At 69.6% G+C, this 56,308-nt stretch carries 55 protein-coding genes and 1 pseudogene (2 of these 56 running past the window's edge); 29 read left to right on the top strand and 27 right to left on the bottom strand.

The genetic code is table 11. The features are described from left to right. Nucleotides 1–390, top strand: partial view of a glycosyltransferase gene (locus OG589_RS39685; RefSeq protein ID WP_405143751.1) — the final stretch only. 444 nt of this gene lie to the left of the window's left edge; the window shows 390 of its 834 coding nt (coding positions 445–834); the start codon falls outside the window, past its left edge; the stop codon is at nucleotides 388–390. 4 nt (nucleotides 391–394) lie between these two features. Here the strand turns inward: OG589_RS39685 and OG589_RS39680 are convergent, their stop codons facing one another. The 8 genes from OG589_RS39680 to OG589_RS39645 are packed head-to-tail and all read right to left on the bottom strand — an operon-like array spanning nucleotide 395 to nucleotide 8,997. Then, complete coding sequence (locus OG589_RS39680; RefSeq protein ID WP_405143750.1) at nucleotides 395–1,156, bottom strand: WecB/TagA/CpsF family glycosyltransferase; 762 nt, start codon at nucleotides 1,154–1,156, stop codon at nucleotides 395–397. Further along, nucleotides 1,153–2,334: a hypothetical protein gene (locus tag OG589_RS39675; protein WP_405143749.1), complete on the bottom strand. Its 1,182-nt coding sequence runs from the start codon at nucleotides 2,332–2,334 to the stop codon at nucleotides 1,153–1,155. The genes OG589_RS39680 and OG589_RS39675 overlap by 4 nt, the downstream gene beginning before the upstream one ends. 41 nt (nucleotides 2,335–2,375) lie before the next feature. Then, nucleotides 2,376–3,320 (bottom strand): glycosyltransferase family 2 protein, encoded by a 945-nt coding sequence (locus tag OG589_RS39670; RefSeq protein ID WP_405143748.1) that lies wholly within the window; start codon nucleotides 3,318–3,320, stop codon nucleotides 2,376–2,378. Continuing rightward, entirely contained in the window at nucleotides 3,317–4,630 is a 1,314-nt protein-coding gene (locus tag OG589_RS39665; RefSeq protein ID WP_405143747.1) for an MFS transporter, read from the bottom strand. Before OG589_RS39665 ends, OG589_RS39670 begins: the two co-directional genes overlap by 4 nt. Further along, the gene (gene rfbD, locus OG589_RS39660; RefSeq protein ID WP_405143746.1) at nucleotides 4,630–5,505 is read right to left on the bottom strand and encodes a dTDP-4-dehydrorhamnose reductase; all 876 of its coding nucleotides are present in this window, start codon (nucleotides 5,503–5,505) and stop codon (nucleotides 4,630–4,632) included. Before rfbD ends, OG589_RS39665 begins: the two co-directional genes overlap by 1 nt. After that, nucleotides 5,502–6,470 carry a dTDP-glucose 4,6-dehydratase gene (gene rfbB / locus OG589_RS39655; protein WP_405143745.1) on the bottom strand — a complete coding sequence of 323 codons (969 nt, stop codon included), beginning with the start codon at nucleotides 6,468–6,470 and terminating at the stop codon, nucleotides 5,502–5,504. The genes rfbD and rfbB overlap by 4 nt, the downstream gene beginning before the upstream one ends. Further along, the gene (locus tag OG589_RS39650; RefSeq protein ID WP_405143744.1) at nucleotides 6,467–7,534 is read right to left on the bottom strand and encodes a glucose-1-phosphate thymidylyltransferase; all 1,068 of its coding nucleotides are present in this window, start codon (nucleotides 7,532–7,534) and stop codon (nucleotides 6,467–6,469) included. Before OG589_RS39650 ends, rfbB begins: the two co-directional genes overlap by 4 nt. Continuing rightward, entirely contained in the window at nucleotides 7,534–8,997 is a 1,464-nt protein-coding gene (locus OG589_RS39645; RefSeq protein WP_405143742.1) for a sugar transferase, read from the bottom strand. The genes OG589_RS39650 and OG589_RS39645 overlap by 1 nt, the downstream gene beginning before the upstream one ends. Nucleotides 8,998–9,248: 251 nt before the next feature. On the opposite strand from OG589_RS39645, the gene OG589_RS39640 reads away from it, so the two are divergent. Next, nucleotides 9,249–10,004: a crotonase/enoyl-CoA hydratase family protein gene (locus tag OG589_RS39640; RefSeq protein ID WP_405143741.1), complete on the top strand. Its 756-nt coding sequence runs from the start codon at nucleotides 9,249–9,251 to the stop codon at nucleotides 10,002–10,004. Between the two features lie 19 nt (nucleotides 10,005–10,023). Here OG589_RS39640 and OG589_RS39635 read toward each other — a convergent pair whose 3' ends face one another. From OG589_RS39635 to OG589_RS39625, 3 genes are read right to left on the bottom strand one after another with little or no spacing between them, the layout of a single operon-like run. After that, nucleotides 10,024–10,374, bottom strand: coding sequence for a hypothetical protein (locus OG589_RS39635; protein ID WP_405143740.1), 351 nt, complete (start codon nucleotides 10,372–10,374; stop codon nucleotides 10,024–10,026). Nucleotides 10,375–10,420: 46 nt separating this feature from the next. Next, nucleotides 10,421–11,038: a GntR family transcriptional regulator gene (locus tag OG589_RS39630; protein WP_405143739.1), complete on the bottom strand. Its 618-nt coding sequence runs from the start codon at nucleotides 11,036–11,038 to the stop codon at nucleotides 10,421–10,423. After that, nucleotides 11,035–12,060 carry a DMT family transporter gene (locus tag OG589_RS39625; protein ID WP_405143738.1) on the bottom strand — a complete coding sequence of 342 codons (1,026 nt, stop codon included), beginning with the start codon at nucleotides 12,058–12,060 and terminating at the stop codon, nucleotides 11,035–11,037. The genes OG589_RS39630 and OG589_RS39625 overlap by 4 nt, the downstream gene beginning before the upstream one ends. 235 nt (nucleotides 12,061–12,295) lie before the next feature. Between OG589_RS39625 and OG589_RS39620 the strand changes: the two genes are divergently transcribed. Beyond that, nucleotides 12,296–14,545: a nitrate- and nitrite sensing domain-containing protein gene (locus OG589_RS39620; protein WP_405143737.1), complete on the top strand. Its 2,250-nt coding sequence runs from the start codon at nucleotides 12,296–12,298 to the stop codon at nucleotides 14,543–14,545. Further along, nucleotides 14,542–14,913, top strand: coding sequence for a DUF742 domain-containing protein (locus OG589_RS39615; RefSeq protein WP_405143736.1), 372 nt, complete (start codon nucleotides 14,542–14,544; stop codon nucleotides 14,911–14,913). Before OG589_RS39620 ends, OG589_RS39615 begins: the two co-directional genes overlap by 4 nt. 56 nt (nucleotides 14,914–14,969) lie before the next feature. Here OG589_RS39615 and OG589_RS39610 read toward each other — a convergent pair whose 3' ends face one another. Next, nucleotides 14,970–15,833 (bottom strand): chitosanase, encoded by an 864-nt coding sequence (locus OG589_RS39610; RefSeq protein WP_405143735.1) that lies wholly within the window; start codon nucleotides 15,831–15,833, stop codon nucleotides 14,970–14,972. Between the two features lie 393 nt (nucleotides 15,834–16,226). On the opposite strand from OG589_RS39610, the gene OG589_RS39605 reads away from it, so the two are divergent. Further along, nucleotides 16,227–16,439, top strand: coding sequence for a DUF5999 family protein (locus tag OG589_RS39605; RefSeq protein WP_358547713.1), 213 nt, complete (start codon nucleotides 16,227–16,229; stop codon nucleotides 16,437–16,439). A gap of 2 nt (nucleotides 16,440–16,441) precedes the next feature. Further along, nucleotides 16,442–16,918, top strand: coding sequence for an ATP-binding protein (locus OG589_RS39600; protein WP_405143734.1), 477 nt, complete (start codon nucleotides 16,442–16,444; stop codon nucleotides 16,916–16,918). A gap of 343 nt (nucleotides 16,919–17,261) precedes the next feature. Here OG589_RS39600 and OG589_RS39595 read toward each other — a convergent pair whose 3' ends face one another. Next, nucleotides 17,262–19,700, bottom strand: a complete 2,439-nt coding sequence (locus tag OG589_RS39595) for an ATP-binding protein (RefSeq protein WP_405143733.1) — start codon at nucleotides 19,698–19,700, stop codon at nucleotides 17,262–17,264. A gap of 241 nt (nucleotides 19,701–19,941) precedes the next feature. Here OG589_RS39595 and OG589_RS39590 point away from each other — a divergent pair, with 241 nt between their 5' ends. Further along, a complete protein-coding gene (locus OG589_RS39590; protein ID WP_405143731.1) occupies nucleotides 19,942–20,865 on the top strand; it encodes an SDR family oxidoreductase in 924 nt (307 codons plus the stop codon). Here the strand turns inward: OG589_RS39590 and OG589_RS39585 are convergent. Further along, the gene (locus OG589_RS39585; RefSeq protein ID WP_405143730.1) at nucleotides 20,856–21,833 is read right to left on the bottom strand and encodes a helix-turn-helix transcriptional regulator; all 978 of its coding nucleotides are present in this window, start codon (nucleotides 21,831–21,833) and stop codon (nucleotides 20,856–20,858) included. The two genes, OG589_RS39590 and OG589_RS39585, sit on opposite strands and share 10 nt — an antisense overlap. 77 nt (nucleotides 21,834–21,910) lie before the next feature. On the opposite strand from OG589_RS39585, the gene OG589_RS39580 reads away from it, so the two are divergent. The 6 genes from OG589_RS39580 (at nucleotide 21,911) to OG589_RS39555 (ending at nucleotide 30,247) form a co-directional block, all read left to right on the top strand. Then, nucleotides 21,911–22,609 carry a class I SAM-dependent methyltransferase gene (locus tag OG589_RS39580; RefSeq protein ID WP_405143728.1) on the top strand — a complete coding sequence of 233 codons (699 nt, stop codon included), beginning with the start codon at nucleotides 21,911–21,913 and terminating at the stop codon, nucleotides 22,607–22,609. 58 nt (nucleotides 22,610–22,667) lie between these two features. Further along, nucleotides 22,668–23,048, top strand: a complete 381-nt coding sequence (locus OG589_RS39575; protein ID WP_405143726.1) for an ArsR/SmtB family transcription factor — start codon at nucleotides 22,668–22,670, stop codon at nucleotides 23,046–23,048. Then, on the top strand, nucleotides 23,045–23,434 hold the full coding sequence (locus OG589_RS39570) for a VOC family protein (RefSeq protein WP_405143724.1): 390 nt from the start codon (nucleotides 23,045–23,047) through the stop codon (nucleotides 23,432–23,434). The genes OG589_RS39575 and OG589_RS39570 overlap by 4 nt, the downstream gene beginning before the upstream one ends. A 45-nt stretch (nucleotides 23,435–23,479) precedes the next feature. Next, nucleotides 23,480–24,100 (top strand): SRPBCC family protein, encoded by a 621-nt coding sequence (locus tag OG589_RS39565; RefSeq protein ID WP_405143722.1) that lies wholly within the window; start codon nucleotides 23,480–23,482, stop codon nucleotides 24,098–24,100. A 649-nt stretch (nucleotides 24,101–24,749) separates the two neighbouring features. Then, nucleotides 24,750–26,132, top strand: a complete 1,383-nt coding sequence (locus tag OG589_RS39560; protein ID WP_405143721.1) for an aspartate aminotransferase family protein — start codon at nucleotides 24,750–24,752, stop codon at nucleotides 26,130–26,132. A gap of 44 nt (nucleotides 26,133–26,176) precedes the next feature. After that, nucleotides 26,177–30,247, top strand: coding sequence for a Pls/PosA family non-ribosomal peptide synthetase (locus OG589_RS39555; protein ID WP_405143720.1), 4,071 nt, complete (start codon nucleotides 26,177–26,179; stop codon nucleotides 30,245–30,247). 31 nt (nucleotides 30,248–30,278) lie between these two features. On the opposite strand, the gene OG589_RS39550 is transcribed toward OG589_RS39555, so the two are convergent. After that, nucleotides 30,279–31,715 (bottom strand): alpha/beta hydrolase family protein, encoded by a 1,437-nt coding sequence (locus OG589_RS39550; RefSeq protein WP_405143718.1) that lies wholly within the window; start codon nucleotides 31,713–31,715, stop codon nucleotides 30,279–30,281. 79 nt (nucleotides 31,716–31,794) lie between these two features. Here OG589_RS39550 and OG589_RS39545 point away from each other — a divergent pair, with 79 nt between their 5' ends. Next, nucleotides 31,795–32,358, top strand: a complete 564-nt coding sequence (locus OG589_RS39545) for an ArsR/SmtB family transcription factor (RefSeq protein WP_405143716.1) — start codon at nucleotides 31,795–31,797, stop codon at nucleotides 32,356–32,358. A 73-nt stretch (nucleotides 32,359–32,431) separates the two neighbouring features. Here the strand turns inward: OG589_RS39545 and OG589_RS39540 are convergent, their stop codons facing one another. Next, entirely contained in the window at nucleotides 32,432–33,016 is a 585-nt protein-coding gene (locus OG589_RS39540) for a TetR/AcrR family transcriptional regulator (RefSeq protein ID WP_405143715.1), read from the bottom strand. A gap of 171 nt (nucleotides 33,017–33,187) precedes the next feature. On the opposite strand from OG589_RS39540, the gene OG589_RS39535 reads away from it, so the two are divergent. Continuing rightward, nucleotides 33,188–34,126 (top strand): SDR family NAD(P)-dependent oxidoreductase, encoded by a 939-nt coding sequence (locus OG589_RS39535; RefSeq protein WP_405143714.1) that lies wholly within the window; start codon nucleotides 33,188–33,190, stop codon nucleotides 34,124–34,126. A gap of 112 nt (nucleotides 34,127–34,238) precedes the next feature. Here the strand turns inward: OG589_RS39535 and OG589_RS39530 are convergent, their stop codons facing one another. The 4 genes from OG589_RS39530 to OG589_RS39515 all read right to left on the bottom strand — a co-directional run bounded on the left by OG589_RS39530 (nucleotide 34,239) and on the right by OG589_RS39515 (nucleotide 37,413). After that, on the bottom strand, nucleotides 34,239–35,660 hold the full coding sequence (locus OG589_RS39530; RefSeq protein ID WP_405143713.1) for a serine/threonine-protein kinase: 1,422 nt from the start codon (nucleotides 35,658–35,660) through the stop codon (nucleotides 34,239–34,241). A gap of 105 nt (nucleotides 35,661–35,765) precedes the next feature. Beyond that, complete coding sequence (locus OG589_RS39525; protein ID WP_405143712.1) at nucleotides 35,766–36,800, bottom strand: lytic murein transglycosylase; 1,035 nt, start codon at nucleotides 36,798–36,800, stop codon at nucleotides 35,766–35,768. A 125-nt stretch (nucleotides 36,801–36,925) separates the two neighbouring features. Beyond that, nucleotides 36,926–37,270 (bottom strand): hypothetical protein, encoded by a 345-nt coding sequence (locus OG589_RS39520; protein ID WP_405143711.1) that lies wholly within the window; start codon nucleotides 37,268–37,270, stop codon nucleotides 36,926–36,928. Between the two features lie 20 nt (nucleotides 37,271–37,290). Beyond that, a complete protein-coding gene (locus OG589_RS39515; protein WP_405143710.1) occupies nucleotides 37,291–37,413 on the bottom strand; it encodes a hypothetical protein in 123 nt (40 codons plus the stop codon). Between the two features lie 294 nt (nucleotides 37,414–37,707). Between OG589_RS39515 and OG589_RS39510 the strand changes: the two genes are divergently transcribed. From OG589_RS39510 to katG, 5 genes and pseudogenes are all read left to right on the top strand, one after another. After that, nucleotides 37,708–38,562, top strand: coding sequence for an NBR1-Ig-like domain-containing protein (locus OG589_RS39510; RefSeq protein ID WP_405143709.1), 855 nt, complete (start codon nucleotides 37,708–37,710; stop codon nucleotides 38,560–38,562). Nucleotides 38,563–38,659: 97 nt separating this feature from the next. Next, on the top strand, nucleotides 38,660–39,289 hold the full coding sequence (locus OG589_RS39505) for a DUF899 domain-containing protein (RefSeq protein ID WP_405143708.1): 630 nt from the start codon (nucleotides 38,660–38,662) through the stop codon (nucleotides 39,287–39,289). Nucleotides 39,290–39,599: 310 nt separating this feature from the next. Beyond that, a pseudogene (locus OG589_RS39500) lies at nucleotides 39,600–39,848 on the top strand (winged helix-turn-helix transcriptional regulator); the annotation flags it as partial. Nucleotides 39,849–39,904: 56 nt separating this feature from the next. Continuing rightward, the gene (locus OG589_RS39495; RefSeq protein ID WP_405143707.1) at nucleotides 39,905–40,342 is read left to right on the top strand and encodes a Fur family transcriptional regulator; all 438 of its coding nucleotides are present in this window, start codon (nucleotides 39,905–39,907) and stop codon (nucleotides 40,340–40,342) included. A gap of 33 nt (nucleotides 40,343–40,375) precedes the next feature. Next, nucleotides 40,376–42,607, top strand: a complete 2,232-nt coding sequence (gene katG / locus OG589_RS39490) for a catalase/peroxidase HPI (protein ID WP_405143706.1) — start codon at nucleotides 40,376–40,378, stop codon at nucleotides 42,605–42,607. Nucleotides 42,608–42,859: 252 nt separating this feature from the next. On the opposite strand, the gene OG589_RS39485 is transcribed toward katG, so the two are convergent. Continuing rightward, the gene (locus OG589_RS39485; protein WP_405143705.1) at nucleotides 42,860–43,198 is read right to left on the bottom strand and encodes a zinc ribbon domain-containing protein; all 339 of its coding nucleotides are present in this window, start codon (nucleotides 43,196–43,198) and stop codon (nucleotides 42,860–42,862) included. A 284-nt stretch (nucleotides 43,199–43,482) separates the two neighbouring features. On the opposite strand from OG589_RS39485, the gene OG589_RS39480 reads away from it, so the two are divergent. Together OG589_RS39480 and OG589_RS39475 are read left to right on the top strand one after the other, a co-directional pair. Then, nucleotides 43,483–45,414 carry a S8 family peptidase gene (locus OG589_RS39480; RefSeq protein WP_405143704.1) on the top strand — a complete coding sequence of 644 codons (1,932 nt, stop codon included), beginning with the start codon at nucleotides 43,483–43,485 and terminating at the stop codon, nucleotides 45,412–45,414. 521 nt (nucleotides 45,415–45,935) lie between these two features. After that, entirely contained in the window at nucleotides 45,936–46,607 is a 672-nt protein-coding gene (locus OG589_RS39475) for a lytic polysaccharide monooxygenase (protein ID WP_405143703.1), read from the top strand. A 304-nt stretch (nucleotides 46,608–46,911) separates the two neighbouring features. On the opposite strand, the gene OG589_RS39470 is transcribed toward OG589_RS39475, so the two are convergent. Continuing rightward, complete coding sequence (locus tag OG589_RS39470; protein ID WP_405143702.1) at nucleotides 46,912–47,328, bottom strand: PIN domain-containing protein; 417 nt, start codon at nucleotides 47,326–47,328, stop codon at nucleotides 46,912–46,914. Further along, nucleotides 47,304–47,615, bottom strand: a complete 312-nt coding sequence (locus OG589_RS39465) for a hypothetical protein (protein WP_405143701.1) — start codon at nucleotides 47,613–47,615, stop codon at nucleotides 47,304–47,306. The genes OG589_RS39470 and OG589_RS39465 overlap by 25 nt, the downstream gene beginning before the upstream one ends. A 646-nt stretch (nucleotides 47,616–48,261) precedes the next feature. Between OG589_RS39465 and OG589_RS39460 the strand changes: the two genes are divergently transcribed. From OG589_RS39460 to OG589_RS39445, 4 genes are read left to right on the top strand one after another with little or no spacing between them, the layout of a single operon-like run. Then, entirely contained in the window at nucleotides 48,262–49,434 is a 1,173-nt protein-coding gene (locus OG589_RS39460; protein ID WP_405143700.1) for a cytochrome P450, read from the top strand. Then, nucleotides 49,431–49,619: a ferredoxin gene (locus OG589_RS39455; protein WP_061261667.1), complete on the top strand. Its 189-nt coding sequence runs from the start codon at nucleotides 49,431–49,433 to the stop codon at nucleotides 49,617–49,619. The genes OG589_RS39460 and OG589_RS39455 overlap by 4 nt, the downstream gene beginning before the upstream one ends. 11 nt (nucleotides 49,620–49,630) lie before the next feature. Beyond that, on the top strand, nucleotides 49,631–50,758 hold the full coding sequence (locus OG589_RS39450) for an NAD(P)/FAD-dependent oxidoreductase (RefSeq protein WP_405143699.1): 1,128 nt from the start codon (nucleotides 49,631–49,633) through the stop codon (nucleotides 50,756–50,758). A gap of 11 nt (nucleotides 50,759–50,769) precedes the next feature. Next, nucleotides 50,770–51,693, top strand: coding sequence for a LysR family transcriptional regulator (locus OG589_RS39445; protein WP_405143698.1), 924 nt, complete (start codon nucleotides 50,770–50,772; stop codon nucleotides 51,691–51,693). Here the strand turns inward: OG589_RS39445 and OG589_RS39440 are convergent. Further along, entirely contained in the window at nucleotides 51,636–52,007 is a 372-nt protein-coding gene (locus tag OG589_RS39440; protein ID WP_405143697.1) for a hypothetical protein, read from the bottom strand. The two genes, OG589_RS39445 and OG589_RS39440, sit on opposite strands and share 58 nt — an antisense overlap. 337 nt (nucleotides 52,008–52,344) lie before the next feature. Here OG589_RS39440 and lgt point away from each other — a divergent pair, with 337 nt between their 5' ends. Beyond that, entirely contained in the window at nucleotides 52,345–53,241 is an 897-nt protein-coding gene (gene lgt, locus OG589_RS39435) for a prolipoprotein diacylglyceryl transferase (protein ID WP_405143695.1), read from the top strand. A 248-nt stretch (nucleotides 53,242–53,489) separates the two neighbouring features. Then, nucleotides 53,490–53,630 carry a hypothetical protein gene (locus tag OG589_RS39430; RefSeq protein ID WP_405143694.1) on the top strand — a complete coding sequence of 47 codons (141 nt, stop codon included), beginning with the start codon at nucleotides 53,490–53,492 and terminating at the stop codon, nucleotides 53,628–53,630. Nucleotides 53,631–53,917: 287 nt separating this feature from the next. Here the strand turns inward: OG589_RS39430 and OG589_RS39425 are convergent, their stop codons facing one another. The 3 genes from OG589_RS39425 to OG589_RS39415 form a co-directional block, all read right to left on the bottom strand. Continuing rightward, complete coding sequence (locus OG589_RS39425; RefSeq protein ID WP_405143693.1) at nucleotides 53,918–54,370, bottom strand: iron chaperone; 453 nt, start codon at nucleotides 54,368–54,370, stop codon at nucleotides 53,918–53,920. A gap of 360 nt (nucleotides 54,371–54,730) precedes the next feature. After that, nucleotides 54,731–55,342, bottom strand: a complete 612-nt coding sequence (locus tag OG589_RS39420; protein ID WP_405143691.1) for a glyoxalase — start codon at nucleotides 55,340–55,342, stop codon at nucleotides 54,731–54,733. Nucleotides 55,343–55,423: 81 nt separating this feature from the next. Then, nucleotides 55,424–55,780, bottom strand: coding sequence for a VOC family protein (locus OG589_RS39415; protein WP_405143690.1), 357 nt, complete (start codon nucleotides 55,778–55,780; stop codon nucleotides 55,424–55,426). A gap of 177 nt (nucleotides 55,781–55,957) precedes the next feature. Here OG589_RS39415 and OG589_RS39410 point away from each other — a divergent pair, with 177 nt between their 5' ends. Continuing rightward, nucleotides 55,958–56,308 carry the beginning of a LuxR C-terminal-related transcriptional regulator gene (locus tag OG589_RS39410; protein ID WP_405143689.1) on the top strand. The gene runs 2,457 nt beyond the window's last position, so the window shows 351 of its 2,808 coding nt (coding positions 1–351); the start codon lies at nucleotides 55,958–55,960; its stop codon lies beyond the right edge, outside the window.

Raw genomic sequence — 56,308 nt, 5'->3', positions numbered from 1 at the left:
GTGTCCGAGGAGGGCAACCGCCGCATCATGGACCTTCCCCCGGTCATGGGCGACGACCTCGCGGCCTCGCTCGCGTTCACGCCCGCCGAGCGCCAGGTGGTGCGCACGGCGCACGCGGTGATCCACCCGCCGCGCACCCTCGGCGACCTGATGAGGCGCAGGGTCCGCGCCGTGACGGTCGTCGCCGAGATCGAGCAGGGCCCCATGGCCGGGCAGGAGGCCCGCACAGGCCTTCGCGACCTGCTCGCCATCGCCGCACGGGCGCCGTGGCTCCTGCCGCACCTCGGGGTCTTCCTCGCCGTCACGGTGGTCGCCCGTGGACGGGCGCGCCGCGCGGTGCGGACGAAGGACTACACGACCTGGCTGCGGGACGAGAGCAGCAGGACCTGAGCTCTCAGGCCCTCCCGCGGCCCTGGACGTACTCCTTCACCACCATCCAGGCGAACCGCGTGTTGGTCGACAGGTAGCGCGGCCCCAGCCTGAGGGGCTCCTGGAGGAACCGGTAGAACCACTCCAGGCCGAGCCTCTGCCACAGGGCGGGGGCCCGGCGCACCTTCCCCGCGAAGACGTCGAACGAGCCGCCCACGCCGTGGATCACCCCGGCCCGGATGTCCTCGGCGAACCGCGCGAGGAAGATCTCCTTCTTTGGCGAGGTCATGCCGAGGAACAGCAGGTCCGGCTTCGCCTCCCCGATGCGAGCCGCGACCTCGGGGGCCTGCTCATCGGTGAAGTAGCCGTCGCGCGCCCCCGCGACCTCCAGGCCCGGATAGCGGGCGCGCACCTCGGCGACCACCCGTTCGATCACCTCGGGCCGCGCCCCGAGGAAGTACGCCCGGTACGACCGCCTGGCGCCCTCCTCCATGAGGGAGGTGAACAGGTCGATGCCGGCGACCCGCTCGGGCAGCGGCCTGCCGAGGAACCGGGAGGCCCACACGATGGCCTGCCCGTCGGCCACGACGAGATCGCACGAGGTCACCGAGTCGCGCAGCAGCTCGTCCTCGCTCATGCGGACGACCTTGGCGGCGTTCACCACGCCGATGGTGAGGTTCTCCCTGCCCTCGACCGCCGCGACGCACCGGGCGACGGTCTGCTCCATGGTGAGAGCGTCGAGGGACAGCCCCAGCAGTGCCCTGCGGGGCGGCGCGGCGCCGGTCACCCCTGCTTCCCTGGCGCGTCGCGGGGCAGCGAGAACAGCCACGCGTAGAGCAGCCACCCCAGCTCGTACGGGCGGCACTCGCGGTCGACGGCGAGCGGCGGGTAGATGCGGTCGAGCACCCCGATGCGCGAGCCCTGGTTGATCGCGGTGGCGACGGCCCGCACGCCTCGGACGATCTTCTTCGGGTCGTCCCTGGCGGCCTTGCGCCACGTCAGGTCGAGGTCGTCGATGATCAGCTCGTCGTCGATCTCCGGCCTCGCGGTCATCCAGTGGAGGCCGAGCGCGATGTCCTTCATATAGGAGGTGCCGCCGGCGTCGGCGAGGTCCAGCAGCGCCATCGGGGCCATCGAGAGCTGGTGGACGCTGTAGACCGGGTAGCCCTCGACCACCCCGCCGGTGCGGGCGTCGTAGTGCCACCACCACTGGCCCTCCGGACCCTGCGCCGCGCAGATGCCGGCCGCGATCTGCTCGGCCGCCCTGAGCGCCGCGTCGTCGCCGGTGTGGGCGTGCAGCCGGGCGAGGGCCTGGAGGGGGTACACCTGGTCGGCGAAGCAGCCGACGTGGGCGCGGTACCAGGAGGCGGGGCCGAGGACGTGCCGGTAGAGCCGGTCGCTCCCGAGGCCGGTGAGCAGCCTCTGCCCGGCGTGCTCCAGCCGCTTCTCCAGCTCGGAGGCACCGCCCAGCACGCGGTGCGCGGCGGTCAGGGCGGCCAGCGCCCACGACGCCTCGACCGTGTGGACCGGGTCGCCCGTGCGCAGCGCGCCTTCGAGCTCCGCCAGCCGGTGCAGGCCCCTGTCGAGCTCGGGATGGGCGATCTCGGCCGCCGCCCACGCGATGAGGGCCACGTCGCCGAGGTTGCCGATGTCGGGGAGCCCCTTGACGAGGTTCCCGACCAGGTCGGCGACGGTGTCACCCGCCAGGGCCGCTCGCTGCCCGTCCTCCGGCAGCGTGGCCACGCCGAGGGCCACGATGGCGCTGTAGCGCACGCTCCTCCCCTCGGGGACGGCCGTCCAGCGCCCGTCGTCACCGAGTCTGCCGCGCCTGGTGAAGACGAACTCACCGTTGGCGTAACCGGGAGGAAGACCGCGGACCGACAGGTCGACCATGCGGTCGACGAGCGCGGCCGCGGGTGCGTCGATCTCGGCGAGCGCACCGAGACGACCCTCATGGCGAGTCATCGCTCACCCCCCAAACCTTGTGATCAGTAGAAGACGACATTTCATGATTTTCTGGCATCCCAGCCGCCGCGCCACGTGCCGCGGACGGCCCACAGCTCGGCCCAGTCGCCGCGCTCGGCCATGGGACGCCCCTGCCGCCCGGCGTCCGGGGGTGCCACCCGGCGGCTGAGCGCCGCCCTGAGCCAGACCCCGAACAGCAGCATGGAGGCGCCCAGCCCGCGCAGCCCGCGCGGGAAGTGGCGCCGGATCACCGTGGCCTTGCCGGTGAACAGGAGCACCAGCTTGTTCAGGCTGGAGGAGGACATGCCGCCCGGGTGCACGAACACGGCCCGGTCGGTCACCATCGGCCGGTGACCGGCGGCCCTGGCCCGCAGGCACAGGTCGGCGTCCTCCCCGTACATGAAGATGCGGGTGTCGAACCCGCCCACCTCATCCCAGACGTCGCGGGCGACGAGCATCAGCGCCCCGGTGACGATGGGCACCCGCCGCTCGCCGGTCCACGTCGTCGGCGACTCGGGGTCGAACAACGCGCGGCCGGGGAAGACCGTGGACAGCCCTGTGGCGAAGCAGAGCACCGACCACGGCGTGGGCCTTCCCCACCAGGAGCGGGGGTCGTTCTCGCCGGTCTCGGTGATGCAGCGTCCTCCGACGATCCCCGCCCGGGGATGGCGCTCGGCGCACTCCAGCAGCCCCGCGAAGGCCTCGGGCCGGACCTCCGCGTCGGGGTTCACGAAGACGAGGTACCGCCCGGCGGCCACCTCGGCTCCGGCCACGCAGCCCTCGGCGAACCCCCCGTTGACGCCCCGGGCGACGACCCTGGCCCACGGGGCGGCGGCCCTCACCACCTCCACCGTGTCGTCGGGGGAGTTGTTGTCGACGACGATCACCTCGGCGTCCGTGGCCTTGACCGCGCGCTCCACCGCCGCGAGGCAGCGGGCGACGTACCCGGCGCTGCGGTAGGTCACGATGATGACAGACAGCTTCACGCGCGCGCCCTTCTGAGCAACGGAACCGCGACGGCCAGCGCGACGCCGAGACCGGCCGCCATCACGACCACGGCGGCCTGCGGGCCGCGCGCGGTCCACAGCACGCCGAAGACCCACGAGGCGACCATCGCGCCGAGCGCCTGGCCGGTCTGGACGACCGCGAGCCCCGTGGCCCGCCGTTCCTCCGGCAGCAGGGGCCCGGCGAGCGCGCTGACCACCCCGTCGGTGGAGGCGTACGACAGGCCGCGCAGCACCAGCGCCGCGACGAGGACCGCCGGGCCGGGCGGGAGCAGGAGCAGCGCGTAACAGGCGAGCAGTGCGGCGTATCCGCCGATCACGACCGTGGAGCGCCCGACCCGGTCGGCCAGCCGCCCGAACGGCACGGCCGCGACCAGGTAGGCGGCCGAGACGCCGACGGGGAACAGGGGAAGCCAGCTCGCCTCGATGTCGAGCCTGCTCTGCAGCATGAAATAAAGGAAGGAGTCGCTGATGGTCGCGAGCGACAGCGGCAGCATCGCGAACAGCACGCGGCGGAACGGCCTGTCCCTGAGCAGGTCCAGCGCCCCCCGCAGCGACACCTTCGGCCGCTCGGGCGCACCGCCCGCCGCCGGGGTGCGTACGCCCGGCTCCTGGACGAACAGGACCATGATCAGCACGCCGACCATGGCCACGCAGCAGCTCACCACGAACACCGGGTCGTAGTCGTTGGCGCCGCCCACCGCCGCCACCACGCCGAAGGCGGCGAGCGGGCCCATGAGCGCGCCGGCGGTGTCCATGGCGCGGTGCAGCCCGAAGGCGCGGCCCTGCGCCTCGGGCGGGGCGCTCAGCGAGATCATCGCGTCCCGGGGGGCCGTGCGAAGGCCCTTGCCCGCCCGGTCGACGCCGATCACCAGGCCGATCAGCGGCACGGAGCGGCCCACGAGCACATAGCCGAGCTTGCAGACGGCGGACAGGCCGTACCCGACGCCCGCCACCAGCTTTCGGCGGCGGAAGCGGTCGGCGACGTGCCCGCCCACGAGCCTGAGCACGGCCGTCGCCCCGGTGTAGACGCCGTCCAGGAAGCCGAACTGCATCGGGCTGAGCCCGAGTTGGTAGATCAGATAGAGCGGGAGGATCGCCGTCACCATCTCGGAGGAGATGTCGGTGAACAGGCTGACCGCCCCGAGCGCGACGACGTTCCCGGTGAGGACGCGCCCGACCCCGCCGCGAGCCCCGGCTCCCCCGCTCGGAGGAGATCCGCCGTCCTCGCCCGAAGCGCCCGGCGAGGAGTCCTTCTGGGAGTCGGCCTTGCGCGTCTCCGACAGGTACATCAGGCCAGGCCTCCGGTGATGGAGGGCCATGCGGCGTGGAGCGCGTCGCGCCAGTGGCGGATCGGCGGCAGGCCGGCGAAGGCCCAGCGGTCGTGGCCGAGCACGCCGTAGGCGGGCCTCGGCGCCGGGCGGGGGAAGTCCGCGCTGCTGACGGGCCTCACCCGGCCGGGATCGGCGCCGAGCAGCGTGAAGATCTCGCGGGCCAGCCCGTACCACGTCACCTGGCCGGAGCTGGTGCCGTGATAGACGCCGGGAGGGGCGTCGTCGGCGCGCGCCAGCCGTAAGAGCTGCGCGGCGAGGTCGGCGGTCCAGGTCGGCTGGCCGAGCTGGTCGTCCACCACGTCGACGGTCTCACGGGCGCGTTCCAGGGCGATCATCGTCTGGACGAAGTTCCGCCCTCCCGCGCCGTACAGCCAGGCGGACCGCAGCACGTACCCGTCCTTGGGGAGCAGTCCGAGGACGGCCCGCTCGCCGGCGAGCTTGCTGCGGCCGTAGGCGTTGACCGGCCGTGGCGCGGCGTCCTCGGCGTACGGCGTGCTCGCCGTCCCGTCGAAGACGTAGTCGGTGGAGATGTGGAACAGCCGGGCGCCGACCTCGGCGCACGCGGTGGCGAGGGCGCGCACCCCGCCGCCGTTGACCGCGAGAGCGTCGATCTCGTGCGCCTCGGCGTCGTCCACGGCCGTCCAGGCGGCGCAGTTGACCACGATGTCCGGCTTCTCCTGCCGGATGACCTCGCGCACACCGTCGGGGTAGCGCAGGTCGAGGCGGTCGCGCCCGTACGGCAGGACGTCGGGCGATGCCGGGTCGCCCGCCAGCTCGGCCGACAGGGCGGTCCCGAGCATGCCGCTCGCGCCGGTCAGCAGCAGCCGGTTCACCGAGCGCCCTTGAGGGGCTTCCACCAGGCTTCGTTGTCGACGTACCACTGGACGGTCGCGGCGATGCCCTCGTCGAAGCCCGTGCCGGCGGCGTAGCCCATGCCCCGCAGCTTGGTGTCGTCCAGGGAGTAGCGGCGGTCGTGCCCCTTGCGGTCGGTCACGCGCTCGACCGAGCTCCAGTCGGCGTCGAGCTCGTCGAGGAGCCGCTGGGTGAGCTCCAGGTTGGACAGCTCCGCCGTGCCGGCGATGTGGTAGACCTCGCCCGGCTCGCCCTGCTCCGCCACGATCTGGATGCCCCGGCAGTGGTCGTCCACGTGGACCCAGTCGCGCACGTTGCCGCCGTCCCCGTAGAGCGGGACCGTGCGGCCTTCGAGGATGTTCGTCACGAAGAGCGGGACGACCTTCTCCGGGAACTGGTACGGCCCGTAGTTGTTGCCGCAGCGGGTGATCGACACCGGCAGGCCGTGGGTGACGGCGTAGGCCCTGGCCATCAGGTCACCGCCCGCCTTCGCCGCGGAGTACGGCGAGCGCGGCCGCAGCGGGGCGTCCTCGGCCCAGGAGCCCTCGTCGATCGACCCGTAGACCTCGTCGGTGGACACCTGGACGACCTTCGGCACCGCCGCGTCCAGGCAGGCCTGCAGCAGCGTCTGTGTGCCGAGCACGTTGGTGCGCACGAAGGCGGACGGGCCGTCGATCGACCGGTCGACGTGCGACTCGGCGGCGAAGTTGACGACCACGTCATGGCCGGGCACGACCCTGGCGAGCAGCTCGGCGTCGCAGATGTCGCCATGCACGAGGTCGTAGCGTCCCTCGACGGGCTCCAGGTTGGCGAGGTTGCCCGCGTACGTGAGCAGGTCGAGCACGGTGACGCTCGCCCCGGCGAACGCCGAGTAGCCGCCCGTGAGCAAGGTGCGAACATAGTGCGACCCGATGAAACCGGCTCCGCCGGTTACCAGAATCCTCATGAACTGATCTGTACCTTGCTGTGATCCCCGAGCACCAGCCGGTGGGCCCTCGGAGTATTGGGAGCGGGCGTGACCTCGACGTCGTGCCCGATCAGGGACGCCTCGATCCGGCGGACCCCCTCAATGGACGCGCGCCGCAGCAGGATCGAGTACTCGATCTCGCTGTCCACCACGTGACAGTCCTCCGCCACCGAGGTGAACGGCCCGATATAGGAGTCCCGCACCACGGCGCCGGCGCCGATGACGACCGGCCCGACGACGCGCGAGCGGGTGACCTTCGCCCCGGCCTCGACCACGACCCGGCCGATGATCTCGCTGGCGTCGTCCACCGTGCCGTCCAGCCGCTGCTCCAGCTCCTCAAGGAGGATCCGGTTGACCTCCAGCATGTCGGTGACGTTGCCGGTGTCCTTCCAGTAGCCGGAGATGAGGGTGGAGTCCACCCGGTGCCCGGCGTCTAGAAGCCACTGGATCGCATCGGTGATCTCCAGCTCGCCGCGCCACGAGGGCTTGAGCGCGGCGACGCCCTCGTGCACCGCCGGGGTGAACAGGTAGACCCCGACCAGGGCGAGGTCGCTCTTCGGCTCCCGCGGCTTCTCCTCCAGCCCGATCACCCGGCCCGCGGCGTCCAGCTCCGCCACCCCGAACTGCCGGGGGTCGGCGACGCGGGTGAGCATGATCTGGGCCGCGGGGCGCTCGTCGTGGAACCGCCTCACCAGCGGCTCGATGCCGCCGACGATGAAGTTGTCGCCGAGGTACATGACGAAGTCGTCCTCGCCCAGGTAGTCGCGGGCGATCAGCACCGCGTGGGCCAGCCCGAGCGGCGCCTCCTGTCGCAGGTAGGTCACCTCCAGGCCGAACGCCGACCCGTCGCCGACGGCGCCCTCGATCTCCTCGTGGGTGTCGCCGACCACCATGCCGACCTCGCGGATCCCCGCCGCGGCGATGGCCTCCAGGCCGTAGAACAGCACGGGCTTGTTGGCCACCGGCACCAGTTGCTTGGCGGAGGTGTGGGTGATCGGCCGGAGCCGTGTGCCGGACCCGCCGGCGAGCACGAGCGCCTTCACTAGTAAGCCCCTCCACCACGGGTGACGGCGGACCAGGTCTTCCACAGGATCTGCAGGTCGAGGATGAGGGACCAGTTCTCGACGTAGCGCAGGTCGAGCCGCACCGACTCCTCCCACGACAGGTCGGACCGGCCGCTCACCTGCCACAGACCTGTCATGCCCGGCTTGACCACGAGGCGCCTGCGGACGTCGGTGCCGTACTGCGCGACCTCGTCGGGGAGCGGCGGACGCGGCCCCACCAGCGACATCTCGCCGCGGACGACGTTGAGCAGCTGCGGCAGCTCGTCAAGGGAGTAACGGCGCAGGAAACCGCCGACCCGCGTGATCCGTGGATCGTTCCGCATTTTGAACAGCACACCGTCGAACTCGTTGTCCTCGATCAGGTCGAGCTTCAGCTTCTCGGCGTTCTGCACCATCGTGCGGAACTTGAACACCTTGAACTCGCGCCCGTCGCGGCCCACCCGGGTCTGCTTGAACAGCGCGGGACCTGGGCTGGTGGCCCTGACCAGCACCGCGATCACCAGCATGGGGATCGCGAGCACGGTCAGCGCGGCCGTCGCGAGGAGCCGGTCGAACAGGCTCTTGACGACCTGGCGCGTCCCGTCGAACTCGGGGTGCTCGACGTGCAGCAACGGCATCCCGGCGACCGGGCGGATGCTCGTACGGGGACCGGCGACGTCCATGAGCGCGGGGGCGACGAACAACTCGGTGCCCTTGCTCTCGATGCTCCAGGCAAGGCGGCGCAGCGCGGCGCCGTCCAGCTCGGGGCAGGCCAGCACGGCCACCGCGTCCGCCGAGACCTTGTCGGCCACGGTCGCGACGTCGGCGAAATCGCCGTAGACGGGGATGCCGTCGACGTCGAGCCCGTTCCCGGGGAACTGCCCGGGCGGCAGGCACGCCGCGACGACCCGCATGCCGTGGTACGGCTGGCGCCGGAACTGCATCACCAGGTCGAGCACGGCGGTCCTGTGACCGACGGCGACCACACGCCGCAGGTACTCGCCCTCGGCGCGGCGCCGGTGCAGGCGCTTGCGCATGCGGTAGCGGAACACCAGCGTGAGAACCGTCGCCAGCGGCAGCATCGCCATGACGTAGCTGCGCGCGATCATGGTCTGGGTGGCGTACGCGCCGATGGCCACCGCGGCCGTCAGCCCCACCCCGCCGTCGAAGACCGCGCGGAACTCCTCGCTTCCCTCTCCGTGGCTCCTCTCGCGGTAGACCCCGGCCAGTGCCATGGCACCGGGCCAGGCCAGTCCGAGACCGAATCCGAACAACAACTCCGACCAGGGGATGAAGGCGCCCACCCAGAGCCTGAACCCCATGACCGCTTCGCAGGCGATCATGGCGCATGCCATGTCACCTGCGAGAAGAGCCCGCATATAGGAGCGCGTCCAAATGCTGGACGCCGTCAGCGGGCCCGTGTCGAGAAGCGCGACACCACGCTCCTCCAACCCCACCCTCATGCCTACCTACCCCTACCCCTGACCTGCTCCTGCCAGACCGTGCAGATAACAGACGGCCGTTGCGTCCCTTTGGTTGACACACAACCCGGAAACATCACGAGCGCGGGTACCCGTTCAAATACTAAAGATCGTTATTAACGAGCGAAATAGCCGGGCAATGGCCACAATAGGCCTCCTGCCAGGGAACGCCAGTCCCTTGACGGAACGGTCCAAACCTGTGTAGGCAGCGACCGTCCGGCTACATTCAGCACATGTCTGGCATCCATGTAGAGCGATCCGGCCTGGTCACGACCGTCGTCCTGTCCCGCCCCGAGGTCCGCAACGCGGTGGACGGCCCGGCCGCCGCCGCCCTCGCGAACGCTTTCCGGGACTTCGAGGCTTCCGACGCCGCGGTGGCCGTGCTGTGGGGCGACGGCGGCACCTTCTGTTCCGGCGCGGACCTGCACGCGATCGGCACCGAACGCGGCAACCGCGTGGAGGCGGACGGGGACGGCCCGATGGGCCCCACCCGCATGCGCCTGTCCAAGCCCGTGATCGCGGCCGTCGAGGGCTACGCGGTGGCGGGCGGGCTGGAGCTGGCGATCTGGTGCGACCTCCGGGTGGCGGCGCAGGACGCGACGTTCGGAGTGTTCTGCCGCCGCTGGGGCGTTCCCCTCATCGACGGCGGCACCGTACGGCTGCCGAGGCTCGTCGGAGCGGGACGGGCCATGGACATGATCCTCACCGGCCGGGCCGTGGGCGCGGAGGAGGCGCAGCGGATCGGCCTGGTGGACAGGGTCGTGCCACCGGGGCAAGCGCGGGAGCACGCCGAGGCGCTCGCCCGCTCGCTGTCCGAGCTGCCCCAGGACTGCCTGCGGCAGGACCGCCTCTCCGCGCTGGAGCAGGAAGGGCTCTCCGAGGAGGAGGCTCTCCGCAACGAACTGCGGCACGGCATGGTCTCACTGGGCGGCCAGATGACCGAGGGGGTCGGCCGCTTCCGCGCGGGAGCCGGCCGCCACGGAGACTGACCCGCGGTGAATGGAAGGCTCAGTCGTATTCGAGGTCCGGCAGCGGCGACGGCGGGTCGGGGCTGCGCCACACGACCACGTAACCGAGGGTGGCGGCGGTGAACGCCTCGCTCAGCCGCTCGAGGTCGAACTCCGGCAGATAACGCAGCCTCGCCAGGAAGGTCGCGTCAGTGGCGGAGCGCGGCACCACACATCCCTGTCCGTCGCGGTCGAGCAGGACGATCAGAATGTCGGATTCCGTGACGCCGCCGACGCGAACCTCGACGACGTCCTCCCACGCGAGGGCCTCGACACTGCCGTCGGCGTAGTGGCGGGTTACGCCCTCTTCGGTTACGTAGACATACGAATCCGGCACTGAGTTGCCGTGCATGGGCGCGATTGTGACGACTTACGAGCACTCCATGCAAGAGAAGTCGCTAATCAGCGCCCCAGGTGTGATCCAAGTGGGCGGCCACGGCCCGCCGCGCCGCCTCGGACGGGCCCCGCGCGATGGCGTCGAGAAGATCGCGGTGCTCGGCGACGAGCGTCTCCCTGTCCGGATACACCTTGCGCAGCCGTACGAGGCCGAGCCGCGTCTCCGCCGCCAGCACCGCGTAGAGGCGTTCGAGCCTGGGGCTTCCCACCGCGAGGATCAGCTCCTCGTGCAGGGCCATGTGCTCGGCGACGACGTCCGCCCACGGCGCGTCCGGCGGGAGCGCCGCCATCCGCGCCAGCGCCCCGTCCGCCGAGGCGACCCTGCGGCCCGCCAGCCTGACGGCCATGAGGTCCTCAAGCGGGCGCCGGACGTACATGAGATCGTCCAGGTCGCGGGTGGTCACCTCCGGCACGTACGCGCTGCGGTTGCGCTCGCGCCGGAGGAGCCCCTCGTGGACCAGGGCGGCCAGGGCCTCGCGGACGGTCGGGCGCGCCACTCCGTACAGGGATGAGAGCTCCTGCTCGGGCAGGGACGTGCCGGGGGCGATCTCTCCGGAGAGCACGCGCCGTCGCAGGGCTCCCGCGAGCGCGTCGACCGTCGAGACGGGGCGTAGTTTCACGCCGACGATTGTGCCTTCTCATCGGCCGGGGGTGCTGCCGGTTCGGCATCGGACAGCCCCGGACGGACGGCCGGGAGCGCGTCGGACGGCTCTGGACGGACGGCCGGGAGCGCGTCGGACGGCTCTGGACGGACGGCCCGTTCGGGGAGGGCGACCATCACCAGGCCGACGCCGAGCAGGGCGAGCCCCGCCCAGGACACGGCGGTGAGCCGCTCGTGCAGGACGACCAGGCCGAGCAGCGCCGCCACGGCGGGCTCCGCCAGGGCCAGGGTGGCGGCCTTGGCCACCGGGGTCGTGCGCAGGCCCCTTCCATAGAGGAAATAGGAGAGGGCGGTCGTCGCCAGGCCCAGATATAGGGCCGTGAGCAGCCCTCGCGGCTCGCCCAGCCACGCCGTGCCCCGCCAGAGCAGCACCGGCAGCATGACCGCCGCCGCGCCGCCGAACATCACCCCCATCACCGCGCCGGACGGCGCTCCGCCGCCGATCGCCCGCGCGGCGGTCACCGCGTAGAAGCCGTAGAGGAGCCCGCCCGCCAGCGCGAGCAGCACGCCGCCGGGGTCGGCGCCGACCGCCTCCCCTCCCGACACGAGCGCGGCGCAGCCCGCGACGGCGGCGGCGGTCGCGAGGGTCCAGCGGCGGCCGGGCCGCCTCCGGTCGTACAGCCAGGACAGCAGGCCGGTGAAGACCGGCCCGCTCCCGATCGCCACCACCGTGCCGACCGCCACGCCGGTGCGCCCGACCGCCGCGAAGAAGCAGAGCTGGTACGCGGCCACGGCCCCCGCCGCCGCGACCAGCGAAAGGGGGCGCCCCCGGGTGAGCAGGGCCCAGGTGGCCGGGCCCGCCGCCACGGCGAGGACGACGCCGCCGATGAGCAGCCGGGCCGCCGCGAGCGCCACCGGATCGGCCGCTCCGGCCGGCGCGAGCGTACCCGCCGTGCCGGCCGTGCCCCACAGGACGGCGGCGGCGACCACGGCGGCCGGGCCCCCGGCGGCCGTACGAGAGGTCCCTGCTTCTGCTGCCATGGCCACATTGTCTGACAACTAGACAGAATCCAGCAAGAGACTTGCGATTTCCCCTTGGAATGGGGCCGTTTTGTAGCTAGAAGGCCCTGGTTACCCGTGATCCCCATTGGTACTGTTTCGCCACCAATAACCCGCGTGTAACGATGCGGTTCCCCTGCGAGGTCACATGGGCGGGCGTAAGAGGTCCATCAAGTTCAAGATCCTGACCCTGGTACTGGTACCTCTGGTATCCCTTGTGGGGATCTGGGCTTTCGCCGCGACGATCACCATCCAGAACGGTCTCGACCTGCTCAAGGTCAGGACCGTCTTCGACAACACGATCGTTCCCGCGCGTGCGCTGATGACGGAGATCGAGCAGGAGCGCTACCTGTCTCTGATGGCTCTGGGGTCGAGGACCTCCGACCGCGGCGAGCTGGACGCTCAGCGGGCCAGGTCCGACCAGGCGCGCGCCACCCTCGAACGGCTGGCGCTCGCCGAGGACGTCCAGAAGGTCACCAGCGCCCCGCTCCTCCAGCGCGTCACCGAACTGATCACGGTCACGCGCCGGCTCCCCGAGATCCGGGCACGGGTCGACTCCGGGAGCTTCACCCGGTTGCTGACCCTGGACGCCTACCGGCTCATAACCGACGCCATCGGCCGCGTCTACGACAAGCTGACGCTGGCCTCGGACTCCCAGGGCGAGCCCACGCGGGCCATCGTCCTGATCGGACGCAGCCGGGAGCTCATGAGCGAGCAGTCGGCGCTGCTCGCGGGCGCGGTCGCGGCCGGCTCGATCACCGGCGAGGAGCGCACCACCTTCACCGCGATGGTGATCAAGCGCCGCCTGCTGTACGACATGGGCTTCCAGCGGCTCGACGAGGAGCTGCGCCAGCCGTACCTCATGCTGCAGAACTCCCCCGTCTACGCCAAGTACGCCTCGATCGAGGACCAGGTCACCCAGGACGTACGACCGGGCAGGCCCCTGCCGGGCGCGGCGGCGACCTGGGGGCAGACGCTCCAGACCCTCAACCTCACCTTCGACAAGCAGGCGGGCGTCGCGTCCCAGAAGATCGCCGACCGCGCCCTGCCGCTCGTCGCGACCATCCTGTGGCAGATCGTCATCGCCGCCGGGCTCGGACTCGTCGCGGTCGCCGTGTCGCTGTTCGTCTCGGTCCGCTTCGGCCGGCTCATCACCGCCGAGCTGGTCCAGCTGCAAGCCGTCGCGCTGGATCTCGCGAACCGGAAGCTGCCCGCGGTCGTGCGCAGGCTCCGGCAGGGCGAGGACGTCGACGTGGCGTCCGAGACGCCGCCGATCCCCACCGGAACCACCACGGAGATCGCGATCGTCGGCCAGGCGTTCACCTCCGTGCAGACCACCGCGATCGAGGCCGCCGTCGGCCAGGCCGAGATCCGCAAGGGCGTCAGCAAGGTCTTCCTCAACCTGGCCCGCCGCAACCAGTCGCTGCTGCACCGGCAGCTGTCCATGCTCGACAGCATGGAGCAGCGGGTCACCGACCCCGAGCTGCTCGACGAGCTCTTCGGCATCGACCACCTCACCACGCGCATGCGGCGGCACGCCGAGGGTCTGATCATCCTCTCCGGCGCCGTCCCCGGGCGCGGGTGGCGCAGGCCGGTGCCGTTGTACGACGTCGTCCGCGCGGCCGTCGAGGAGGTCGAGGACTACCTGCGCGTGCACGTCGCCGTACCGGAGAACATGGCGTTGTCCGGCTCCTCGGCCACCGACGTCATCCACCTGCTCGCCGAGCTGGTGGAGAACGCGACGATCTTCTCGCCCCCGCAGACCCACGTCGAGATCCGCGGCGAGCTGGTGGCCAGGGGGTTCGTGATCGAGGTCGAGGACCGAGGGCTCGGCATGACCCTCGAGGAGATGGAGCAGGTCAACCGCAGGCTGGCCGATCCGCCTGAGTTCGACCTCGCCGACAGCGACCGGCTGGGCCTGTTCGTCGTCGGCCGCCTGGCCGCCCGGCGGGGCATCCGCGTCTCGCTGCGCCCGTCCCCGTACGGCGGCACGACGGCGATCGTGCTCGTCCCCGAGGGCCTGGTGACGCCGGCGGAGACCGGGCCCGACCAGTACTCCGTCGAGCAGATCAGCGCCGTGGAGGCCGGGTTCGCGAACGGGCAAGCCAACGGCAACGGCCATGGGCTCGACGGCGGCGAGCGCGGCCTCCTCGCCGGCGCCGAGTCCGGGCCGGGCAATGGGAACGGCAACAAGAACGGCAACGGCAACGGCAACGGGCGCGACGGCGGCCGTGGGGCCGGGCTGCCGCAACGGGTGCGCCAGGCCAACCTCGCTCCCCAGCTCCGCGACGCGGGCCCGCAGGCCGGCGGCGGAGCGGAGCGCGCACCCAGGCATCTGGGAGGACCGCTGAGCAACCCGCTGGAAGATCCCCTGGACGCCCCGCCGCTTCAGCCCTCTCCCGACATGTTCTCCTCGTTCCGGGCAGGCTGGGAGCGCGCGCACGAAGGGGAGGGGAACATGTCATGACCGACGGTGGCGAACGCTGGCTGGACCAGGAGGCCGGACCTCTCATCCGCCCCTACACCGTCACACGCGGACGCACCAGGCCCTCGGGCCCCGCGTTCGACATGGTCGCGATCGTCAGGTCCGTGGCGGGCGCGAGGCCCGTGCCGGGCCTCGGCCCCGAGCATCTGCGCATCCTGCGCATGTGCGGGAAGCCGGTGTCGGTGGTGGATCTGGCGTCCGAGAGCGGCCTGTCGCTCGGCGTCGTCCGTGTCCTGCTGGGGGATCTGCGCGACCAGAGGCTCGTCACCGTACGGCCCCCCGCGACCATCTCCCAACTGCCGGAGGAACGCCTCCTGCGGGAGGTGATCCAGGGCCTCCAGGCCCTGTGATCCATGTCGACGGGGCCCCTCAGGATCTTCTGAGGGGCCCCGTCGACATGGGTGTCCTAGCTCTTGATGGTGTAGCTGTCGCCGTACACCTTCCAGGTCAGCGGCGGGTTGAGGTCGAGGTTGCCGGCCTTGAGGAAGACCCGCTGCTCGGTGTCGACCCGGCTGGTGTCACTGTGCGCCTCTTCGGTCTTCATCGCGGCCTTGCGGGCGTCGAGGAATGCGTTGAGGTACGTCGTCTCGTTGCCGCCCTGGGCGGGGGTCTTCGCCTTCTTCATGGCCGTCTTGCGGATGCCGCCGAAGCTGACGCTGTCGTTGCCGGGGCCGTGCATGACGATGGCGTCGTAGTAGATGAACTGCCCGAGGGCGCGCAGGCCGTCCGCCTTGGCCTGCTGGACGGCCGGGTTGAAGTAGACCCTGTCGCGCTCGGAGTTCTGCGCCTGCTGGAAGACCGTGTCCTTGGCGGCGGTCACCCAGTCCTTGGTGAAGTTCGGGTCCAGCCCGCTGTGGGAGTCGGTGCCGTTGACCTTGCGCAGCGCCGGGAGGTACTTGGCGAGGACATTGCCCGGCTTGTTCTTGGCGTAGAGCTCCACGAGGTCCAGCATGTCGCCGGTGCCCGAGCAGAACCCGATGATCCCGGCCGTGTACCCGCGGCCGTCGTCGATGTCCTCGATGTACTTGTACTGGGCCTTCCAGTCGAGCGAGGAGTTCTCCGCGCTCGACACCAGCTGCATGGCGATGTCCTTCTTGTGCGGATCGGTGAGGTCCACCGACGCGGCCACCACGGACGCGCGGGTGGAAGGCATCGAGTCCGACGCGTGGGCGGTGCCCGTGCCCACCAGGGCCGGGACCAGTGCCACGGCTAGCGCGGGGACGAGTAGGACGGCTCGTCGGGACGACTGCCCGACCGGGGGGATCTGCAACTGTCTCTCCGTTCCCGCCGCTCCGGACGGGGGCCGCGCACGACGAAAACGCCCTGGACACAGGCGGTGCGGGGCTCACATCACCGGAGCTGCCGGCGGTCTGGCCGAAGGCGGGGGCACCTTCGGGATCGTTAGGAAAGTTTTCTAACGAATAGAAGCACTAGCCCTGGAGCCATGTCAACGGGGTGACGCGATCTCCACGCCGCTTGCCCCAAATGGGGGTGGGTCACTCTGATGCCCGACCAAGGTAAAGAATGAGTACCCATTTGTGTCGAATGGGTAGTGATAGGGGTAGTTGTCCCGTTACTAGGTATGCAGGCGTCGGGAGATGCTCGACGTGTTGGTAAAGAGAACGAGCTGACGACAAAGATCAATCGGATTCAGGTGCAAGCCATGTGTCAACACCAGCCTCAGTGCCCGCCCGCGACCGCCGTGGACCACGAAGCGGCTTGTCTCGTGGCGTCTCACCCCGAGCAGGGGTGGGGACTGCTGTGCAACGGCGTGGTGGTCTTCGACGACACGGGCGAGCTCCTGCCTGATGGACGCAGCATCCCCCCGGTCCATCGTTTCGCTTACGGTGCCGAGGCCTACGGAAGGGCGGCATGAGGATGATCACGCAGGTTGCTTCACCGCCGCGCACGGAGCGCTCGTACGCTCCGGCCGCCCTGCACATCAGGCCCAGCCGGCACCGTGGCACTCGGGCGTCGTGGGTGCTGCTTCCCGACCCGGCCACCGTTCCCAGGACCCGCGCGCGGATCCGCCGCCAGCTGGCCGAATGGGGCGTGGGCGAGGAGGGCGACGTCGTCGAGCTGCTCGTCAGCGAGGTCGTCACCAACGCGATGCGCCACTCGTGGGGAGCGGTCATGACCGTCTCCTTGAACCACGGCACGTTGCGCTGCGAGGTCCAGGACACCAATCCCGCGTTGCCCAAGGTGTGCCACGCGCACGACGGAGACGAGGGCGGCAGGGGCATGTTCCTGATGGAAGCGCTTTCCAAGCGCTGGGGCAGCTACCGGGTCCCGGCGGGCAAGGTCGTCTGGTTCGAGACGGCGTGCTCGGCCAGGAACGGGGGCGGCGATGAGTGACGCCCCCAATGCGAACGGCCGGCCTCGGCCCGGATGGGCCGGACCGGCCTTTGCCGGACCCCGGCAGCGACCCAACGTGATGCGACGCATCCGCGTGAGCAGGCCACGGAAGCGCGCCGCCGACGACGTCCAGGACCTGCGGACCCCGTCAGGGCGCTCCCTCCCGTACTGAACGCGAGGGACAGGGACTCCCCCCTCCCGGGCCTTCGGGCCCGCTTCCCCTCCCCCGGTGACGCCGGGGCCGGCCGATCGCCCACTACCGGCCGGCCCCGGCGTTCCGCTATACCCGGCCCGATCGCTCGTCAAGGGCCCGTCGTCCTGCGCTAGCCGGCTCGATCACCCGCTACCGGGCGTTCCGCTGTGCCCGGCGGGGAGCAGGCCTGTCCCTCTTCCCGGCTTCCCCGCCCCGCGAGTCGTCGGCCCCGCCGTCCTCTTCGCCGCCGTCCGTGGCGCCGGCGCTCCGGCTCTGCTCGGCGGCCCAGACCGCGATCTGCGAGCGGGAATGGAAGCCGAGCTTGCTCAGGATGTGCTCGATGTGACCCTCCGCCGTGCGCTGGGCGATGACCAGGGTCGCGGCGATCTCCTTGTTGCTCAGCCCCCGGGCGACGAGCCTGGCGATCTCGGTCTCCCTGCGGGTGAGCGGCGAGGGCCGGACGGCGCCGTCGGCGCGCGGGGCGGCGGGCTTACCGTCCTCCAGCGCGTAGGCGAGCGCCTCGTCGAGGGAGAGCCTGGCGCCCCGCTGCATCGCGGCCTTGTACGCCGGCTCGCCGAGTGCCTGGTGCACCCGGTGCCGGCAGTCGTCGCGGTAGCCGGTCAGGTGCCCGAACCCGGCCATCGGCGCGCCGACCGTCTGCCAGACGCCGAGCAGGACCCCGAACAGCCGCGCCGCCCTCTCGAAGTCGCCGACGCCCGCCGCCACCCAGGCCAGGACCTCCAGGTTGATCCCCATGCCCTGCCAGTCGTGGAGCGAGCTGTCGAACCGCAGGCTCTGCTTGGCGAGGCCGGCGGCACGTTCCGCGTCGCCCTGGCGCCACCTCTCGATCGCGAGGGCCATCATCGCGTAGGCCCGGTGCCAGCGCTCTCCTCGGGCCTCGCAGGCCCGGAGCGCCTCCTCGCCCGCGGCGACGGCCCGCTCGGCGTCCCCTTCGTAGGAGTACGCGAGGGAGAGCCTGGTCAGTGCCATCACGTCTCCCACCCCGTCCCCGGCGGCCCGGTACGAGGCCAGCGCCTCCTCGAACAGCTTGATCGCCGGCTCGATGTCCCCCCGGTACATGTGGGCCATGCCCGTGTAGAGGGCGACGTAGGCGAGGACCGAGTGGAGCCCGAACCGCTCCCCCAGCACCTGGCTCTCCTCCAGCATCTCAAGGGCCGCGGGGATGTCCCCTTCGAGGATCGCGAGCCAGCCCGCGCCGCACAGTGCCCGTGCCCGCACCTCGCTGGGCCGGGTGACCATGGAGAGCCCCTGCCCCAGCAGGCGGCGGCCCTCGCTCACGTGGTGGCTGGTCTTCCAGTGGTACAGCAGGTCGGTGACCGCCCGCAGCCCTTCCTCACCCTCCCCGTGGTCGAAGCCGGACCGCAGGGCGACCCGCAGGTTGCAGTGCTCCAGCCGAAGCCGCACGAGCCATTCCACCTGCGAGCTCGTGAAGAGCTGATCGCGGGCCCTGGACGCCAGTTCCCGGTAGTACACCCGGTGGCGCCGCCACAGCGCCTCCTCCTCGCCCGACTCGGCCAGCCGGTCCCTGCCGTACTGGCGGATGGTCTCGAGCAGCCGGTAACGGACCCCGGACGGATGCTCCTCGCGGACCAGCACGGACTTCTCCACCAGTCCGATCACCAGGTCGATGACGTCCTCACGGGCTATGCCGTCGCCTGAGCACACCGCCTCCGCGGCCTCCAGGTCCAGCCCGCCGCAGAAGACCGAGGCACGGTTCCACAGCAGGCGCTCGGGCTCGGTGCACAGGTCGTAGCTCCAGTCGACCAGCGCGCGCAGCGTCTGGTGGCGGCGCGACCCCGTGCGCGACCCCGCGGTCAGCAGCCGGAACCGGTCGTCCAGCCAGGTGAGCAGCTGCTGGACCGACAGCGCGCGAAGCCGTACGGCCGCGAGCTCGATGGCCAGCGGGATGCCGTCCAGCCGCCGGCAGACCTGCTCCACGGCGTCCCTGTTGGCCTCCGTGACCGAGAAGCCGGGCAGGACCGCCTCGGCCCGCTCCACGAACAGCCGTACGGCGTCCACCTTGGCCAGCGCGTCCGTCGACAGCCTTGCCGTGGCAGAGTCGGGCACCGGCAGCGGAAGTACGGCCAGCGTCTGCTCGCCGCCGATCCGCAGCGGCTGCCTGCTGGTGGCGATGATCCGCAGCTCGGGAGAGGAGGCGAGGAGCTCCTCGGCGAGGATCGCGCAGTCGTGCAGCAGGTGCTCGCAGTTGTCCAGGATGACGAGGCTTTTCTTGTCGGCCAGGTACTCGCTCACCGACTCCAGCGGGGACAGGGAGGACTTCTCCTCGATCCCGAGGGCCTCCGTCAGGGTGTGCGCGATCAGCTCGGAATCGCCCAGGGGAGCCAGCTCGACGAGCCACACGCCGTCGGAGAAGGCCCGCTGCACGTCGGTGGCGACCCGGGTGGCCAGCCGGGTCTTCCCGACCCCGCCCACGCCGGTGAGGGTCACCAGCCGGGACCTGGACAACAGCGACTTGACGTCCGCCACTTCCTGCCGGCGCCCGACGAAGCTCGTCACCTCGGCAGGCAGCCTTCGCATCCGCCGCCGCTTGGAGGTGCTCGCCGCCATACCGCTCACCAGTGCCTCACGCCGACCCCGGGTACCGGGCCAGCCTGTACGGCACACGAGTCGACATAAGTCAGGTTATGCCCGGGCCGATTTGGAACCCACGTCCCCGGCGCACCGATCGTCCCAGGTAAACGCAAAGCTTTGGTGCGCAGATGTCCAGGCGGCAGGCCACGCTCAGGGGGCAGAAAACCCGAAGAAAACCAGACACAGGTTGTCTGGTATCGCTGGCAGCATCTCCCGCATGACATCCACAAGGGGACCACTCACGGGAAAGGTCGCGCTGGTCGCCGGGGCCACGCGGGGCGCGGGGCGCGGCATCGCGAGGGAGCTCGGCGCGGCGGGCGCCACGGTGTACGTCACCGGGCGCACCACGCGGGAGCGGCCTTCGGAGATGAACCGGCCGGAGACGATCGAGGAGACCGCCGAGCTGATCACCTCCGCAGGGGGGACGGCGATCGCGGTCCAGGTCGACCACCTGGAACAGGACCAGGTCAAGGCGCTGGCCGAGCGCATCGACCGGGAGCAGGGCCGGCTCGACGTGCTGGTGAACAACATCTGGGGCTCGGAGTCGCTGTTCGAATGGACCTCCAAGCTCTGGGAGCACAACCTCGACGCCGGCCTGCGCCTGCTCCGGCTGGCGATCGACACCCACCTCATCACCGGCCACTACGTGCTGCCGCTGCTGATCAGGCGGCCGGGCGGGCTGCTGGTGGAGGTCACCGACGGCGTCCCCGAGTACAACGACAAGCACTACCGGCTGTCGGCCTTCTACGACCTCGCCAAGACCTCGGTGATCCGGCTGGCGTTCGGCCAGGGCGAGGAACTGCGGCCGTACGGCTGCACCGCCGTCGCGCTCACGCCGGGGTGGCTGCGCTCGGAGCAGATGCTGGAGCACTTCGGCGTCACCGAGGAGAACTGGCGGGACGCGACCGAGCAGGACCCCCACTTCGTCATCTCGGAGACGCCCGCCTACGTGGGCCGGGCGGTCGCGGCGCTCGCCGCCGACCCCGACGTGGCCCGCTGGAACGGCAAGGCCCTGTCCAGTGGCCGGCTGGCGTCGATCCACGGCTTCACCGACGTCGACGGGAGCCGTCCCGACGCCTGGCGCTACCTGGACGAGGTCGTGGACGCCGGCAAGCCCGCCGACGTCACCGGCTACCGCTGAGCCTCGGGCTCGTACAGGGCCGCCAGCCGCCGCGCGGCGTCCCGCAGGCGGGCACGGAGCGACGGCGGGTCCAGCGCCTCCGCCTCCGGGCCGAGCCTCAGGAGCACGCCGTAGGCCACCTCCAGGGACTCGACGGGCAGGCGGGTGACCACCCAGCCCCGCTCGTCGGGCTCCCCGGCGCCGGCCAGGGCCTGCCGCGCGGCCGGCGGCTCGACGGTGGCCCTGAGCACGCGCAGCCCGTCCGGGCTCACCCGCAGCGTGATCTCCTCGACCAGCAGCGAGGTCAGGAACCCGGCCACCCCGGCCGTCCAGAACGCGAGCAGGTCGAACCCCTCGTCCCGGGCGAACCCCTCATCGGTCACCGCCACGGACACGACCCGGTCCACCCGGTAGGTCCGGTAGTCCTCCCCCACCTGCCCGACGAGGTACCAGACGCCGTTCTTGAGCACGAGCCCGTACGGGCGGACCGTCCGGGTCACCTCGCGACCGCGCCGGTAACGGAGCTCGACGACCCGGTCCTGCCAGACCGCCCGGGCGAGATCGGCCAAGAGCGGCGGCGGGTCGGCATCGGCGAACCACCCAGGGGTGTCCAGGTGGAAGCGCTGCCCGGCCCGCGCCGACGCGTCCCGCAGGCCGGGCGGCAGGGCGGCCAGCACCTTGAGCCGGGCGGAGGATACGGCGTCGGCCAGTCCCATGTCCCTCATCGGCCCCGCGAGCCCGGACAGGAACAGCGCCTCCGCCTCGGCCCTGCTCAGCCCGGTCAGCCGTGTCCGGTAGCCGCCGACCAGGCGGTACCCGCCCCGCCGCCCCCGGTCGGCGTACACCGGCACCCCGGCGGCCGAGAGCGCGAGCACGTCACGCGAGACCGTGCGCTCGGAGACCTCCAGCTCGCGGGCCAGCTCGGCGGCCGTCATCGTGTCCCGCGACTGCAGCAGCAACACCAGCGAGATCAACCGGGAGGCACGCACCCTCCCATCTTGGCCTCTGGCCCTGCCGGCCGGAAAAGCAAGTGCGACCCGCGAGGCGGGCGTGTCACGATCGGGCGATGACCAGGGAATGGGCTCTTGACGAGCTGACGCACGCGGGACCAGAGCATCTCGACCCCGGCTTCGTCGCCGGGTTCGACCGCAAGCAGGGCCGCCCCGACCCCACCGGCGACCTCGCCGTCCTCGCCGGGCACGGCGTGGACGAGACCTCGACCGTCGTGGACCTCGGCGCCGGCACCGGGCGGTTCACCCTGGCCGCCGCGCGGCGGTTCCGGCGCGTGGTGGCGGTGGACGTCTCGCCGGCGATGGGGAGGCATCTGCGCGACCGCGCCGCCGAGGCCGGGCTCTCGAACGTCGAGGTCGTACGGGCCGGCTTCCTCTCCTACGACCACGCTGGGCCGCCCGCCGACGCCGTATACACGCGTCACGCCCTCCACCAGCTCCCCGACTTCTGGAAGGCGGTCGCGCTCGACCGCGTCGCCCGGATGCTGCGACCGGGCGGCGTCCTGCGGCTGCACGACCTGATCTTCGACTTCCGGCCCGCCGAGGCCGGCGAGGTCCTCGACCGCTGGCTCGACGGCGCGGTGGACGACCCGGCCCAGGGATACACGCGCGAGGACTACGCCGAGCACCTCCGCACCGAATACAGCACGTTCCGGTGGCTGCTCGAACCCATGCTGGAGGCGGCGGGCTTCGAGATCGTCGAGTCCGCCTACCGCGACTCGATCTATGGCGCCTATACGTGCGTGAAGCGCTGAGCTCCTGATCTTCTTTAAGAGTTGACTTATATAAGCGGTAGCTGCGATGCTGGCTCCCGTGCACGCGTTCGACGTCCTCGGGGACCCGGTCCGGCGCCGCATCCTCGAGCTGCTCGCCGACGGCGAGCGGTCGGCCGGCGAGGTCGGGGAGATCGTCCAGGAGGAGTTCGGCATCTCCCAGCCCGGGGTGTCGCAGCACCTGCGGGTGCTCCGTGAGAACGGCTTCGCGACGGTCAGGGCCGAGGGCACCAGGCGCCTGTACACCGTCGACCCGGCACCCCTGCGGGAGATCGACGTGTGGCTGGAGCGTTACCGGCGCTTCTGGAGCCAGGGGCTGGACGCCCTCGGCACCGAGCTCGCGCGGGGGCGGCGCGAGCGTCGCGCGGCGAGCGCGTCGCCGCACAACCCCCTCGACCAGGAAGACCAGGAAACACCATGATCAAGATCGCAGTGACCAGCGTGTTCGTCGACGACCAGGCCAAGGCCCTCGCGTTCTACACCGACATCCTCGGCTTCGCGAAGAAGCAGGACGTCCCGGTCGGAGAGGACCGCTGGCTCACCGTGGCCTCCCCCGCCGGGCCCGAGGGCGTCGAGCTGCTCCTTGAGCCGAACGGCAACCCGATCGCCACGACCTACCAGCAGGCGCTCTTCGAGTCCGGGATCCCCGCCACCCTGTTCGCCACCGACGACATCCACGCCGAGTTCGAGCGCATGAAGGCGCTCGGCGTGGTCTTCACCATGGAGCCGACGGAGATGGGCCCGGTGACCCAGGCGGTGTTCGACGACACCTGCGGCAACCTCATCGGCCTGGCCCAGATGGGCTGACCGCCCACGGCAGGCGCTCCACGACGACGAAAGGCACCACGGCACATGACCGACGTGACCGGCGTGACCGGCGTGACAGGCAAGGACGACCCGATCTCGGGCACCGAGCGCGAGCTCGGCACTCGGCACCGCGACTCGGGCGAGGCGCGGACCATCCTGATGCGACGGCGCTACGACGCCGAGATCGAGGACGTCTGGGACGCCTGCACCGACCCCGACCGGATGAGCCGCTTCTTCATGAAGCCCTCCGGCGACCTGCGGCAGGGCGGCACGTTCAGCTTCGAGGGCAACGCCTCCGGCAGGATCCTGCGCTGCGAACCGCCCCGGCGCCTCACGGTCACCTGGGTGTACGGGGAGGTGGGCGACCTGCCGGAGGATCAGGTCGAGCTGCGGCTCTCCACCGGGGACGACGGCCGCACCGAGCTGGAGCTCGAACACTCCTCGTTCGGCAAGATCACCGACTCGCTGCTCAACGACCCCGAGAAGGGCCTGTGGGGCCTTGGAGCCGGCTGGGAGCTGGGCCTCATCGCTCTCGGCGCGTTCCTTCGCGGCGAGTTCCCGGACGTCGCTCCCGCCGAGGTCGGGAACATGGCGGAGATCGCCGACCTCGCCGACCGCATCAGCCTGGCCTGGGCGGCGGTGCTCGCCGAGGCCGACCTGGCCTGAGCGACCGCGTCTCACAGCCCCGGCGCCACTGGCGAGCGCCGGGGCTTCGGCCTTTTCACAGCGGGTGATTCCCCGGCCCAACCTCGATCGCTTCCCCTGCTGGGGCCGGTTTCTCTCCTGGCCTTCAAAGTGAGGCCTTCTCATTGCCAGTGAATGGTAATCATCTCCGAGCTTGGCCCGTCCGGGATACTTTAACCGGATCTTGCGACCCATCGACCGGCTGATATGGCGCGGCGAGCATGGCGATAATCTGATGAAATATCCAGATTTATCCCCCGAGCGGCGAGTCAGGGCCGCTTCCGTGATCAGCGAGCGGAAGACCTGGTCACACGCCCCGGCGCCGATCGGCGAAGAACGATCACGTCCAGACAAAACACTTTTTGGATTTCCTCCTGAAACGGGAAGTCCGCGAAGCTTCGCCTGACATGAGGGACGTTGAGGCGTTTGTACGGGTACCGCTCGTGGAACCGTATCGGTAGACCGAGGCCATGATTCGCGGAGGATCGCAGATGGCCGTGTTCTCTGCCAGTCCCGACTGATATCGGCGATATACAGCTGGCTAGTGTGCGATGGGTGAGTTAGGAGATTCGAGACGAAGGCACCCCTTGAAAGGATCCAGCACGTCGGCCGCCTTGAGAGGAGAGCCCCGATGAGTCTGGCCGATCACAGCGCCAACCCCGATATGTTGCCCTATCCCTATGTTCTGAGTGATCTCCCAGGCCCGCGCTCCGCGGAACTGCTCGCCCGGCAGGCCCGGCGCGAGTCGAACGCGCGGACGTACCCGCGCCGCCTTCCCCTGGCCATCGCCGACGCCTCCGGCAGCTTCCTGCGCGACCTCGACGGCAACACCTTCATCGACTTCCTGACCGGCGCGGGTGTCCTGTCGCTCGGCCACAACCACCCCGAACTGGTGCGAGCGGTCACCGGGCAGCTCGCCCGCCTCACCCACGGCCTCGACTTCCCGACCCCGGCCAAGGACGCGTTCACCGAGGCACAGCTCTCCATGCTGCCCCCGGGACTGCGCGACCGCATGAAGATCCATTTCTGCGGGCCCACGGGCGGTGACGCCGTCGACGCCGCCATCAAGCTCTGCAAGACCGCGACCGGCCGGGGGGACGTCATCGCCTTCCAGGGCGGATTCCACGGCAGCGGCCACGCGGCGATGGCCCTCAGCGGGCTCGTACGGCAGAAGCAGCCCATCCGCAACGGTGTCCCAGGGATCCACTTCTTCCCCTATTCCTACTGCACCCGCTGCCCGCTCGGACTCGTGCCCGAGACGTGCGGCACCAACTGTGCCGGGTACCTCGAGCAGTCGCTGCACGACAAGAACGGCGGCATCCCGCTGCCGGCGGCGGTGATCCTGGAGATGGTGCAGGGCGAGGGCGGGGTGATCCCGGCCCGCAAGGAGTTCGTCCAGCGGGTGCGCGCCCTGACCCGTGAGCTCGACATCCCCCTCGTCGTGGACGAGGTGCAGACCGGATGCGGGCGCACGGGCACCTGGTTCGCCTTCGAGCAGTACGACATCGAGCCCGATGTGATCGTGGCGTCCAAGGCCCTGAGCGGCATCGGCCTCCCGGTCGCGATCATCATGTACGACCGGCGGCTGGACGTCTGGGCGCCGGGCGCGCACATCGGGACCTTCCGCGGCAACCAGCTCGCGTTCGCCGCCGGAGCCGAGGCCGTGCGCATCATGCGGCGCGACGACGTGCTGGCCAACGTCCGGGAGCGCGGCGAGCAGATCGCCGACCGGCTGGCCATGCTGCCGAAGATCCCGTGGGTGCGGGAGGTGCGCGGTCTCGGCCTGATGTGGGGCGTCGAGCTCGCCGATCCGCTCGACGGAAGCCCGGCCACCGAGCTGGCGCACGAGGTGCAGGCCGCCGCGCTGCGCCGGGGACTGATCATCGAGCTCGGCGGGCGTGACGACTGCGTCGTACGGATCCTCCCGCCCCTGAACGTGACCGCCGACGTCGTCGACACCGCGTGTTCCATCCTCGTCGACGCCATCGACGAGCGCTGCCTGGTGGCGGCCTGAGCCGGTCCGGCACCAGGGCATCTGTGGTGGTTGATGGAGGCAGCATGACCAGACAGGCCGACGTCCGGGACGTTCAGCGCGCAGATCCCCGGCCCGCGCCGGGCGATCAGGTCCTGATCGGCGCGAAGGGCCCGCGTGCCGCCTGGCCGGGCGGCGGGAAAAGGCTCGAAGCGCTGTTCGAGGAGCAGTGCGACCGCCTGCGTGCCGCCGGTCGGGGCGACCGGCGCGCGGTGGACGCGGGCGACGTCGTGCTCACCTACGACGAGCTGGACGCGCGGGCGAACCGCCTCGCCCGATACCTGCTGAAGCAGGGCGCCCGGCCCGGCGACCGCATCGCCCTGCTGTTCGACCACGCCGTGCACTCCTACGCCGGCATGCTCGCCGTCCTCAAGATCAACGCGGCGTACGTGCCGATGGACGCCGGATTCCCCGCGGACCGGCTCGCGTACATCGTCCAGGACGCGGGCGTGCGGATGGTGCTCTCCCTTTCGCACCTGCGTGGCCGGGTCGAGCACGTCGACGCCGGCATCCTGTACGTCGACGAGGCGGAGAGCCTGGTCGCCGCCGAGGACGACCGGCGCCTCACCGACGACGAGCGCGGCAAGCCGGTCGACGAGCTGTGCTACATCATCTACACCTCGGGGTCGACGGGCAGGCCCAAGGGCGTGGCGATCGAGCACGCCGGCATCTGCAACTTCGTCCGCGTCGCGGTCGAGGCGTACGAGATGCGGGCGGACGATCGGGTCTACCAGGGCATGACGATCGCCTTCGACTTCTCGGTCGAGGAGATCTGGGTGCCCCTGCTGTCCGGGGCGACGCTGGTCCCCCGGCCCCCGGGCGTCACGCTGCTCGGCCACGAGCTGTGGGAGTTCCTCAGGGCCTGCCGGGTCACCGCGCTGTGCTGCGTCCCGACCCTGCTGGCCACCCTCGACCAGGACCTTCCCGGCCTGCGGTTCCTGCTGGTCTCCGGGGAGGCGTGCCCGGCCGACCTCGTACGCCGCTGGCACCGGCCCGGCCGCAGGCTCCTCAACGTGTACGGCCCGACGGAGGCCACCGTCACCGCGACCTGCAAGGTGCTCCACCCGAGCGAGCCGGTGACTCTCGGGGTCCCGCTGCCGACCTACTCCGTCGTCATCCTCGACCCGGCCGGGGCACGGGTGCTGCCCCCCGGAGAGCTGGGCGAGATCGGCATCGCCGGCATCGGCCTGGCCGGGGGGTACGTCAACCGCGACGACCTCACGGAAAAGGCGTTCATCCCGGACTTCCTCGGGCTGCCGGACAATCCGTCCGGCCGCATCTACCGGACCGGGGACCTGGGCCGGGTCAACGACGACGGCGAGATCGAGTACCACGGCCGCATCGACACCCAGGTGCAGATCCACGGATACCGCATCGAACTCGCCGAGATCGAATCGGTGCTGCTCCAGGTGCCGGGGGTCGCGCAGGCCGTGGTCGACACCTACGAGCCGGAGCCCGGGGTGGTCGAGCTGGTGGCCTACTACAGCCCCCGCGAGGACACCCCTCACCTCGGCCAGGAGGACATCTACCGGCAACTGCGCGGGCGCCTTCCCGGCTACATGGTCCCCGCCTACGTGGAGCAGTTGCCCGACATCCCGATGCTGCTGAGCAACAAGGCCGACCGCAAGAACCTCCCGCCGCCGAAGGGCCCCCGCTGCCTGTCCACCAGGCACGCCTACGTGGCCCCGTCGACCCCCGCGGAGACCGTCCTGGCCGGCACGCTGGCCGAGGTCGCGTGCCTCGAACAGGTGTCGGTCGACAGCCACTTCTTCGACGAGCTGGGGGCGAACTCGCTGCTCATGGCCCGCTTCTGCGCCCGCGTCAGGGAGCGGGCGGACCTCGCGCCCGTGTCGATGAAGGACGTCTACCTGCACCCCACGGTCAGGAGCCTGGCCACGGCGCTCGCGGACGCCGCACCGGCGGTGGAGCCGCGGCCCCCTGAGTCGAGGCCCGCGCCGAGCACGGCCAGGTATCTCCTCTGCGGAGCCCTGCAGCTCCTGCTGTTCCTCGGCTACGCCTACCTCGCCGCCTCGGTGCTCGTCGGGGCCTACGGCTGGATCTCCGGCGCCACCGGTCCCGTGGACATCTACCTGCGGTCGCTGGTGTCCGGCGGCGCGATCTTCGCGGCGCTGTGCGCCTTCCCGGTCGTGGCGAAGTGGGCGCTCGTCGGCCGCTGGAAACCCGGGGAGATACCCGTCTGGAGCCTGTCGTACCTGCGGTTCTGGACCGTGAAGACGCTCGTCAGGCGCAGTCCGATGGTGCTCTTCACCGGTTCACCGCTCTACGTGCTGTATCTGAGGGCGCTCGGGGCCAGGATCGGCCCCGGCGTCGTCATCCTGTCCAAGAACGTCCCGGTCTGCACTGACCTGCTGTCGATCGGCGGCGGCACGGTCATCAGGAAGGACTCGTACTTTCCCTGCTACCGGGCCCGGGCGGGCGTGGTCGAGACGGGCCCGGTCACCATCGGGCAGGACGCGTACGTCGGCGAGGCGACCGTGATCGACATCGGCGCCACGCTCGGCGACGGGGCCCAGCTCGGGCACTCCTCGTCTCTCCAGTCGTCCCAGTCGGTTCCGGACGGCCGGCGGTGGCACGGGTCCCCGGCACAGCCGACCACCACCGACTACCGGACGGTCGAACCGGCCCCGTGCGGCACCTGGCGCAGGGCCCGCTTCGGCGCCGCGCAACTGCTCGGCGCGCTGCTGGTGTTCATCCCGCTGACCGTAGGCGGAACGTATCTGCTCGGCACCCAGGTGCCGAGCCTGGCCGTGCTCACGGGCACCCCGCGAGCCGCGGAACCCGCGGGCCCGCAGCTGTACTGGGATGCCCTGGTCACCTCCGGCGTGCTGTTCTTCGGGGCGATCCTGGCCGGGCTCGCCCTTGCGGCCACCGTGCCCCGCCTGCTGAACCGCGCCCTCGAACCGGACGAGGCCTACCCCCTGTACGGCTTCCGCTACGGGGCACTGCGCGCGATCACGCGGATCACCAACCTGCCGTTCTTCATGTACCTCTTCGGCGACAGCTCGTACGTCGTCCACTACCTGCGCGGCCTCGGGTACGGGCTGTCCACGGTCGAGCAGACGGGGTCGAACTTCGGGCTCGAACTCAAGCACGAGACCCCGTACCTGACCTCCGTCGGCAGCGGCACGATGGTCTCCGACGGGCTGTCCATCATGAACGCCGACTTCTCCAGCACGTCGTTCCGCGTGTCACGCGCGACGGTCGGGGCGCGCACGTTCGTCGGGAACAACATCGCCTACCCATCTCAGAGCCGGGCGGGCGACAACTGCCTTCTCGCGACGAAGGTCATGATCCCGATCGACGGCGAGCCGCGGCAGGACGTCGGGCTGCTGGGCTCGCCGTGCTTCGAGATCCCACGCTCGGTGCAGCGTGACAGCGGCTTCGACCATCTGAAGACCGGCGAGGAGTTCCGCCGGCGCCTGTCCGCCAAGAACGGGCACAACCGCGTGACCATGGCGCTGTATCTGCTCGTGCGATGGGTCTACGTGTTCGGAGTCACCCTGCTGTCCCTGCTCGCGCTCAGCCTGTACGACCGCCTCGGCACACCGGTGATCGCCGCGGACCTCGTTCTCACGCTGGTGTTCACGGCCGGCTACTTCGTGCTGGCCGAGCGGGTCGCCATCGGCTTCCGGAGGCTGGAGCCGAGGTTCTGCTCGATCTACCAGCCGTATTACTGGTGGCACGAGCGCTACTGGAAGCTCAGCGTGACCACCCACCTGGACGTGCTCAACGGCACCCCGTTCAAGAACCTCTTCTGGCGGCTGCTCGGCGTGCGGCTGGGACGCAGGGTGTTCGACGACGGCGGCTACATGCCGGAGAAGACGCTGGTCACCGTCGGCAGCGACTGCACGCTGGCGGAGGGCAGCCTGATCCAGGCCCACTCGCTTGAGGACGGCACCTTCAAGTCCGACCACATCGTGATCGGTGAAGGCTGCAGCGTCGGCACCAGGGCCCTCGTGCACTACGGCGTACGGATGGGCGACGGCGCCGTACTCGACGCCGACTCCTTCCTGATGAAGGGCGAGGAACTCGCCCCCCACGCCCACTGGCGCGGCAACCCCGCCAAACAGATCTAGACCCTGCTCACGGCGCGACCCGTCCTGACCGTCAGGGGAGCAGCAGACCCCAGTACAGGGCCCACGGGACGAACACCACTCCACCGGCGAGCAGGAGGGCGGTCCGTGCCCTCTCCCCTCGCGGTACGGAACCACGCGTACGGCGCCAGGCCAGCGCGGTGCGGACCATGGCGATCACCGCCGCCACCGCGAGGGCCTGCAGTGCCAGCCAGATCAGCGGACGTCCCGCCGTCACAGGGCCGGGAGCGGCCAGCTTGCCCCCGGTCATCACCAGGTAGAACACGTACGAGAAGGACCCGAGCACCGCCGCGAGCCCCCCGGCGCTGAGCAATCGGGCGGCCCTGGTGACCGGCTGCCGCGAGCGGCCTCGGAGGCGCCGCACCAACGCGACGACCGGGTAGGCGGCGAACGCGACCACCAGCAGCACCAGAGCCACGAGCTGCATGGGGGCGGACTCCCACCAGGCCGGGGGATCCACCGGCACGGTCGGCGAGGCCTGCAGAGGAGCGGGACCCGAGATCCGCGCCGTAGGAAGCCTGCCCGTCGTGACGTCCCCGACCCAGGAGCCGACCAGGTCGGCGTAGCCGGGCGCGAGCTCGGGCAGCCGGGTGACGCCGCCGTCAGGGGTCTGGTGGGCGGCGTGGTCGGCGCCGGGGAAGAAGCGGAACGTGTAGTTGCCGTTGCCGCCCTTCTGAAGCGCCTTGGCGAACACCGGAGGACTCTCCTTGGCAGGAGTCAGCAGATCGTTGGCGCCCCAGATACCGAGCAGAGGCTGGCGTACCGCCGCGATCGTCGGCTCGGGGTCGTAGTACGGCTCGGGGAACAGGCCGCCATCGGCGATCGTGCGGTACAGGTTGAGCTCGGTCCGGTCGACCAGTGAGCCCGACACCCCCGCCTTGCGCAGCCCTGCGGCCACGGCCCAGGTCTGCTGACGCAGCGGTCGCAGCCCGTTGGCACCCACGAGCACGACGAAGGCGACGTCCCTTGAGCGGGCCGCCGCGATCGGGGCCACCCAGCCGCCCTCACTGAGCCCCCAGATCCCGACCTTCGCGGGGTCGATGCCCGGCTGGGAGCGTAGCGCGGCCACGGCGCCGAGCGCGTCGTCGGCGAGTTGCGAGTAGGACCGCTGGAAGAGCGAGTAACCCACTGATCTCTTGTCGTAGATCAGCACGGACAGGCCCCTGCGGGCGAACTCGACGGCCTCGCCCATCAGCTTCGTACGAGGCGTGCCCGTGCCCGCTCCGTGCACCAGGACGATGCCGGGACGACGTCCGGATATCGGCGCGGCGCGCGACAGGACCGTGCCATGCATGGCGAGGCCTCCACCGCCTCGGAAGCTCACGTCCGTGGCGCGCAGGTCGGGCGGTACGGCAGGCGGAGGCGCGACCGCCGCGGCCGCCGGTGCACCGAGAAGGCAGAGGGCGATGGCCACTGCCGGGAGGATTCGTCTCCTGCTGCTCATGCTCATGCTGCCGAAAATACTCTGCAGAGAGTTCTCGGCAAAGCATTATCTGCAGATATCCTGCTGCATGACTAGGCTGCTCATCATGAAGGATGACAAGCCGTTCTTGCTGGACGACCCGGCGAGGCTCAAGGCGCTGGCCCATCCGATGCGACGGCTCATGCTGCGCCACCTGAGCGTGAACGGCCCCGCGACCTCGACGACGCTGGGTGAGCTATTGGGCGCCAAAACCGGCACGACCAGCTACCACCTGCGCCAGCTGGAGAAGTACGGCTTCATCGAGGAGATCCCTGAGCGCTCGGCCGGCAGGGAGCGCTGGTGGCGCAAGGCGGGCGGGCCCAGGGACATGCGGCTGCCCACGCCCGACCAGCTCGCCCCCGAGGATCGTCCCGTGCTCGCCGAGTTCCATCGGATCGGCATGGACGAGGACCGCGAGCTGTTCGAGCGCTTCCCCGAGGCTTACGGGCGAGATCCCGAATGGGCCAAGGCGTCCCGCGGTCTGGGCCGGATGACCAAGGCGGAGTTCGAGGAGTTCTTCGAGGCCTACATCGCACTGCTGATGAAGTACAACCGCCCCGCCGAAGACGCGCCCCCCGGCGCCCGCCCCCTGTACATCAGGCTCTTCGCCCTTCCGGCCGACGAGAACTGACCGCAACCCGACTACGTCCGGCTGCTTCCCGAAGAGGCGCCCGGACACCCGTGGGCCCTGCCCCGCCCTCGCGTCAGCGCGCGGCGGCGGCCCGGTAGCGCAGGCCGTCCATCAGCAGGTCGAGCATGCGGCGGGCCTGGTCGCGCTTGGCGGGTTCGCCCGCGGTGAGGGACACCCCGCCGAGGCTCGCGATCACGTCGCCCGGCTCGATGTCCGCCCGTACGGTGCCGGCCGCCGCACCCGCGTCGAGCAGCATGGACACCGCGGCGTTCAGCCGGTCGAGGCTCTGCTCGTACGGGTTGCCGCCGGACGCGATGACCGCGCGCAACGCGTCGGCCATGCCACGCTTGGTCGTCATGTAGTCGACGAAGTGATCCATCCAGGTGCGCGTCGCCTCGTCGGGCGGCATGGTGCGCAGGAGCTCCGCCGCGGCGTCGCACAGCCTCGTGAGCTCGTTGCGATAGGCCGCCTCGATGAGCGCCTCGCGGGTCGGGAAGTGGCGGTACAGCGTGCCGATGCCGACGCCGGCGGCCTTCGCGATCGCGTCGAGCGTCACGTCGGGCCCGTCCTGGGAGAACGCGCGCACGGCGACTTCGAGCAGCCGGTCGCGGTTGCGCCGCGCGTCGGCGCGCAGCGGTCGGGGCCCTGTGGCCGGCACGACTCCTCCTCTTTCGGTTTCGAGCGTCGGCGCCAACTGTGCCACTTCGGGCGTCGGCTTGCTAAGCGGAGGAGACTCCGCTTACAGTGGGTACGTAGTGGAGGTTCCTCCGCTTTTACAGCGTACCGGCTGGGCCGCTCGATCAGCCGGCCCACCAGGACAGGAAATTTCATGACTACGCCGATAACCACACCGTTCAGCGCCCAGTCCACGGCCGCCGAGGTCGTCGACGGCATCGACCTCACCGGCCGCCGCGCCATCGTGACCGGCGGGGCGTCCGGCATCGGCGTCGAGACCGCGCGGGCGCTCGCCGGCGCGGGCGCGGAGGTCACGCTGGCCGTCCGCGACCTCGCCGCCGGCGAGCGCACCGAGAGCGACATCATCGCGGCCACCGGCAACAAGCAGGTCCACGTCGCGCCGCTGGACCTCGCCGACCGGGCGTCCGTGGCGGCCTTCGTCGCCGCGTGGGACGGCCCGCTGCACATCCTCGTCAACAACGCGGGCATGATGGCCTCGCCCGAGATGCGCACGCCCGAGGGCTGGGAACTGCAGTTCGCCACCAACCACCTCGGCCACTTCGGCCTCACCACGGGGCTCCACCACGCACTCGCGGCGGCCGGCGGCGCCCGCGTCGTGTCGGTCAGCTCCAGCGCGCACCTGCGCTCGCCCGTCGTCTTCGAGGACATCCACTTCCGCGAGCGCGCCTACGAGCCGTGGTCCGCGTACGGGCAGTCCAAGACGGCCAACGTCCTGTTCGCCGTCGAGGCGACCAGGCGCTGGGCGGACGACGGCATCACCGCCAACTCGCTGATGCCGGGCGCCATCCGCACCAACCTGCAGCGGCACATCACCGACGAGGACCTTGAGCGGATGCGCCGCCAGAGCGGCAGCGGCTCGTTCACCTGGAAGACCCCCGAGCAGGGCGCCTCGACCTCCGTGCTCGTCGCCACCTCGCCCCTGCTCGAAGGCGTCGGCGGCCGGTACTTCGAGGACTGCGCCGAGGCGGGGCCGAACCAGCCGGGCACCCGCAGCGGCGTCGCCGCGTACGCCCTCGACCCCGAGGCGGCCACCCGCCTCTGGGAACTCTCCATCGACACCCTGGCCGCGTGACCAGGGGCCCGCGAGGGCGGGCGCCCTGGACAAGCCCGTGAACTGCCGCATCTACTGGAAGATGACCGACGCCCAGCGACGACCGCTGTTCCCGCTCAAGCGCCCGGTGTTCCTAGACGTCCAGGTGGTTCCGTCCCGATATCGGCCGGGGACTTGGCACTCCGCGGAGCAGCAGAGCGATCAGGGCCAACACCACAAGGGCAACAGACATCGTGAGCGCGATGTACCACCCATAGGCAAGAGAGATACGGAAACTCATCTCGAGGCCGCGCAAATCATCGACCGTCAGCATTCCGAAGTTGGGGTGCTTGCTGTGCAGGTCTTCCTGACGGATCTGGAAAGCGATGATCGACACGATGGCGCTACCACCGGGGATGGCCGCCCATGCGGCGGACAGGCGCTGGGTGAACTCATCGGTGATCGCGACGGCCAACGCGGCCACTGCCATGACGAGCGTGAGGACGCCCCAGATGGTGGCCAGCCCGGCTACTTCCACGTTGCCGAGAGGAATTTTCCGCTGCAGAACACCGACCTCCGCCCACGGAAGAACCGTCACCGCACCGAGTAACAGGGCCGCGACCGCGACCGCGCGCGCCATCGCCCGACGGCCTTTCCGGTGTGGCTCCTGACCGCCCGGTGTGAGGTCGGGCGGCATTGCCAGCGTGGCCGGCTGGAACGCGGGAGACGAGGTCCGGGCGCCCTCGGTGAGGAGCGTCTCCGCCGTCGCGGAAGCCTCCTCGCCGCCGAGCAGACGCAGCAGGATGTTCCGTGCGGTGGGGCGCAGGGCCGGGTCCTTGGCAAGGCACGCGGCGACGAGGTCCCGTAGCATCCCGGTCATCTGGCCGAGATCGGGTTCCTCGTGCAGGATCCGGTGCATCACCGCGGGTATCGAGTCCTGCCCGAACGGCGTGGCGCCATTCGAGGCGTACGCGATGGTGCACGCCCAGGCGAAGACGTCGGCGGCCGGGCCCACCGCACCCCGGCCGATCTGCTCGGGTGCCATGTAGGAGGGGGTGCCGACGACCGTGCTGGAGAAGGTGCCCGTGGCGTCGAGAGCACGCGCGATGCCGAAATCGATGACGCGCGGCCCGTCGGCGCCCATGATGACGTTGCCGGCTTTGAAGTCACGGTGCACAACTCCGGCCTCGTGGATCGCGGCGAGCGCCGTCACCGTCGCGATCGCCAGCCTCTCCAGAGCGTGCCCGCGCGGCGCCCCGCCGTTGGCGATCACTTGAGAGAGCGAAGGACCGTCGACGAATTCGCTGACGATGTAGGGGCGGTCACCCTCCACATCCGCATCCAGCACCCGGGCCGTGCAGAACGCCGCGACCCGCTGCGCGTGGGCCAGTTCCGCTGCGAACCGGTCGCGCGCTCTGGCGTCCCCGCTGAACCTGGCGTGGAGCAGCTTGACCGCCACCGGTTCGCCGTTCGAGTCCTCGCCCTGGTACACCGCACCCTGGCCGCCTTCTCCGAGCAGCCCGACGAGCCGGTACTCCCCCAGACGCCGAGGATCGCCGGTACGAAGCGGTTGCACTTTGCGTACTTCCCCTCCATAGGCCGCAAGACGGACGCGACGTTACCGGAGGAGATCACCATTTCGCCCCCTCTATGAGATCCTCCTACGCGGTCCGCCGCCCTGTCATCGGCCGGGGCCGGTGAGGCGGCGGTCACCATGGGTGGTGACGACGTACACCTGCCAGTTGTAGTAGCCGTAGTAGTTCCTGATGTCCCGCTTCATCTGGCGCGCGTGCAGCAGTACCGCGTCGACGTACGCCTGGGAATGGTTGTAGGCGTACAGTGCGCGCCGGTAGTCGCGCGGTGCCCCCGAGGCGTGCAGATAGTTGGCCGCGGCGAGCAGGGCATCCCTGGTGTCGTGGACGTCGCCGCCCATCCCGTAGGCAGCCCATGTTCCCGGCATGAACTGCATGGGTCCAAGGGCACCGGTGTAGCTCGGTGACCTCACGCGGCCGAACTTGGTCTCGACGAACATCACCGCGGCCAGCACCTCCCACTCGACGCCGAACCGCCGCTCGGCACGCCGGAAGTGGCCGAGCAGGACCCCCGCGGGCTCGGGAGGCTGGACGCGGAATTTCGCCGACCCGCTGATGGGCCGGGCGAGGGACAGCAGATCGTGGATGGCTGTCACATTGTCTTCCGCATCCCTGGCCAGGGCCTTGGGCAGCCTGGCGTAGACGCGGGAAGCGACCTTCGGATCGCGGGCCAGGTACCGGTAAATGCGCTGCTGGTGCAGAGCCAGCAGCACGACCGGCTCGGGGGCGTGTCCCTCGGCGGGATTCCCCTTGCGCACCCAGTCATCCGTGGCCTGCCGAAGCCGCGCGACGGTGCTGGTCAGGGCATCCGCCAGGCGTGATGGGTCCTTGGGGATCGCCGCACCCGGGGCGGGGAGAACGGGCGCCTGACGTGCGGGCTCCTTCGCCGGCGGCGTCGCCGACCGCCCTGGATGCGCCTGTGTCACGGTCTGGCGGGGAGCGGCCGACGAAGCGGCGCTCTGCGAACCGGCGCATCCGGAGACGGAGACGGAGACGGCCAGGCTGACCAGCGAGGCGACCAGCAGTCGCCCACGCGAACGGCCTGCTCCCACGCCCGGCCGCCTGCCGCCTGAAGCGTCCCGGTGACGCCCCGGCCGTGCGGTCGCGGTGTGCTGATCGTTCATCGAACCCAACGTACGCGCAGCGCCGACCCTCTCCGGCCGTTTTCCCGGCGACACTCGATCGTGTTCCTTAACGCAGGGGTGCGGCGCGTGGCCGCGCCGCACCCCTCGATGCCAGCCGTAGTCGGCTAGGCGCGGCCCCCGTCGGTAATTGACACGATCGAAGCGGTCTGGAACTTCTTGTGGCCCTTTCCGTTGGCCCCGACCACCGCCGTGTATTTCTTGGTCGTCCAGCCGAGGCTGTACTTGATGTTCAGCTTGTGCTTGGTGGCGCACCGGTTGTGCCAGTACACCGTCACTGAGACGTTGCCGTCTCCCCAGGACCAGGAGAAGCAGCCGGAGACGCCGCGGTGCACGGCCGCCGAAGCCGGAGCGGCGCCGACGCCGACGCCGAGACCGGCTGCGACGACGGAGGCGGCGGCAACGACGGCGACTCGGGTGCGCAGGCTTGCCCCACGAGAGTTCATGGACATGAAGATCTCCTTTTCTGGTGTCATCCGGTCACCTCGCCGGGGACGAGGTATCCGTCCCGCCGGGACCAGGCGCGCTGAGCGGCGTCGGTGGCGGGGGTGACGCCTCCAGTGATCGACGTCAGGGGTTTCCGCCACAGTGCCATCAGAAGGGCGGGCCACCCTAGCGATCTTTGTCCAAGGTTCGCCCGAGCGGCGAAGCTGGACATTGGACAAATCTGACCTGAGCGTCGACCTGCGGCGACGCGGAGACCCGGGCCCAGCGCCGACGCGTCTCGCGGAAGGTCGGGGCGGAGCCCTTCACTGATCGCTTACCGTGTCGTCGGATAATTTGGATGCGCTGACAGGTAGCCGGGGGAAGTGGGGCCGAGGTGCAGGCTCAGGATCGTGGGAAGCGGCGGGGGCGGCAGCCGGTACGGCCTGATCCGGATTCGGGTGCGGTGGGGGCCTTCGCCGACCGCCTCCTACGGCTGAAGGAGGAGGCGGGCGACCCCTCGTACGCCGAGATGTCCTCCCGGCTCGGCGCGGCGGCGTCGAAGTCGTCGCTGGCCAGCGCCGCCCAGGGGCGGAAGTTGCCGAGTTGGGAGACGACTTGGGAGTTCGTACGGGTCCTCGCGGTCCATCGGCTTGGGCGTGATCCCGAGGAGACCGAACGCGAGTGGCGGGAGCTCTGGGAGCGCACGAAGGCGGCCTGTTCCGCCGGCACCGGCGCTGTCGAGGACGCATCCGATGGAGCGGCGGCCGCCGACCTGCCCGTACATGCGCTGCCGGCCGCCACAGCCGACGTGGTGACGGTTCCCGCGCCTGCACCGAGACCCGCTCGGCGAAGCCTTGCCATCGTCGGCGTCATGGCCTTGGCCGCGATCATCATGGCCGGCCTGAGGTTCCTCCATCTGGCGACGACCGTGGACCAAGGTGATCCCCCAGCACCGCCGGCGGCGAGCACGATTGCCAGAGATGACTCTGAATTCGTGGGTGACATAACGTACCCGGACGGCTCGAAAGTACGACAGGGCTCGTCGTTCAAGAAAGTGTGGAGGATTCGCAACACCGGGACGATGCCCTGGGAGGGCAGGCGTCTGGCTCGCATCAACACCGCGCCATGCCGATCACCGGAAGCGGTGAGCGTACCGCCGACGGCGCCTGGCCAGACCGTGGACATCGCGGTGCGCGTGCAGGCTCCGAACAAACCCGTGAACTGCCGCATCTACTGGAAGATGACCGACGCGCAGGGCCGATCACTGTTCCCGGCCAAGCGCCCGGTGTTCCTGGATGTCCAGGTGGGCGCGTCCTGAACCGCGGGCTACTCCGCGCTCCTCATAGCGAGTGGCCGGGCGGAAGGTTCGTGAGGCCCCCCGGGATTTTGTCGGTGCCGGCGGACACAATCGGCGGATGGAGAAACCCAACATCGTCACGGCCGAGGAATGGCAGCAGGCCCGCGATGAGCTGCTCAAGGCCGAGAAGGAAGCCACCCGCGCGCTCGACGCGATCGCCGCGCGGCGCCGCCGCCTCCCGATGGTCAAGTTCGACAACGGGTACGCGTTCGACACGCCGACCGGCATGAAGACCCTCCTGGAGCTGTTCGAGGGCCGGGGGCAGCTGGTCGTCTACCAGTTCATGAACATCGGGCCGGACCACTACTGCCCGGGCTGCACCTGGTTCACGAACGGCGTCCCCTCGGCCGGGCCGGCCCTGCTGGGCGACCGCGGGGTCACGTGGGTGACCGTGTCGACCATGCCGCTCGCCCAGATCGAGGCGTACAAGGCCCGCATGGGCTGGACCATGCCTTTCGTTTCATCGCACGGCACGTCGTTCGCGGACGACTGCGGCGCCGGTCGCGGCTTCATGCTGAGTGTGTTCCTGCGCGACGGCGAGGACGTCTACCGGACGTACAACACCACCGCACGCGGCGTCGACCGGCTCGTCTTCGCCAACAGCATCCTCGACCTCACCCCCTACGGCCGGCAGGAAGACTGGGAGGACTCACCCCCCGGCTGGCCCCAGCACCCCACATACGGATAGACGAGCCGCGAGAGCCGTCGGCGCTCATGGAACCTTTCTCGCAGGCGATCGTCTGACAGCGCATGCGGCCGAAACGTGGCTTGAGATGGTTGGTCACGTTCCTGGCGATAGTCCTTGTGGGAGCCGGTTGCACGGCTCAGGGTCCGCCAAGGCGACCGGACAGGCTGCCCGCGTCGCCGGAGTTGACGCCGGCAAAGGACATCTGGCCGGAAGCCGTGCTCACGACACCTCGCGAGCTGAAGAGCCGGCAGCAGGCCCGCCTTGGTGAGCGCTCCGGACCGAGTGCCAGGTCAACTCCCGTACCGTCGCCGGGATCTCCCAGAAGATGCTCACCCAGACCCTGCGCACCCTGGAACGCGACGGGTCGGTGTCCCGGTCGATCACACCCTCTGTCCCGGTACGCGTCGACTACTCGCTCACCTCGTTGGGCGTCACCCTGCTACCCATGATGCAGGCCATCAAGAACTGGGCCGAGACGCACATCGATGCGCCCCCAAGATCACTATCCGGACGGCGCGTCACGCCGCAACAGGGCGGACGTCGCCTGACGCGGCACTAAACTTGGGCTATTCGCTGTCTTGAGTAGTTCGTGTTTATGTAGATAGGTTTGGCGCCGTGACCGCACCCAAGACTCCGACCACCGCTGAGGAGCTGCGCGGGGCAGGCCTGCGAGTGACGGCCGCCCGCGTCGCACTGCTCGAGACCGTCCGGGGCGGTGACCACCTCGGCGTCGAGGCGATCGCCTCCGGGGTGCGTGATCGCGTAGGCCATATCTCCCTTCAAGCCGTGTATGAGGCCCTCCACGCGCTCACCGCGGCGGGACTCGTACGCCGCATCGAACCGGCCGGCAGCGCAGCCCGGTTCGAGGGACGCGTCGGGGACAACCACCACCACATCGTGTGCCGGTCGTGCGGTGTCGTCGCCGACGTCGACTGCGCGGCCGGCGAGGCGCCCTGCCTGACCGCGTCCGACGACCACGGCTTCTCGATTGACGAGGCCGAGGTCATCTACTGGGGCCTGTGCCTCGGCTGTTCCACCACCCGCAGTTCCTGAGCACCCTGATCCGCCTAGTTCAGAAGGATTCCCATGTCTGAGAACCATGATGCAATCGTCACAGACGCGAAGACGGAGGACGGAGGTGGCTGCCCGGTCGCGCACGGGCGTGCCCCGCACCCGACTCAGGGCGGTGGAAACCGCCAGTGGTGGCCGGAGCGGCTCAACCTGAAGATCCTCGCCAAGAACCCCGCCGTGGCCAACCCCCTCGGCGAGGAGTTCAGCTACGCCGAGGCGTTCAAGGGCCTCGATCTCCCGGCCGTGAAGCAGGACATCGCGGAGGTGCTGACGACCTCGCAGGACTGGTGGCCGGCCGATTTCGGCCACTACGGCCCGCTCATCATCCGGATGGCGTGGCACAGCGCGGGCACCTACCGGATCAGCGACGGCCGCGGCGGCGCCGGGGCCGGCCAGCAGCGCTTCGCCCCCCTCAACAGCTGGCCGGACAACGGGAACCTCGACAAGGCTCGCCGCCTGCTGTGGCCGGTCAAGAAGAAGTACGGCCAGGCGCTCTCGTGGGCCGACCTCATGATCCTCGCCGGCAACGTCGCCCTGGAGTCGATGGGCTTCAAGACCTTCGGCTATGCCGGCGGACGTGAGGACGTGTGGGAGCCCGAGGAGGACGTCTACTGGGGTCCCGAGTCGACCTGGCTCGACGACCAGCGCTACACCGGCGACCGTGAGCTGGAGAACCCCCTGGGCGCGGTGCAGATGGGCCTCATCTACGTCAACCCGGAGGGCCCGAACGGCAACCCCGACCCGCTCGCCTCGGCCCGCGACATCCGTGAGACGTTCCGCCGGATGGCGATGAACGACGAGGAGACGGTCGCCCTGATCGCGGGTGGTCACACCTTCGGCAAGACCCACGGTGCGGGCCCGGCGGACCACGTCGGCCCCGATCCCGAGGCCGCCCCGATCGAGCAGCAGGGCTTCGGCTGGAACAACACGTTCGGCACCGGCAAGGGCGGAGACACGATCACCAGCGGTCTCGAGGTCACCTGGACACCCACCCCGACCAAGTGGGACAACAGCTTCTTCGAGATCCTGTTCGGCTACGAGTGGGAGCTGAGCAAGAGCCCCGCCGGCGCGCACCAGTGGAAGCCGAAGGACGGCGCCGGGGCGGGTACGGTCCCCGACGCCCACGACCCATCGAAGAGCCACGCCCCGACGATGCTGACCAGCGACCTCGCGCTCCGCGTGGACCCGATCTACGAGCAGATCTCACGGCGCTTCCACGAGAACCCCGACGAGTTCGCGGACGCCTTCGCCCGGGCGTGGTTCAAGCTGACCCACCGCGACATGGGCCCGGTCGTGCGCTACCTCGGCCCGGAGGTCCCGGCCGAGACGCTGCTCTGGCAGGACCCTCTCCCCGCGGTGACGCACGAGCTCGTCGACGCCGGGGACATCGCCTCCCTCAAGGGCCAGATCCTCGCCTCGGGCCTGTCGGTGTCTCAGCTCGTGTCCACCGCGTGGGCGTCGGCCTCGACCTTCCGCGGCGGTGACAAGCGCGGCGGCGCCAACGGCGCGCGCATCCGCCTCGAACCGCAGAGCGGGTGGGAGGTCAACGACCCCGACCAGCTCACGACGGTGCTGCGCACCCTGGAGGGGATCCAGGAGTCCTTCAACACCGCCCAGACCGGCGGCAAGCGGATCTCGCTCGCCGACCTGATCGTGCTCGCCGGCGGCGCGGCCGTCGAGCGGGCCGCCAAGGACGCCGGCTTCGACGTCCAGGTCCCCTTCACGCCGGGCCGCGTGGACGCGTCGCAGGAGCAGACCGACGTGGAGTCGTTCGCCGCGCTCGAGCCGACCGCCGACGGGTTCCGCAACTACCTCGGGAAGGGCCACAGACTGCCTGCCGAGTACCTGCTGATCGACCGGGCGAACCTGCTGACCCTGAGCGCCCCCGAGATGACGGTCCTCGTCGGTGGCCTCCGCGTCCTGGGCGCGAATTACCAGCAGGCGCCGCACGGCGTCTTCACCACGACCCCCGGGTCTCTGACCAACGACTTCTTCGTCAACCTGCTCGACCTGGGCACGACGTGGAAGGCGACGTCCGAGGACGCGAACACGTTCGAGGGTCGCGACGCCGCCACGGGCGAGGTCAAGTGGACCGGCAGCCGTGCCGACCTCGTCTTCGGGTCGAACTCCGAGCTGCGCGCGCTCGCGGAGGTCTACGCGAGCGACGACGCGAAGGAGAAGTTCGTGAACGAATTCGTCGCGGCGTGGGACAAGGTGATGAACCTCGACCGGTTCGACCTCGTCTGATCATGACGTCCAGGTCGGCCCGCGCCGGCCGACCTGGACGTCCTCAGTCCGAAGAATCTCCGACGGTACGGGGTCGGCGACACCCTGACACTCGCCCGTCGTCACCGCATGGACCAGTCTTTCAGGCTCGTCCACGTCCCGGTAATCGAGGATCTCGCCGTTGTCCTCAAGGAAGGCGACTCTCCGTCAGCTTCTCGGCCCTGAAGTGAAGGGCCGAGCTTGCAGCTCCTCACTGTGCATGGGGTGCACGGGTCAGGCTGCGTCGTCGGCAGCGTAACTCACTGCCCAGGCCGCAACACCGCGCGAGGCGATGTTGCGGGCTGCGTTCACGTCGGCGTGCTCAGCGAAGCCGCACGACGTGCAAACAAAGGTCGCCTGGGTGGTCCGGTTCTTCTTGTCGATGTGACCGCAGGCCGAACACCCCTGGGAGGTGTAGGCCGGATCCACATGCACCATCGGGACCCCGGCTCGGATCGCCTTGTAGGCGATGAACGTCCCGAGCGTCCGGGCGCAAGTAGGGAAGCCATTCCTCCCGGCCCTGAACGGCCGGGATTCCTGGCTAGATCTCCTTGAAGCGCTCTTCCGCGGCATTCATGCCCCCGTGAGGCCGCAAGAGCCGACAGGCGTCCGGACGACCGGTTCGAAGTCGATACACCGTCGAGGTCCGGCCTGACTGGATGTCACGTCTTTCGTCGGTCCCACTCAGTACGCTGAGCCTCGCGTTTAACGCGCATGGGGATTTTTCCAGACATCGGCAACGGAGGCGACCGTGTAGCTGAGCATTTCCGCAGTTCAGCTCCCTCTGCCTGCCGATGGCTTCCTCACTTCCTCAGCCCGTCCGGTTCAGGACGGTTCACTCCCCCCTCGGAGGACCAGTGAGACTACGGTCTCTACTGGCGAGCACCGCTGTGCTCGCCATCACCGCGACGGCCGCGCTAGCCGTCGGGGCACCGGCTCAGGCCACGGCCGCTGCCCCGGCTGTGGCGAAAAACCTCTTGGCCGAGGTGAACAACGGCAAGAAGGTACGCGCGATCGTGGAGGTCAGAGGCTACGTCGCCCGTGTGGCCGAGACCCTCGAAGCGGCCTCGAGCGAGACCGCGGTCATCGACAAGACGAGCTCCAGCGACTTCCTCGTCGCCACCATCGACAAGCCGACCCTCGCCGCGGCCATGTCCGACGACCTGGTCAAGGCCATCTACAAGGACGAGTTGAGCAAACCGACGCTCGACGTCAGCACCAGGCTGATCGGTTCGGACAAGGCCAACAAGGCGGGCTGGACCGGCAAGGGCTCCACCATCGCGATCCTCGACACCGGGATCGACCGGGATCACCCGTTCTTCGCCGGGCGGATCGTACGCGAGGCCTGCTTCTCCACCTCCGATCCCGACCCGCTCTACCAGGCCGACTCGTTGTGCCCCAACGGCCAGCCGTCCCAGATCGGCGTGGGCGCGGCCGACGCCGAGACCGCGAAATGCGTCGTGAACGGCGCGGTCAAGTGCTACCACGGCACGCACGTCGCGGGCATCGCGGCCGGGAAGAAGGCCGGAACCGCGCCCTCCGGTGGCGTCGCGCCGGAAGCGGGCATCCTGCCGATCCAGGTGTTCTCCCGGTTCAACGGCCCCATCTGCCGGGAACTGGCCACCTCCGCACCGTGCTTCCTCAGCTTCACCTCCGACCAGAAGCTCGCGCTGCAATACGTCGACCAGGTGCACGCGGGGCTGAACGTCGTAGCGGCCAACTTGAGCCTCGGCGTAGGTCCGAAGCACAAGGTCCACTGCGACCAGGACCCCGCTTACGGGGCTCTCAAGTGGGAGATCCTCTGGCTCAAGGACTTCGGCGTGACCACCGTCGTCGCGGCGGGCAACGGCCGGCACGAGGACGGCGTGGCCAGCCCCGCCTGCATCTCCTCGGTGGTAGCGGTCGGCGCGACCGACGACCACGACAATCCCGCCCCCTTCGGCAACCGCGGTCCTCTGCTCGACCTCTTCGCGCCCGGCGTGGCCATCAACTCCGCCATGCCCGGCAACACTTTCAAGGCCCTGAGCGGCACCTCCATGGCCGCACCCCACGTCGCGGGGGCCCTGGCACTGGTCCGGCAGGCCTACCCGAACCTGCCTGGCGAAGGGCTTGTCGAGAAGCTGCAGACCACCGGCAAGAGCATCACCTACAGCAGCGGCGGCACCACGGTGACCACCAAGCGGATCGACCTCGTCGCCGCCCTCCCGCTCAAGCCCACCGCGACTCCGACGCCGACCGTCACCCCGACCGCGACCCCCACGGCCACGCCCACCGCGACGCCCACGCCCACGCCCACGCCCACGCCCACGCCCACGCCCACGCAAAGCCAAACGCCCGTCCCGACCGACCCCGGCACGGTCACCGACCCTCTGCCCGTGCCGGACACGTGCCGGCGGGGCAAGGGCACCAAGCCGCTGAACGCCAAGCGGTGGGCCACCGAACTCCTCCGCGGCAAGGGGAAGCTGGATGACAAGACCCTCGTCTGCTACCTGTCGCTCGCCCAGAACGGCAGCAAAGTCTTCCAGGAGGTGACCGACGCCGGTTCCCTCGGCAAGGCGTACAAGGTCCTCGCGACCAAGAGCACGACCGCCAAGGCATTGATCGACCGTGAGCTGCTGGCCGCCTGGCTCAACTACGCCCATGGCGTCTACAACGGCTCCGCCAAGGTCCACGGCAGCACGACGCTGAAGAAGGCCGTCGGCATCGCCGAGAAGCACCGCACCGCCAATGGCACGTCCACCCAGCTCAAGCAGGCGGCCGTCTACCTGTACAAGTACGTCAACAAGTAGCGGCCGAACGTAAGACGGATGCCGGCCACACCACGGCGTGACCGGCATCCGACACGTTCTCCGACGGCCGCTCACTGATTCTGAGCGTGGGCGGTGTGGACTCGGCGGTCTCCGACGGCGCCCGTCACCCTCTCCGGCACGGAGTTTCGGTCTCGGCGGCCAGGATTGAGCCGGAGCCCAGACAAAGCACTGTCCGAGCGCAGCGAAGGCCATTTCCCGCCAGGGCCCGCCCTTTACGTCAGGGTGGGCCGATGGGTCGGGCGTCGCCGGCGGCCGGCAGGCCCTTCACCTGACCGGACGCCGGTCAGGTCTGAAAGGTACAGGGTTGGGCAGCCGTCGCGATGCCTACCATGCCCGTTGAATGGCCAGGTCATCGCCACTTCGATCTTGTTTGACCCAGTATGGAGCCGCTCCGACTTTGTTGGTGAACTATCCAAACAAAATCTGGTCAGTTACTGTCGCGGCGACGCATTTGGGAGCGCTCCTGCAACTCGGATCACGCGGAAGATCGGAGACCCAACGTGCATTCACATCCCCATGTCCGGGCCCGTCGCTGGGCCGTCCGTACCACGGCTCTGCTGACCGCCATAGTGGCCTGCCTGGTGACCTGGGCCGGCGCCGCCTCCGCTCACGGCTCGCTTGTGGACCCGGCCTCCCGCCACTACGGCTGCTGGCTGCGCTGGGGGAGTGACTTCCAGAACCCGGCCATGGCGCAGCAGGATCCCATGTGCTGGCAGGCGTGGCAGGCCGACACGACGGCCATGTGGAACTGGAACGGGCTCTACCGCATGTACCTCGGCGGCAACTTCCAGGCCGCGATCCCGAACGGCCAGCTGTGCAGCGGCGGACACGCCGAGAACGGCCGCTACAACGCGCTGGACGTACCCGGCGCGTGGAAGGCGAAAGACATCCGCAACAACTTCACCGTCAAGCTGTGGGACCAGGCCGGCCACGGCGCCGACTATCTCCTCGTCTACGTCACCCGTCAGGGTTTCGACCCCACCCGTCAGGCACTCACCTGGAACGATCTGCAATTGCTCACTAAGACCGGGAAGTACAGCCCCGGCCAGTACTACTCGGTCAACCTGAGCACCTCAGGGCGCAGCGGCCGCGCCGTGGTCTACATGATCTGGCAGGCCTCGCACATGGACCAGACGTTCTTCATGTGCAGCGACGTGAACTTCGTGGGCTGATCCTGCCCTGATCCTCACACCGGGCCCGCCGGCCGCGCTCCGGCGGGCCCCTCGCTCGGGCAGCCGCCTTGGCGGCCCAAGGACATCAGACCCAACGATCTTGACGGTCTTTCCGCTCGGCTCGGCCCTATGGCTGGACCTCCTGCCACTGAAGCAGCCCAGGGGCAGCGCCCAGAGAAACCTCGGCAAGCTCGTAGCCGCAGGCCAGGGCTCATCTCGCTCCCAGCTCCGGACAGCCTGGACGACCAATACGAGCCAAATCAGACAACCAGCTGCCAGTCCAGGCTACGGAGGGCTGGATCACTCAGACGCTCACGACCCGGACTGCTTTGCCACACAGCTTCAGCATGTCGTCCGCATCTGACGTCAGGACGATGACCGGTTTGATCGCCCGGAGTGCGGTGGCGGCCACGACTGCGTCGATCGCGTACTTGTGTCCATGGAGGCCCCCAGCGCGGAGCAGCTCAAGAGCGTGCAGAGAGATCTCCTCAGTGACAGCCTCGACTCGCAGCCGAGATAGGTACCAGCGAAGTCGATCACTCTTTACACGAACTTCAAAAGCCTCTATCGGTGTCATGGCACAGACGACTACACGGAAGTCGTTGTTCTGCGCCTCTCGCACGATCGCCGTAACTCGCTGGTCGGCCGCACACCACTTCGACAGCCCCTCCGAGTCCAGAACCACCGTGCCGGCACTCAGCTTGCTTCGCGCCCGTGCCATCCGTCCCCCTCCTGAAGCTCGGGAGCGGACTTCACGCTGCGAAACAACTCTGCCGCCTCGTCCCGGAATGCCTCCGGGATAGGACCGGCCTCACCCTCGTTGGCTTGTAGCGCCTCCTCCAGCAGGTCGCGCTCGATCTGGCGCTCAACCGCCGCATCTACATAGGCAGAGAATCCACGCGCCCCGACGCGTTCCCGCACAGCACGGACGTTACCTGCGCGCAAGGAGACGCTGATCTTGGTAGCAGGACCCTCCCCAAGGGGGAATTCCAGCTCAGACTCGCTCACGCTGTCACTTTACTACTGCCAGTAGCAAATTACCCCCGTGTAGGCGCGGGCAAGTGAAGATCTTTCTCCAGGTGCGGACATACGCACGGGCGGGGTGCGGGCGCGAAGCCCCTGCCTTGGAGTTTGGGGCGGGAGCCCCAATGGAGACAGTCCGAGCGGAGCGAGGGCCGCTTCACAACCGCGAGCGGCGTAGAACGAGGACCACGCCCCTCATGGGCGTGGCCCTGTCTGGATCAGGCTTCGCCTGTGGTGAGGCCTACGGGGCAGGTCACGCCCGTGTCGCGGCCAACACCGCCCACGCGCTAATGGACGTCGCGACGGATGCCGGGGGCACTCTTGGCGTGCTGGACGGCCTTGTGCTTGGGGCAAGCGGGTGCGCCGGTCGGTGCGGGCAGGATCCAGCACGCTGGTGATCCGGTCGAAGGCTCGGTAGAAGCGTCGGGAACTAACCACTTGCTTGTGCAGGTGTCTGAGAGTTGCGCGGATGCACTGAACCGGCCACTTGCCGGGTGCCGTCAGGCCGGGGCCGAGTGACGACCTGGGCGTCGGAGGATCTTCCAGCCCGTGTGGCACATGAATGTCATGCATGTAACAGCATGTAAAACATTCACTTGCTCGATGTGAGGCCAGCCACTTCACTGAGGACATGACCACCCCGCCTACCTCCGACGTCGACCTCTTCGCCGACGAGGTCGTACTCGACCCGTACCCCGTCTACGCCGAACTGCGGGAGCAGGGCCCCGTCGTCCACCTCCGGAAGAACGATGTCCACGCGCTGACGCGGTACGGCGTCATCCGTGATGCACTCCCGGACTGGGAGTCGTTCTCCTCGACCTCGATCGCATTCAATCCGATGGCCAACGAGGCGCTCACCGGCACCTCGCTCGCGTCCGATCCGCCGGTGCACACCCAGCTGCGTGCCACGCTCACCGAGAACCTTTCACCGCGTGCGCTGCGCGGACTCAAGGGCCGGATCGAGGCGAAGGCGGACGTTCTCATCGCCGAGCTCGTCGAGAAGGGCTCCTTCGAGGCCATCGACGCCCTCGCTCGGGCCTTCCCGCTGGAGGTCGTCGCGGACCTGATCGGCTTCACTGGCCACGTGCGCGACAACATGCTGCGCTGGGGACAGGCCGCCATGCAGGTCCTCGGTCCGATGAACCAGCGCACGGCCGAGAGCTTCCCCATCGCCAGCGAGCTCTACGAATGGTGCTCCCAGGTCAAAGCCACCGACCTGGCCGAAGGGTCCGTGGGCCGCGGCATCTTCGACGCCGAGGCACGTGGCGCCATTCCGCCGGACACGGCCGGCCACATCATCCACCAGTACCTCGGTGCCGGCGTCGACACCACCGTGGCGGCGATCGGCAACATCGTCGCCCTCTTCGCCTCGCACCCCGACCAGCTCGATCTGATCCGCAAGAACCCGGCACTGGTACCGGGGGCGTTCAACGAGGTGCTGCGCTTCTGGCCTCCCGTCAACGCCTGGGGCCGGCGCGCCACCAAGGACGTCGACATCGACGGGACCGTCATCCCGGCAGGCGCACAGATCGCGCTCCTGCTCGGCGCCGGCAACCGCGACCCCCGGCACTACGAGAACCCGGACGCCTTCCTCGTCGAGCGCGATCCGGTCGACCATCTGTCGTTCGGCTACGGCCCTCACGGCTGCGCGGGCCAGGGACTCGCGCGCCTGGAGGCTCACGCTGTGATCGAAGCGCTTTCCCGGCGCGTCAAGCGCCTCGTCGTCGGGCCCGAGGTCCGTGTTCCCAGCAACATCACCCGGAGCATCGAGGAACTCCCCGTCCTGGGGGTGATCCCCGCATGAAGATCGTTCTTGACCGTCCCCGCTGTGAAGGCCACGGCCTGTGCGAGGAGGCCGCCCCGCAGCTCATGCACCTCGACGACGACGGCGAGCTCGTGCTGGACCGCGAGGAGGTCGACGAGGCCGACGCCGCCCTGGCGAACGCCGCTGTCCGCGTGTGTCCGGTCGCGGCGCTGCGGATCGCATGAGCGGGGGCACGATGGACCGCGTCGTTGTCGTCGGCAACGGGATCGCCGGGCTGACCGCGGCCGACACGCTCCGCGAGGCCGGCTTCGACGGCGAGCTGACCATCGTCGGCGACGAGCCGCACCCGGCGTACAGCCGCCCGGCCCTGTCGAAGGCGCTCCTGCTCGACGGCGACGACATGTCGTCGCACGAGCTTCCGCCGACCAGCCACGCGGCGACCGAACTTCTGGGCGTACGTGCGACCGCACTCGACCTCGATCGTCGGCTCGTCACCCTCGGCGACGGCACGGCTCTGCCGTACGACCGCGTCGTCCTGGCCACCGGCTCCCGGGCGCGACGGTTGTCCGACCTTTCCGAGGAACTCACCCTGCGCGGACTCGATGACGCGCTGTCCCTGCGCAGCCGGCTGGCGGCCAGGCCATCGGTCATTGTGGTGGGCGGAGGCCCGCTCGGAATGGAGATCGCCTCGGGGTGCCTGGCCGCCGGCTGCCAGGTCACCCTCGTCTCCCAGGGCGTGCCGCTGATCGTCCAGCTCGGTCCATACCTCGCCGACGTCTTCGTCAAGGCCGCGCTGGACCAAAAGCTCACCATCGTCGAGACCGGGTCGGCACGGCTCGAACGGCGTGAGGGGAGTACTCGGGTCGTCCTTGACGAGGGCGCGGTCCTCGAGGCAGAGATGATCATGACCGCCGTCGGCGACGTACCCAACACGGAATGGCTCGCGGACACGGGACTTGCGGCGAAGGGCGCCATCCCGGTCGACTCGCGTGGGCTGGTCCGGCCCGACGTCGCGGCCGTCGGTGACCTCGCGGCTTTCCCCACTCCGTACGGCCTGCGCCGCATCCCCCTCTGGAGCAGTGCGATCGAGCAGGCGAAGGCCGCCGCCAGGGCACTTGTCCGCGGCGACGACGCGCCGCCGCTCCAGTTCCAGCCGTACTTCTGGACCGAGCAGTTCGGGCTGAGCCTCAAGGCGGTGGGCTATCTACCGCTGGAGGGGGAACCGACGTACGTCGACGGAGAGCCCGGTGGCGGGCCGGCGTTGATGCGCTGGTCACACGATAACGGGACCGGTGTGGCCGCGGCGCTCAACTACCGGGTCCCGATTCCCCGGCTGCGTCGTATGAGTCAGGCAGCCGCGTAAAGTTCTTCTCCATGGGACACGACGGAGAGGACGCCACAGGTTCGGGGTTGGACCGGCTGACATCGGTCAACCTCAACCTGTTGGTGCCCCTCCTCGCGCTCCTGGAAGAGCGTTCGGTGACCAGGGCGGCGGAACGAGTCGGTCTGTCACAGCCGGCGATGAGCCACGCCCTCACGAGAATGCGGCGTCTGCTGGGTGACGAACTCGTCGTCCGGCAGGGGGCAGGCGTCACCCTGACCCCGCGGGCACAGGAGCTGATCGCGCCGCTGCGCAGTGCCCTGCAACAGACGGCACGCATCGTGAACTTCCCCTGCTTCGACCCCGCCACGGATCAGCGCGTCATCACGATCGCCATGACGAACAGCACGGCGTTCGTCGTCGGCCCTCAACTGACGCGGCTCATTGCCGAGCATGCTCCTCGCGCCACGTTGCGTCTACGTACGATCACGGTGCCGACCGAGGCCACTTTCACCGACAGGGGCGTCGACGTCGTGCTGCTCTCCGAGGGGCACTTCTCACCGTATCCGCGCGAGCGCCTCTACAACGACCGCTGTGTGGTGGTGGCCTCACCGGACACGCCACCGGACGCGAACGCGCTCGACCTGCTGACCACACAGCCGCACATCGTCGTCGACACTGATCGGCGGGTCTTCCCCTATTCGGTGCTGGAGGAGAAGGGGATCCCCTACCGTGTCAGCCAGTTGATCTCCGACTTCCTGCTGGTACCTTTCCTGGTCGCACGCGCGGGCGGCGTCGCTCTCCTTCGCTACCAAGTCGCCGCCGCCATGCGGACACTTGCCGACCTGCGGATCGAGGAGTTCCCGTTCCCACTTCCCGGGCTCGGGATCGACATGGTCTGGAACCCCCGACTGGCTGATCAGTACTTCATCGAATGGCTTCGGGCGCTACTGTTCGACGTCGCAACGCATCTCTGATGCCGACTAGCCTCACAGCGCCGGACTGGGCCAGGAATCGGCCCGCGCGGCTGACCCGGCGCTCGCTCGCGAGCCCAGGACGTAGGGAGCCATCGGAGCTCAGGGTGTCTCAGAAGCAATACGAGTGCCGTGGTGTGCCAAGGGCGGACGACTGTGAAGTGACGACGATCAAGGGTGGCCACCTCTGTGATGCCCAAGCGTTCAGCCACGGCTATGACGGAGGCGTCCACAGCACCAAGAGGGAGGCCGGCGTAGGCCTCCACCAGGAGGCTCATGCGCTGGAGATCGCTGTCTGTGAGATCGACCAAGGTCAACCGAGACCCGAAGGACTGCGATCTACTGCCGTATCAGCCAGGATCGTGCGGGTGCCGTACCGGACGTCGCCCGCCAGGAAGCCGACTGTCGGGCGCTGGTCGAGCACCGAGGCTGGCAGGTCGCTGACGTGTACTCGCGGCGCGGGCCCCAGGCGCGCGGCGATGGCCGTCGCTGGCTTCGGGACGGCGTTTCTGGTAGCAAGCCCAGCACGGCCGAGGACCGTATCAAGGCCGCCGTCGAATGCACCGGTTCGTCTATGCCGCGTCACGTCGTAGAAGGTTTTCGATCAGGTCACGAAGGCGGCCAAGTGGCCTCACGGTGACTAGCCTCACCGGCATGCCCCTTGCCTCGATTCCAAGCCCTTCCGAAGGGGTCTGGTATCTCGGATTCATCCCGATCCGGGCCTACGCATTGTGCTTCGTCCTCGCGATCGGCTTCGGCATCTGGCTTAGCGAGCGCCGCTGGCGCGCCCGCGGCGGCGAGAAGGGCACGATCAGCGACATCGCGGTCCCCGCAGTGATCTTCGGTCTGATCGGCGCTCGCCTCTACCACGTCATCACCGACTGGCAGACCTACTTCGGCCCGCGCGCGATCAAGGAGCCCTACCGGGCGCTGTTCATCTGGGAAGGCGGGCTCAGCATCTGGGGCGCGGTCGCCCTGGGAGGCGTGGGCGTGTGGCTGGCCTGCCGCCGCCGGGGGCTGTCTCTGGGCGCCGTGGCCGACACGGTCGCGCCCAGCATCGCGTTCGGGCAGGCGATCGCCCGCTGGGGCAACTGGTTCAACCAGGAGCTGTACGGCAGTCCGACCACGTTGCCGTGGGGCCTGGAGATCGACCAGGCGCACGGCGGCGAACCAGGCGTGCTCTACCACCCGACGTTCCTGTACGAGTCGCTGTGGGACGCGGCGCTCGGTTTCGGACTGATCCTGGCCGGCAGGCGGTTCACGCTGCGCCACGGCCGCCTGTTCGCCCTCTACGTCGCCGGCTACACGTTCGGGCGGTTCTGGATCGAGAGGCTGCGGATCGACCCGGTGGGCGGAGTGGACCACGCGGTGACGCTCCTGGGGCTGCGGATCAACCAGTGGACCTCGATCGTGCTGTTCGTCGGCGCGCTGGTCTATCTCTGGGTGACGCGTAACAAGGACACCGAACAGATCGTGGTACCGGCCTCACAACACAAGGCCTCGCACGAGGAGAACGGCGTGCAGGCCTCCGATCCCATCGGGAGCACCTGACGCGACCAACATGCCGTAAGCCTCCCGAATACTGTTGTGGCAAGTGCACACTTCAGGTACTTGCCGCTTGGCGCCGTATTACCAGGGCGGGTCATCGGATGAGGTCGCTGTACAGCAACGTTGCCGAGTGATCATCTACGACCCGACGCGACCCAAGTGGGTGCAGATTACGAGGTCGTACGCGCACGCATCCAGTCGCGCGAGTACCCGCCCCGCTACCCGCCCCGCTACCCGTCTCCGAGGTCCGAATGGAAGGTGAGTTCGGCGTCGCCCGCGTGACCATCCGCAAAGTGACCGCCAAGCTCCACGAAGACGGCCTCATCATCACCGCCCCGGGCATGGGCTCCTTCGTGGCCCAGGACAAGAACGAGACCTCCGAGCAGGCCTAAAACCACCTGCCGGAGGTCTTAGCAATCCCGGCTACTCCGAAGAGGTCGTCAGCCCAGCCGGGCACCAGGCCGAAGGGTCACCTGCGTTGACACCGGTGCTCGGAGCAGAACTGACGAACCGCGCCGGCGTCACTCAAGATGGAGACGTGTGAAAAAGATGGCCCCGGCAACGCTGCCGGGGCCACCGTTATCTAGGGTTGTCAGGCGATCTAGCTGGTCAGCCACTTGAAAGTCGTTAAGTCAGGTTAGGCAAGTAGGCCGGCCACGGCTGCCGCACCGGGCGCGCCTTAGCTCACCGCCTGCTTCACGAGCGCACTGATACGCGCCTCCACCTCGGCCGTCACCTCGGTCAGGGCGAAAGCGGTCGGCCACATCGGGCCCTCGTCCAGCTTCGCCGGGTCGTTGAACCCGAGCGTCGCGTAGCGCGCCTTGAACTTCGCCGCGCTCTGGAAGAAGCAGACGATTTTGCCGTTCAGCGCATAGGCGGGCATCCCGTACCAGAGCTTCGGCTCCAGGACCGGAGCGCCGGCTTTGACGACGGCATGGACGCGCTCGGCCATGACCCGGTCCGAGTCCTGCATCTCGGCGATCTTCGCGAGCACGTCCCGCTCCGCCTCCGCCGCCTTGTCCGCCCGCGAGCCGCGGCGCGCTGCCTTCTTCTGCTCTTGGGCGTGCTCCTTCATCGCGGCCCGCTCCTCGGCCGTGAATCCCTCGTACGTGCTACTTTCGGCGTTGCTCATGGCAGACTTCTCCTTGAAGATCTTGATATTCGGAGTCTTGTAAAAGGACCTGATGGTCCTCTACTCGGTCGGTGTCACCGGACCGTGGAGCCTTTGGGCCTTGGCCAGGTGGCGTGTCTGGCCGAGGCGTCAGACCAACCAGCGGCTGTCGCGCATCAGCTCGCGGTCGGGCAGTTCGTTCTCCTCGCGCCAAGCCTGGATGCGGCGCGGGATGCGAAACTATCGGCGGCTCGTTGTGTTGCTCGCGGGTGCCGCGGTCGCGAACGCCGTACGGCTGCGCTGTCGGTTTCCCTGTCATGACTCAGCACCAGCGGCCTGTACCTGCGTGAGGATGCTGTCGAGGTCGCCCTGCCGCCCGCCTCAGACGGATGCGGCCTCCCATGCGAACCCGTCCGGGTCGGTGAAGGGCCCGGCGTCGCTGCCGATCACGAGCCGGTGCGATCCCGTGCCCTCCTGGGAGACACCGGTGTCCTTGGCCAGGGCGCGGCGTGGGTAGAGCGCCAGCGTGACGGCCGACGACGGGGTGTCGAACTCGACATACTTGCCGCCGAAGCTCTTCGCCACGGCCAGGCCGCGGTCGACATAGAACCGCTTGCTCGCCTTGACGTCCGCCACTCCCAACAGGAGCGCGACCTGGTCGATGTGCCGTGCGGCAGGGCCGGTGTCCTTCTTCTTCGAGGTCGCGACCTTGCAGATCGTCCCGTCCGGGGCGCGTACGACGCCGCCGTAGCCCCAGAACCCCTTCGTGGCCGGCCTCAGCGTCGTGGCGCCGGCGTCGAGGGCGGCGCCGATGAAGGCGTCGACGTTGCCCGGCTGGGACACCACGAGGGACAACGCGAACCCACGGAAGCCGGTCGTCGGCGCGTCCGAGGCGCGTACGTTCATGTAAGGGTCCAGACCGAAGGCTTTGTAGAAGTCGTCCGCGGCCGTGGGGTCGGGAACTTCCAGGGTGATGGATGCGAAGGAGGTCATGGCAGGTCCTTTGAGCGAGGTGGGTTTGTCGTCTTGCCGGCGGCCGTCACGCCGCGCACATGGCAGATACAGGTCCGGCGCTCACCGGTCCTGCAGGAGCCCGAGGACGTTGCCATCAGGGTCGATGACGGTGGCCACCAGGCGGCCGCCACCGACCTCGTGCGCGGCCTCCTTCACGGTGGCCCCCGCGGCGGTCACCTCGGCCAGCGTCGCCTCGATGTCCGGCACGTGCCAGTAGGCCACCGGCGAGGTCATGCCCTGCGGTCCACCGCCCGGCACCAGCCCGATGTGCTGGCCCTCGGCCTCGAAGCCGACGTAGTAGGACGAGTCGGTCTGCGGCGGGATACCGAGCAGGGCCGCATACACCGCCCTGGCCTTCGCCAGGTCGGACACGGGGTGCAGCACGGTCTTGATTCCCCGGGTGGAAGAGCCGGTCATGGTCACTCCTGTAGTCGTGGGTCAGATCGACCCGCCGTGTACGTGTTCACAGCTTTTCGCCCGGCCCGGCCGGTCCGCATCCGTGGCCACCACGGAACCGCCCACGGATCGAGAACACGGATCGCGCACGGTGGCCGCTGCGGATGGGACATGGAGGGTTTGCGGCAGACTGGGACAGTGGCAGCGACAGTGGATATTTCGCCTCGGGAGGCCGAGGTGCTGGAACTGGTCGGGCAGCATTTCAGCAATGCCGAGATCGGGGCACGGCTGTGCATCTCGGTGCGTACCGTGGAGAGCCACATCTCCTCGCTGCTGCGCAAGCTGGAGGTGCCGGATCGGCGGGCGCTCGCCGGGCGAGTGGCCGAGTTCGCCCGCGCCGACGACGAGTCTCACGGGGCACCGCCGGTCCTGCCGGCCCCACTGACCTCGTTCATCGGCCGGGTGAGCGAGCGGGCCGAGCTGACCGAGCTGATCAAGGCGTACCGGCAGGTGACCGCGGTCGGTCCCGGCGGAGTGGGCAAGACCCGG

This window comes from Sphaerisporangium sp. NBC_01403 (assembly GCF_045040145.1).
In the GTDB taxonomy this organism is placed as follows: domain Bacteria; phylum Actinomycetota; class Actinomycetes; order Streptosporangiales; family Streptosporangiaceae; genus Sphaerisporangium; species Sphaerisporangium viridialbum.
The sequence above is the reverse complement of the archived record's forward strand: the minus strand, read 5'-3'. Positions and strand labels throughout refer to the sequence as shown.

Coding starts and splice junctions, on each gene's coding strand:
- OG589_RS39675 (WP_405143749.1), bottom strand. CDS start 2,334: ATGACTCGCCATGAGGGTCGTCTCGGTGCGCTCGCCGAGATCGACGCA.
- OG589_RS39665 (WP_405143747.1), bottom strand. CDS start 4,630: ATGTACCTGTCGGAGACGCGCAAGGCCGACTCCCAGAAGGACTCCTCG.
- rfbB (WP_405143745.1), bottom strand. CDS start 6,470: ATGAGGATTCTGGTAACCGGCGGAGCCGGTTTCATCGGGTCGCACTAT.
- OG589_RS39645 (WP_405143742.1), bottom strand. CDS start 8,997: ATGAGGGTGGGGTTGGAGGAGCGTGGTGTCGCGCTTCTCGACACGGGC.
- OG589_RS39640 (WP_405143741.1), top strand. CDS start 9,249: ATGTCTGGCATCCATGTAGAGCGATCCGGCCTGGTCACGACCGTCGTC.
- OG589_RS39635 (WP_405143740.1), bottom strand. CDS start 10,374: ATGCACGGCAACTCAGTGCCGGATTCGTATGTCTACGTAACCGAAGAG.
- OG589_RS39625 (WP_405143738.1), bottom strand. CDS start 12,060: ATGGCAGCAGAAGCAGGGACCTCTCGTACGGCCGCCGGGGGCCCGGCC.
- OG589_RS39615 (WP_405143736.1), top strand. CDS start 14,542: ATGACCGACGGTGGCGAACGCTGGCTGGACCAGGAGGCCGGACCTCTC.
- OG589_RS39605 (WP_358547713.1), top strand. CDS start 16,227: ATGTGTCAACACCAGCCTCAGTGCCCGCCCGCGACCGCCGTGGACCAC.
- OG589_RS39600 (WP_405143734.1), top strand. CDS start 16,442: ATGATCACGCAGGTTGCTTCACCGCCGCGCACGGAGCGCTCGTACGCT.
- OG589_RS39595 (WP_405143733.1), bottom strand. CDS start 19,700: ATGGCGGCGAGCACCTCCAAGCGGCGGCGGATGCGAAGGCTGCCTGCC.
- OG589_RS39590 (WP_405143731.1), top strand. CDS start 19,942: ATGACATCCACAAGGGGACCACTCACGGGAAAGGTCGCGCTGGTCGCC.
- OG589_RS39580 (WP_405143728.1), top strand. CDS start 21,911: ATGACCAGGGAATGGGCTCTTGACGAGCTGACGCACGCGGGACCAGAG.
- OG589_RS39570 (WP_405143724.1), top strand. CDS start 23,045: ATGATCAAGATCGCAGTGACCAGCGTGTTCGTCGACGACCAGGCCAAG.
- OG589_RS39565 (WP_405143722.1), top strand. CDS start 23,480: ATGACCGACGTGACCGGCGTGACCGGCGTGACAGGCAAGGACGACCCG.
- OG589_RS39560 (WP_405143721.1), top strand. CDS start 24,750: ATGAGTCTGGCCGATCACAGCGCCAACCCCGATATGTTGCCCTATCCC.
- OG589_RS39555 (WP_405143720.1), top strand. CDS start 26,177: ATGACCAGACAGGCCGACGTCCGGGACGTTCAGCGCGCAGATCCCCGG.
- OG589_RS39550 (WP_405143718.1), bottom strand. CDS start 31,715: ATGAGCATGAGCAGCAGGAGACGAATCCTCCCGGCAGTGGCCATCGCC.
- OG589_RS39545 (WP_405143716.1), top strand. CDS start 31,795: ATGAAGGATGACAAGCCGTTCTTGCTGGACGACCCGGCGAGGCTCAAG.
- OG589_RS39535 (WP_405143714.1), top strand. CDS start 33,188: ATGACTACGCCGATAACCACACCGTTCAGCGCCCAGTCCACGGCCGCC.
- OG589_RS39525 (WP_405143712.1), bottom strand. CDS start 36,800: ATGAACGATCAGCACACCGCGACCGCACGGCCGGGGCGTCACCGGGAC.
- OG589_RS39520 (WP_405143711.1), bottom strand. CDS start 37,270: ATGTCCATGAACTCTCGTGGGGCAAGCCTGCGCACCCGAGTCGCCGTC.
- OG589_RS39515 (WP_405143710.1), bottom strand. CDS start 37,413: ATGGCACTGTGGCGGAAACCCCTGACGTCGATCACTGGAGGCGTCACC.
- OG589_RS39505 (WP_405143708.1), top strand. CDS start 38,660: ATGGAGAAACCCAACATCGTCACGGCCGAGGAATGGCAGCAGGCCCGC.
- katG (WP_405143706.1), top strand. CDS start 40,376: ATGTCTGAGAACCATGATGCAATCGTCACAGACGCGAAGACGGAGGAC.
- OG589_RS39485 (WP_405143705.1), bottom strand. CDS start 43,198: ATGCCGCGGAAGAGCGCTTCAAGGAGATCTAGCCAGGAATCCCGGCCG.
- OG589_RS39470 (WP_405143702.1), bottom strand. CDS start 47,328: ATGGCACGGGCGCGAAGCAAGCTGAGTGCCGGCACGGTGGTTCTGGAC.
- OG589_RS39460 (WP_405143700.1), top strand. CDS start 48,262: ATGACCACCCCGCCTACCTCCGACGTCGACCTCTTCGCCGACGAGGTC.
- OG589_RS39455 (WP_061261667.1), top strand. CDS start 49,431: ATGAAGATCGTTCTTGACCGTCCCCGCTGTGAAGGCCACGGCCTGTGC.
- OG589_RS39450 (WP_405143699.1), top strand. CDS start 49,631: ATGGACCGCGTCGTTGTCGTCGGCAACGGGATCGCCGGGCTGACCGCG.
- OG589_RS39445 (WP_405143698.1), top strand. CDS start 50,770: ATGGGACACGACGGAGAGGACGCCACAGGTTCGGGGTTGGACCGGCTG.
- lgt (WP_405143695.1), top strand. CDS start 52,345: ATGCCCCTTGCCTCGATTCCAAGCCCTTCCGAAGGGGTCTGGTATCTC.
- OG589_RS39430 (WP_405143694.1), top strand. CDS start 53,490: ATGGAAGGTGAGTTCGGCGTCGCCCGCGTGACCATCCGCAAAGTGACC.
- OG589_RS39425 (WP_405143693.1), bottom strand. CDS start 54,370: ATGAGCAACGCCGAAAGTAGCACGTACGAGGGATTCACGGCCGAGGAG.
- OG589_RS39420 (WP_405143691.1), bottom strand. CDS start 55,342: ATGACCTCCTTCGCATCCATCACCCTGGAAGTTCCCGACCCCACGGCC.
- OG589_RS39415 (WP_405143690.1), bottom strand. CDS start 55,780: ATGACCGGCTCTTCCACCCGGGGAATCAAGACCGTGCTGCACCCCGTG.